The 57,671-nt window shown below is 46.0% G+C and carries 50 protein-coding genes and 1 pseudogene (1 of these 51 running past the window's edge); 21 read left to right on the top strand and 30 right to left on the bottom strand.

All coding sequences use genetic code 11. The annotated features are described in order from the left end of the window. The 17 genes from AAC052_RS22405 to AAC052_RS22325 all read right to left on the bottom strand — a co-directional run. Window positions 1-189: the beginning of a hypothetical protein gene (locus tag AAC052_RS22405; RefSeq protein ID WP_339790115.1), read on the bottom strand. Its footprint begins 300 nt before the window's first position; only the first 189 of its 489 coding nucleotides appear in the window; it begins with the start codon at window positions 187-189; its stop codon lies beyond the left edge, outside the window. 4 nt (window positions 190-193) lie between these two features. After that, window positions 194-1,027, bottom strand: coding sequence for a universal stress protein (locus tag AAC052_RS22400; protein ID WP_339790117.1), 834 nt, complete (start codon window positions 1,025-1,027; stop codon window positions 194-196). Next, window positions 1,024-1,368 carry a P-II family nitrogen regulator gene (locus tag AAC052_RS22395; protein WP_339790121.1) on the bottom strand — a complete coding sequence of 115 codons (345 nt, stop codon included), beginning with the start codon at window positions 1,366-1,368 and terminating at the stop codon, window positions 1,024-1,026. The genes AAC052_RS22400 and AAC052_RS22395 overlap by 4 nt, the downstream gene beginning before the upstream one ends. Then, complete coding sequence (locus AAC052_RS22390) at window positions 1,365-1,577, bottom strand: SHOCT domain-containing protein (protein ID WP_339790123.1); 213 nt, start codon at window positions 1,575-1,577, stop codon at window positions 1,365-1,367. The genes AAC052_RS22395 and AAC052_RS22390 overlap by 4 nt, the downstream gene beginning before the upstream one ends. A 151-nt stretch (window positions 1,578-1,728) precedes the next feature. Further along, complete coding sequence (locus tag AAC052_RS22385) at window positions 1,729-2,091, bottom strand: DUF302 domain-containing protein (protein ID WP_339790126.1); 363 nt, start codon at window positions 2,089-2,091, stop codon at window positions 1,729-1,731. 35 nt (window positions 2,092-2,126) lie between these two features. Continuing rightward, window positions 2,127-2,708: a hypothetical protein gene (locus AAC052_RS22380; protein ID WP_339790129.1), complete on the bottom strand. Its 582-nt coding sequence runs from the start codon at window positions 2,706-2,708 to the stop codon at window positions 2,127-2,129. Window positions 2,709-2,905: 197 nt separating this feature from the next. Beyond that, window positions 2,906-3,250: a cytochrome c gene (locus tag AAC052_RS22375; protein ID WP_339790132.1), complete on the bottom strand. Its 345-nt coding sequence runs from the start codon at window positions 3,248-3,250 to the stop codon at window positions 2,906-2,908. After that, a complete protein-coding gene (locus tag AAC052_RS22370; protein WP_339790134.1) occupies window positions 3,250-3,561 on the bottom strand; it encodes a hypothetical protein in 312 nt (103 codons plus the stop codon). The genes AAC052_RS22375 and AAC052_RS22370 overlap by 1 nt, the downstream gene beginning before the upstream one ends. 11 nt (window positions 3,562-3,572) lie before the next feature. Then, window positions 3,573-4,742: a hypothetical protein gene (locus AAC052_RS22365; RefSeq protein WP_339790137.1), complete on the bottom strand. Its 1,170-nt coding sequence runs from the start codon at window positions 4,740-4,742 to the stop codon at window positions 3,573-3,575. A gap of 12 nt (window positions 4,743-4,754) precedes the next feature. Continuing rightward, complete coding sequence (locus tag AAC052_RS22360; protein WP_339790140.1) at window positions 4,755-5,198, bottom strand: cytochrome c; 444 nt, start codon at window positions 5,196-5,198, stop codon at window positions 4,755-4,757. Between the two features lie 182 nt (window positions 5,199-5,380). After that, the gene (locus tag AAC052_RS22355) at window positions 5,381-5,743 is read right to left on the bottom strand and encodes a hypothetical protein (protein WP_339790144.1); all 363 of its coding nucleotides are present in this window, start codon (window positions 5,741-5,743) and stop codon (window positions 5,381-5,383) included. A gap of 245 nt (window positions 5,744-5,988) precedes the next feature. Next, window positions 5,989-8,085 carry a glycogen debranching protein GlgX gene (glgX, locus tag AAC052_RS22350; protein ID WP_339790147.1) on the bottom strand — a complete coding sequence of 699 codons (2,097 nt, stop codon included), beginning with the start codon at window positions 8,083-8,085 and terminating at the stop codon, window positions 5,989-5,991. Further along, on the bottom strand, window positions 8,072-8,686 hold the full coding sequence (locus AAC052_RS22345; protein ID WP_339790150.1) for a DUF4136 domain-containing protein: 615 nt from the start codon (window positions 8,684-8,686) through the stop codon (window positions 8,072-8,074). The genes glgX and AAC052_RS22345 overlap by 14 nt, the downstream gene beginning before the upstream one ends. A gap of 181 nt (window positions 8,687-8,867) precedes the next feature. Beyond that, window positions 8,868-9,140, bottom strand: a complete 273-nt coding sequence (locus tag AAC052_RS22340; protein WP_339815562.1) for a hypothetical protein — start codon at window positions 9,138-9,140, stop codon at window positions 8,868-8,870. An 814-nt stretch (window positions 9,141-9,954) separates the two neighbouring features. Further along, window positions 9,955-10,704, bottom strand: a complete 750-nt coding sequence (locus AAC052_RS22335; RefSeq protein ID WP_339790155.1) for a helix-turn-helix domain-containing protein — start codon at window positions 10,702-10,704, stop codon at window positions 9,955-9,957. 78 nt (window positions 10,705-10,782) lie between these two features. Further along, on the bottom strand, window positions 10,783-11,298 hold the full coding sequence (locus AAC052_RS22330; protein ID WP_339790158.1) for a hypothetical protein: 516 nt from the start codon (window positions 11,296-11,298) through the stop codon (window positions 10,783-10,785). A gap of 488 nt (window positions 11,299-11,786) precedes the next feature. Further along, window positions 11,787-12,293 carry a hypothetical protein gene (locus AAC052_RS22325; protein WP_339790161.1) on the bottom strand — a complete coding sequence of 169 codons (507 nt, stop codon included), beginning with the start codon at window positions 12,291-12,293 and terminating at the stop codon, window positions 11,787-11,789. 803 nt (window positions 12,294-13,096) lie between these two features. Between AAC052_RS22325 and tnpB the strand changes: the two genes are divergently transcribed. The 6 genes and pseudogenes from tnpB to AAC052_RS22295 all read left to right on the top strand — a co-directional run bounded on the left by tnpB (window position 13,097) and on the right by AAC052_RS22295 (window position 15,052). After that, entirely contained in the window at window positions 13,097-13,354 is a 258-nt protein-coding gene (tnpB, locus tag AAC052_RS22320; RefSeq protein ID WP_339790163.1) for an IS66 family insertion sequence element accessory protein TnpB, read from the top strand. A gap of 304 nt (window positions 13,355-13,658) precedes the next feature. Continuing rightward, complete coding sequence (locus tag AAC052_RS22315) at window positions 13,659-13,808, top strand: hypothetical protein (RefSeq protein ID WP_339790166.1); 150 nt, start codon at window positions 13,659-13,661, stop codon at window positions 13,806-13,808. A gap of 63 nt (window positions 13,809-13,871) precedes the next feature. Then, entirely contained in the window at window positions 13,872-14,228 is a 357-nt protein-coding gene (locus AAC052_RS22310) for a transposase (RefSeq protein WP_339790169.1), read from the top strand. Window positions 14,229-14,274: 46 nt separating this feature from the next. Beyond that, a complete protein-coding gene (locus AAC052_RS22305; protein ID WP_339790172.1) occupies window positions 14,275-14,724 on the top strand; it encodes a transposase in 450 nt (149 codons plus the stop codon). After that, window positions 14,658-14,824, top strand: a pseudogene (locus tag AAC052_RS22300) (transposase); the annotation flags it as partial. The gene AAC052_RS22305 and the pseudogene AAC052_RS22300, both read left to right, overlap by 67 nt. Before the next feature lie 60 nt (window positions 14,825-14,884). After that, window positions 14,885-15,052: a transposase domain-containing protein gene (locus tag AAC052_RS22295; protein ID WP_339815572.1), complete on the top strand. Its 168-nt coding sequence runs from the start codon at window positions 14,885-14,887 to the stop codon at window positions 15,050-15,052. Between the two features lie 191 nt (window positions 15,053-15,243). Here the strand turns inward: AAC052_RS22295 and AAC052_RS22290 are convergent, their stop codons facing one another. Then, window positions 15,244-16,482, bottom strand: coding sequence for a site-specific integrase (locus tag AAC052_RS22290; protein ID WP_339790175.1), 1,239 nt, complete (start codon window positions 16,480-16,482; stop codon window positions 15,244-15,246). A gap of 1,054 nt (window positions 16,483-17,536) precedes the next feature. Between AAC052_RS22290 and AAC052_RS22285 the strand changes: the two genes are divergently transcribed. The 3 genes from AAC052_RS22285 to AAC052_RS22275 all read left to right on the top strand — a co-directional run bounded on the left by AAC052_RS22285 (window position 17,537) and on the right by AAC052_RS22275 (window position 30,959). Next, entirely contained in the window at window positions 17,537-26,893 is a 9,357-nt protein-coding gene (locus AAC052_RS22285; protein WP_339815561.1) for a hypothetical protein, read from the top strand. A 250-nt stretch (window positions 26,894-27,143) separates the two neighbouring features. Then, window positions 27,144-29,018, top strand: a complete 1,875-nt coding sequence (locus AAC052_RS22280) for a family 16 glycoside hydrolase (protein WP_339815560.1) — start codon at window positions 27,144-27,146, stop codon at window positions 29,016-29,018. Window positions 29,019-29,036: 18 nt separating this feature from the next. After that, the gene (locus AAC052_RS22275) at window positions 29,037-30,959 is read left to right on the top strand and encodes a c-type cytochrome (protein WP_317489863.1); all 1,923 of its coding nucleotides are present in this window, start codon (window positions 29,037-29,039) and stop codon (window positions 30,957-30,959) included. Window positions 30,960-31,018: 59 nt separating this feature from the next. Here the strand turns inward: AAC052_RS22275 and AAC052_RS22270 are convergent, their stop codons facing one another. Continuing rightward, on the bottom strand, window positions 31,019-31,477 hold the full coding sequence (locus tag AAC052_RS22270) for an ankyrin repeat domain-containing protein (RefSeq protein ID WP_339815559.1): 459 nt from the start codon (window positions 31,475-31,477) through the stop codon (window positions 31,019-31,021). A gap of 188 nt (window positions 31,478-31,665) precedes the next feature. On the opposite strand from AAC052_RS22270, the gene AAC052_RS22265 reads away from it, so the two are divergent. From AAC052_RS22265 to AAC052_RS22255, 3 genes are read left to right on the top strand one after another with little or no spacing between them, the layout of a single operon-like run. After that, window positions 31,666-32,610 (top strand): LysR substrate-binding domain-containing protein, encoded by a 945-nt coding sequence (locus tag AAC052_RS22265; protein WP_317489861.1) that lies wholly within the window; start codon window positions 31,666-31,668, stop codon window positions 32,608-32,610. Window positions 32,611-32,619: 9 nt separating this feature from the next. Then, entirely contained in the window at window positions 32,620-32,859 is a 240-nt protein-coding gene (locus AAC052_RS22260) for a hypothetical protein (RefSeq protein WP_317489860.1), read from the top strand. A 48-nt stretch (window positions 32,860-32,907) separates the two neighbouring features. Beyond that, a complete protein-coding gene (locus AAC052_RS22255) occupies window positions 32,908-33,513 on the top strand; it encodes a DapH/DapD/GlmU-related protein (protein WP_339815558.1) in 606 nt (201 codons plus the stop codon). Between the two features lie 130 nt (window positions 33,514-33,643). Here AAC052_RS22255 and AAC052_RS22250 read toward each other — a convergent pair whose 3' ends face one another. The 4 genes from AAC052_RS22250 to AAC052_RS22235 all read right to left on the bottom strand — a co-directional run bounded on the left by AAC052_RS22250 (window position 33,644) and on the right by AAC052_RS22235 (window position 38,174). Continuing rightward, window positions 33,644-34,876: a hypothetical protein gene (locus AAC052_RS22250; protein WP_339815557.1), complete on the bottom strand. Its 1,233-nt coding sequence runs from the start codon at window positions 34,874-34,876 to the stop codon at window positions 33,644-33,646. Further along, window positions 34,876-35,868: a kelch repeat-containing protein gene (locus tag AAC052_RS22245; RefSeq protein ID WP_339815556.1), complete on the bottom strand. Its 993-nt coding sequence runs from the start codon at window positions 35,866-35,868 to the stop codon at window positions 34,876-34,878. Before AAC052_RS22245 ends, AAC052_RS22250 begins: the two co-directional genes overlap by 1 nt. 142 nt (window positions 35,869-36,010) lie before the next feature. Continuing rightward, window positions 36,011-37,303: a DUF4270 family protein gene (locus tag AAC052_RS22240; protein WP_339815555.1), complete on the bottom strand. Its 1,293-nt coding sequence runs from the start codon at window positions 37,301-37,303 to the stop codon at window positions 36,011-36,013. A gap of 181 nt (window positions 37,304-37,484) precedes the next feature. After that, complete coding sequence (locus AAC052_RS22235; protein WP_339815553.1) at window positions 37,485-38,174, bottom strand: carboxypeptidase regulatory-like domain-containing protein; 690 nt, start codon at window positions 38,172-38,174, stop codon at window positions 37,485-37,487. Between the two features lie 252 nt (window positions 38,175-38,426). Between AAC052_RS22235 and AAC052_RS22230 the strand changes: the two genes are divergently transcribed. Together AAC052_RS22230 and AAC052_RS22225 are read left to right on the top strand one after the other, a co-directional pair. Then, window positions 38,427-39,560, top strand: coding sequence for a histidine kinase (locus AAC052_RS22230; protein ID WP_339815552.1), 1,134 nt, complete (start codon window positions 38,427-38,429; stop codon window positions 39,558-39,560). After that, complete coding sequence (locus AAC052_RS22225; protein ID WP_339815550.1) at window positions 39,557-40,273, top strand: LytTR family DNA-binding domain-containing protein; 717 nt, start codon at window positions 39,557-39,559, stop codon at window positions 40,271-40,273. The genes AAC052_RS22230 and AAC052_RS22225 overlap by 4 nt, the downstream gene beginning before the upstream one ends. A 2-nt stretch (window positions 40,274-40,275) precedes the next feature. On the opposite strand, the gene AAC052_RS22220 is transcribed toward AAC052_RS22225, so the two are convergent. After that, on the bottom strand, window positions 40,276-42,465 hold the full coding sequence (locus AAC052_RS22220) for a PQQ-binding-like beta-propeller repeat protein (RefSeq protein ID WP_339815548.1): 2,190 nt from the start codon (window positions 42,463-42,465) through the stop codon (window positions 40,276-40,278). A 60-nt stretch (window positions 42,466-42,525) separates the two neighbouring features. Next, entirely contained in the window at window positions 42,526-43,953 is a 1,428-nt protein-coding gene (locus AAC052_RS22215; RefSeq protein ID WP_339815547.1) for a redoxin domain-containing protein, read from the bottom strand. A 122-nt stretch (window positions 43,954-44,075) separates the two neighbouring features. Here AAC052_RS22215 and AAC052_RS22210 point away from each other — a divergent pair, with 122 nt between their 5' ends. Beyond that, window positions 44,076-44,525 carry a 3-oxoacyl-ACP synthase gene (locus tag AAC052_RS22210; RefSeq protein WP_317489849.1) on the top strand — a complete coding sequence of 150 codons (450 nt, stop codon included), beginning with the start codon at window positions 44,076-44,078 and terminating at the stop codon, window positions 44,523-44,525. A gap of 1 nt (window position 44,526) precedes the next feature. Here AAC052_RS22210 and AAC052_RS22205 read toward each other — a convergent pair whose 3' ends face one another. Then, window positions 44,527-47,622: an ATP-binding cassette domain-containing protein gene (locus AAC052_RS22205; protein WP_317489848.1), complete on the bottom strand. Its 3,096-nt coding sequence runs from the start codon at window positions 47,620-47,622 to the stop codon at window positions 44,527-44,529. Between the two features lie 34 nt (window positions 47,623-47,656). Beyond that, a complete protein-coding gene (locus AAC052_RS22200; protein ID WP_317489847.1) occupies window positions 47,657-48,466 on the bottom strand; it encodes a hypothetical protein in 810 nt (269 codons plus the stop codon). 158 nt (window positions 48,467-48,624) lie between these two features. Between AAC052_RS22200 and AAC052_RS22195 the strand changes: the two genes are divergently transcribed. Continuing rightward, window positions 48,625-49,317 (top strand): hypothetical protein, encoded by a 693-nt coding sequence (locus tag AAC052_RS22195; RefSeq protein ID WP_317489846.1) that lies wholly within the window; start codon window positions 48,625-48,627, stop codon window positions 49,315-49,317. A gap of 18 nt (window positions 49,318-49,335) precedes the next feature. Next, the gene (locus tag AAC052_RS22190; RefSeq protein WP_339815546.1) at window positions 49,336-50,733 is read left to right on the top strand and encodes a GH1 family beta-glucosidase; all 1,398 of its coding nucleotides are present in this window, start codon (window positions 49,336-49,338) and stop codon (window positions 50,731-50,733) included. Window positions 50,734-50,805: 72 nt separating this feature from the next. Here AAC052_RS22190 and AAC052_RS22185 read toward each other — a convergent pair whose 3' ends face one another. Further along, window positions 50,806-51,198, bottom strand: coding sequence for a type II toxin-antitoxin system VapC family toxin (locus tag AAC052_RS22185; protein WP_151997191.1), 393 nt, complete (start codon window positions 51,196-51,198; stop codon window positions 50,806-50,808). Next, window positions 51,180-51,410, bottom strand: a complete 231-nt coding sequence (locus AAC052_RS22180; protein ID WP_317489844.1) for a hypothetical protein — start codon at window positions 51,408-51,410, stop codon at window positions 51,180-51,182. The genes AAC052_RS22185 and AAC052_RS22180 overlap by 19 nt, the downstream gene beginning before the upstream one ends. A gap of 95 nt (window positions 51,411-51,505) precedes the next feature. Here AAC052_RS22180 and AAC052_RS22175 point away from each other — a divergent pair, with 95 nt between their 5' ends. Next, window positions 51,506-53,227, top strand: a complete 1,722-nt coding sequence (locus tag AAC052_RS22175; RefSeq protein ID WP_339815545.1) for a M28 family peptidase — start codon at window positions 51,506-51,508, stop codon at window positions 53,225-53,227. 81 nt (window positions 53,228-53,308) lie between these two features. Then, entirely contained in the window at window positions 53,309-53,875 is a 567-nt protein-coding gene (locus AAC052_RS22170; RefSeq protein ID WP_317489842.1) for a hypothetical protein, read from the top strand. 4 nt (window positions 53,876-53,879) lie between these two features. Here the strand turns inward: AAC052_RS22170 and AAC052_RS22165 are convergent, their stop codons facing one another. After that, window positions 53,880-54,269, bottom strand: a complete 390-nt coding sequence (locus AAC052_RS22165; RefSeq protein ID WP_339815544.1) for a DUF983 domain-containing protein — start codon at window positions 54,267-54,269, stop codon at window positions 53,880-53,882. 208 nt (window positions 54,270-54,477) lie between these two features. On the opposite strand from AAC052_RS22165, the gene AAC052_RS22160 reads away from it, so the two are divergent. Continuing rightward, window positions 54,478-56,202 carry a PQQ-dependent sugar dehydrogenase gene (locus AAC052_RS22160; RefSeq protein WP_339815543.1) on the top strand — a complete coding sequence of 575 codons (1,725 nt, stop codon included), beginning with the start codon at window positions 54,478-54,480 and terminating at the stop codon, window positions 56,200-56,202. A 285-nt stretch (window positions 56,203-56,487) separates the two neighbouring features. Next, complete coding sequence (locus AAC052_RS22155) at window positions 56,488-57,579, top strand: sialidase family protein (protein ID WP_339815542.1); 1,092 nt, start codon at window positions 56,488-56,490, stop codon at window positions 57,577-57,579. Window positions 57,580-57,671: the final 92 nt, after the last annotated feature.

Genomic DNA, 57,671 nt, shown 5'->3' with positions numbered 1-57,671 from the left:
ATGATCATCTTCCATCATTTTAGTTATCAATTGTTCAGCATATTCATGATCGGAAATGATGGTATTAAATATTTCATTTCGGGTGTCATGTTTTTCTAACAATGTGCTTACATCCTTCTGTTGCTGACAGGCAGATAAAGCCGTGATCAATAAAGTAAGTGTCACCATTGTTTTTAAAATATTTTTCATATCGTTATCGGTTAAGGTTAATGCTTAGTATTGGTATATCTGCATGGTTTGCCAGGTTTTCGGTAATGCTCTTTCCTATCAGGTTAAAAAAGCCGGACCTACCATGCGTAGTTAAAGCAATAAGGTCGGCATTTACAGATTCGGAAAACTTTAGAATGCCGCGTTCTTCATTTAACGAGTTGTAGATGTTGGTTGTGCAGGTTCCTCCGCGAGGACAGCTTTTATGAAAAGCATGCATTTTCTCAAGGCTTCTGTCCGTCTCCTCAAATGAAAATGGCACATTGACATAAAGTAGGTGAATGCCGGATTCATTGAGATCGGCAAACTCCACCACTGTTTTGAAGGGTTCTTTTACATCCTCTTCAAAATTGGATGCAAAAACTACGTTTTTAACAGGCCATTTAGACTTTTCTTTGATGATCAACACGGGAACGGTAGCGTCTCTCAATACCTTTTGAGCATTGGATCCGACAAACAGTTCTTTTGCACCGGATGCACCGTGCGAACCCATCACTACAAAATCGTGGTGATGAAAGGGAATATGTTTGAGGATTTCCTCTCGACCTACATCAAACACGAGAAACTGCGCCGCCTTCAACCCTTTCGCTTCCGCTTTCTTTACCAGTTTATTAAGCTCGTTCTTCGCATGCCCAATTTCCTTTAATGTTTCGGGAAATCGCTGCTCCTTCTCCTTATCAAGTTCGACCCAAGGCACAGGCGTGATCTGTAAGTGCAAAAAATGAATCTCCGCACTTGATTTCTCTGCTAAGGCAATGGCAATATCCGCAGCCCGGTTAGCTGTTTCTGAAAAGTCAGTTGGAACTAAAATATTTTTCATAAGTCTCTGTTCTCCAAGTCGGGTTCTAAAGTTTTAACTTTCACCATGTCCATTACCTCTGTTATGTAAATGATGCCATCTCCGGAATGAGCCGTTTTTCCATATTTATGAATGATCTCCATTGCTTTGTCCACCTTCTGGTCGGGTATTACTACTTCTAGCTTTTCAATTTTGGCATGAGAAAATGGGTGTCGTAACGAAGGAAAGTCTTTACGCTCATCAGTATAATGTCCTGTACCTTCTCCTTCAAAAACGGTTAAGCAACAAAACCCTTCTTCTCGCAGATGATTTACGATATCTGATAATCGGTCCGGCCTGACGAAAGCTTTTATTTCTTTCATTTTTGCAGGCTCTTTTTTATGTCTTCATACTCTTCTTTGCTGATTTCTCCTTTGGCGTACCTCTTTTTTAAAAGGTCTAATGGTGTCTCCTTTTTTGTTCTTTGTCCGGGTATGTCCCACGGTGTAGCAAAAATCCAAATGATAAAAATCACCCAGATTACCCACCAGATGATGTGCATACCCCAATAGTGTCCTTCAAACCAATGCATAATATGTGCTTTTTAAATTTTGAAATATTGTAATCTGACCGTATCAAACCATTACTGATTTGCACTATCCAAAATTAGCACATTGTCACGCTTCCCATTTTTGAAATCTTGTCTTTGATGTATGATATTTTGCTTTCAAAACATCAATAGCTTAGTGTAAAACATCAAGTAATTTCTGGCGAATGTGCAAAGACACTATTTCAAGATTTTCGTTGCAGATGGCCTGCATGGAACTAATGGGATCAACTACAGAAACTTCAATATACCCCTCCATGAGATCCTGAACGATGACGTTGCAAGGAAGCATGGTCCCAATTTTATCTTCGGCCTTTAATGCCTTGTAAGCATACTCAGGGTTGCAGGCACCTAATATTTTATAGTGGCTGAATTCAATATTGAGTTTATTTTTCATGGTCTCCTGTACATCTACTTCTGTAAGAATTCCAAACCCTTCTTTTTTTAGTTCTTTAACCACTCGGTCGATCACTTCTTCAAACTCTGCGTCTTTGATCAATTTACTGTGATAATATTCTCATGAAACCTGATAGTTTATAATGTTTGATCTAACACCAGCTGGTGTATATGAACTTTGATATTTTCGTTTTCCAATGGCTTACTTTGAAGAAAATCGGCTTTAAATCCAAATGTCAGACCCAGAATGCATTTCAAGTGTGATCCCCCTTCGATATGTTCCAGGGAACCTGTTCCCGTTACGGGCAGATTAGTTTGCTTGTAGCTCATCTTTGCACTGAACTCAAAAGTCATGGGAGGGTGCTTAGATGTATCTATTTTATCCTGGCTATCATTACTGTTTTCGATGTATAGCTTACCCACAAGTGTAACCTCTTGATCTTCCAAGGATGAAATGATAGTATCTAGTGAATCTGCTCCTGAATGCAGCGAAATGATGGGTAGCTTCATTTTGAAGTTCGCCTCCTTATAATCAAGTTCCACTAAAAGTTTCTGCGAATGAAGGTTGATTACTGAATCACCTACCGGAACTGTCAATATCACGCGACCATTTGTAGTGTGATATTGATTTTGAGCTTTTGCCAAATTAATATTTGAGAAAATCATAGCAATAACAGATGCTAGGAATAGTGTAGTTTTAACCAAAGAGCTACTTCCCATCTATGACCGTGTTGTGAAATATATTAAAACTAAAGCAGTCACTATTGCCAGCGTAAATGACCAAAACATCAATCTCTTGTAAGGATGATAGTAGTCCAATGATTTTTTATCAGGGTGTAACACCGAGGCATTATTTTCTTTTGCAGTGGGTTCCGGTTGTTCAGGTTCAACTGTTGCTGTCACAGTGCTCTTTGATTCTATATAGTCCAGTATTGCTTTAACTTCATCAACTTTAAAAGGAAAATCACCATAGGTACCATGTTGTACTGCTGAAAGGTGGCTACAGCCTGTTCGTCACCAGCCTTTACCATCGTCTGAGAGGACTGAATAAACTTCAAAAGCCAGCTTTCCTCATATTTTTCTGAGACTCCTTTGAGATCAGGACCAACCAACGGCCCACCGCCAATGGTATGACAGGCGGTACAGTTTTGAGTAAAAAGTAGTTCTCCATTTTGCGAGAAGGTCTTCGTTACTGTAAGAAAGAAAAGGCTTAAGAGTATAATCTTAACTGAAGAAACCGAATATCCCGATAACAGTCCCATTAGTTGGCTGACTTTAAGAACTCCACAACCTTTTCTGCCTCCACCCTGGTTAGCTGTGCCCGTATCTCCATATGTTTAACCGCCACGTCCCATTGCACATCACTAAAGGTGGCTGGAGAGGCAGTATTGTGACACCTGATACAGGACTCTGCCCATAGCTGAGCACCACTTTTCTGTAAAACGTACTCTGGTACCCCTTTCGTGGCACTACCAGCACTTATAACATTTTGCTGCGAGGCACATTGTGTAAAAACTATTGCTGTAAAAGCCACAACGGACATTAAGAGTAGTATTTTATTTATATCCTTCATCTTCTTTGGGTTTAAAAGCCAATTGTCCATTGAATATAAAAAGTGTTCACATCCAGTGCTTCAGGTTCCTCACCATCTTCAGCGTGTCCTCCGGTCATACTGTCCATTTGGTAAGCAAACTTGACGGCCGTCCTCCAATCAATCCAATAGTTTAGTCCTAATGCCAATTGTGTATTCTCTGACGCCCAAGGTGCTTCTTCAGGCGTATTTAACGTGGAATAGCGCCCAACAAGCTCCAGATTCTTAATGAATTGGCTTGGTCCAAAAGTGGGACGATAGCCAAGCTGAAAGAAGGTTGAGTTTGACTTGTTTTCGAAGGTATAGGACTCCATCACGCTACCTTCTTCAATAGTGTATGTGTGATCGTCAATATTGATGAAGTTGACTTGTCCTTTAAGATCGATAACTCCACCTAGAAAGGATACTTTTCTAACGTACGTCCAGTCAAAGGCATAGAGAAGGGCACCTAGTTCTTCCAGTTCTGATCCACGATTGCCGAGCTTAGCTGACTGAGCAGAAAAACCAATTTCAAGTGATTGATCCCTAAGAGGGAATATTCCTAAACGCCCTCCTATTGCCTTGTTATTGTTATTATCCTCATTCCCTTCGTGCACTATCATCCCTACTTCTTCTGCTTCATCCTCCCCATCCTCAATTCTCGGACCATTGGTAACATATACTGAGTAGTTAAACTTCACACCCCCAAGGTATGATGCACCTCTGATTTCTGCTCCCAAGTCAGAAGTGGGCAGTGTACCATCATGACCATACCCAAGTGGAACGGTAGGTAAACGATTAATCCAAGATGGATGCAGTCTATCGAAAAATATTCCAAATGGAATTAGAATTTCACCTGCTCTTAGGTTTAAATTAGGAGCAAGGCTATAGTTAACATTTGCGTATTCCAGAGCAACTTTAACCTCACCGTCCTCAACTTCAAATTCTAATTCTCCTTCGAAGAACAGTTTGTCAGATTGTTTGTAGAGAAACAGGGGTACAAACCGTGCATTCCCAAAGGTAGTTTCTTCATCATTGGACATAAACGTTGCATCAGAATAGCCACGCAGTAAAAATCGGCTGTTGCCTGGTTTGGGGTCGAGTATCCCAGATTGATTCTGTGCGTTTGATTCAACTAACACCAGTATGATCAACAAGGAGCTTAATAAGTATTTGTATTTCATAAGTCCAAAAATTTATTGTTTCAGTGTTCGCAAGTAACTGACCAATTGCCACCTTTTCTCTTCAGAAAGTGTGGCTTTGTAAGATGCCATTGGCGCTCTTCCCTCTGTGATTTTCCAGAAAATAGCTCCATCACTTTGAGCATGAAAGGTCGTTGTTGTCAAATTGGTAGGTTTTGGATTAAGTGCTGCTCCCGCTACTCCATCACCTTTGCCTTTGTCGCCATGACATATGGCACAATATGTTGCAAAAAGTTTCTTTCCTTCTTTTATTGCCTCTTCCTGCCCAAGCATCGGGTTTTTAAGTGTATCTGCCTCTACAGGTGCTTTCCATGGAGTTTGCAAAAATGCAAATAGTCCGACAATGAAAATTGTTAATATTCCTTTCATACCCTTCCTTTTAAAAATGCTACTTAATAATGATTTTTTATGAATCAACCATGTGATAAACTTATCCATAAAAAGCTCATGTCAGTTTACCTTATTTTGACTATGATTCAAGAAATCATGATAAGAAGTGAATTGCCAATCTTTTAATTTGTGTGATTCAGTTTCGGTCTCATAGCAACCCATTGTTGCCAAAAAAAAAGTGCCAGAAAGTCTGTCTTCCAGCACCGACAAGAAACAGACCAACAAATTTATCAATTAGATGTTTTCTCTTCTAAACCTTTGGTAGTGGCTAGCTTTCCTTCAGGTGTAAATTTAATTTCAACTTTCCTTCCATCCATTTTGCCGATATAGCTATAGTGTAATGGAATCGCCCGTGATGTTCCAGCAGTCCCCTGATCGGCCGGCTTATCCACGGTATGCTCAAAGTGGGCATACCATGCCCCTTTTTGGATATCGTTCTTGACTTGGCCAAACTCTGTCTCAAATGTTTTAAGTACTGCTGCAGGAACCTGGTTATTTTCAATTTTTTCGAACATGGTCATCGGAATTGTTTGTGCATATGACCAGACTGCACTAATTAACAGCATAGCAATTGTAAGTTTGAACGTTTTCATATCTGTAAAATTTGGTTTAAAAATTTATTGTAAAGACTCTCACCACCCGACGTGAAAGGTAGATTTCTAATTGATACATTCTCTCATTATTTTGTCTCAGTTAATTCTTTTTTTTTGAAATTTAAGAATACGGATCATTACTTCGTTTACCATATTTTGGCTATTATTTAAGGTATTTATTGGCTGGTAAAAGCAGAAATTCTTAAAACATAATGCAGTGTTTTTCTATTCATTCGAGGAGCCCTTCAATAAAGTTTTGACATCAGAATGGTCAATGAGCCTTGCATGACTTTACAGGTATTTTCGACCACCGGGCTCCTCCCAAACGGGCTAAATGAATCATCATGAAATGTATCTACGATCCTGTACCACTGATGATCGGTTTGGGGTAATTCGAAAGTCAAATGTTGGTGCCAGGCATTGACCATGAAATGGTATTGATAGTCTCCAAACTCTTCTTTGAGTTGATAGGCTAAGGAATGGGAATGGTCGCTCCAGTCCGGCCCAAAGAGTTTCACGCCATGCCAGGTGATGCATTCACTCCCTCTTTCAGGCTTTTCCCCCCAGAATCTTTCCATTCTGAATATCTTTTGGGACTGGTTGAACCGAATCAAATGCTGTACAAAAGTGAGCAAATCCTTGTTTTTCTCCACCAGGTTCCAGTCAAACCAACTCAATTCATTGTCCTGGCAATAGGTATTATTGTTTCCGCCTTGCGTACGTCTTACCTCGTCTCCCATTGAGATCATGGGTGTGCCCTGAGAAAACAAGAGTAACACCATAAAGTTTTTGATCTGTCTCAGACGCAAGGCTTCAATTTCAGGATCACAAGTTGGCCCCTCCACCCCATGATTCCAGGAATAATTCTCGTTACACCCGTCCCGGTTGTTTTCCCCGTTGGGCTCATTGTGCTTATGATTATAACTCACCAGGTCATTGAGCGTAAATCCGTCATGACACGTGACCATGTTGATGCTCCGGTTTGGATCCCGAAAGGGTTTGTTGTAAAGGTCAGGACTGCCAGCGATGCGATTTGCAAAATCACTGACAGCTCCATTGTCTCCTCTCAGAAAGCGCCTGATGTCGTCCCTGAATCGTCCGTTCCATTCGGCCCATTTGTCGCCGACGAATGATCCTACCTGGTAGAGTCCTCCTGCATCCCATGCTTCAGCTATGATCTTCGTGCTAGCCAGCACAGGATCGGATTCTATTTCCCACAGAATCGGAGGATTTTTCATTGGATTTCCATGTTCGTCTCGAGACATGATCGAGGCCAGATCAAAGCGGAATCCGTCGACGTGCATTTCGACCACCCACCTTCTCAAAGTGTCCATAATCAATCGGCGCACTACAGAATGATTCGTATTTAGGGTATTGCCGCACCCAGTAAAATCCATAAAACATCCCGATTCGCGATTTAAGATATAGTAGGTGTCATTTTGAAGGCCTTTGAAGGAGAGTTTTGGTCCAAACTCATTTCCTTCAGCGGTATGATTAAATACAACATCCAAAATCACTTCAATATTTGCCCTATGGAAAGCCTTTACCATATTTCGAAATTCATCCGCTATCACATTAGGGTGGTCACAAAAGCAGTACCCATTGTGTGGTGCGAAAAAAGCAATCGGGGAATAGCCCCAGTAGTTGGCGAGGGACTCGTTGACGGTATCCTGGCTATCAAACTGGACGACGGGCAATAGTTCAACCGTAGTGATACCCAGTTTTTTCAGATAGGGTATTTTTTTCACGATGCCCGTGTAAGTGCCTTGTTTCGACTTTTCTATTTTAGAATTTGGATTACGAGTAAATCCCCTCACATGCAATTCATAGATAACTGACCGTGAATAGGGGTGGTGCACATGTTGGTCACCATTCCAGTCAAACGCTTTCGGGTCAACTACAACGCATTTCATGCTCCGGCCATATCCTGGTTCCATTTGCCCAAATTCAATAAATGATGATCTGCGATATGTTTTTGGTGTAACAACTGCCCTGGCGTAAGGATCTAGCAGCAACTTGGACGGGTCAAACCTGAGCCCACTAGCGGGTTCAAAAGGCCCATGAACTTTGTAACCGTAAAGAGTACCCACAGGCAAATCGCTGATAAATACGTGCCAAAAATGGAAACTATGATTTGCGGAGGACTTAAGAGAGACTGTTTGAAAGGGCTCTCCATCGTCCTCGTTTTCAAAGAGGCACAGATCAATCCTTACCGCATTTTTGGAGTAAATACTAAAATTTACACCTGACATTTCCACTGTCGCTCCCAATGGGTTCGGATCTCCTATCGAAACCTCGTAGTTGGTCACCTTGTCTTTTTTCCTTTTGTCAATTGTTATCATTTTCCAGGACTTCTAATGGAAACTTCCTCATCATCTTGTGAATGGCTGGATGTAAATCCTCATATATTACCTTTTCGCCGTACAAATCCCCTTGAGCAACCCCTTCCCATATCACCTGGTTGGTTTGCCTATCGATGACCGTGAATTTGACGCCACCATGTATATATTGAAAACTTTCGGGTTTTAAATATAAATTCGAATGACCGGCTTTACTGGTGAGCTTTCGGCCAGTGTAATCAGGAGCCGGACCATAGTAATATCCAACATCGAAGAACTCCGGCAGATCATAAATTGGAGGTAAATTAATTTCTCTGGAATGACTGAGCCATTCGATACTCAGCAAAAGCTGGGGATTAACTGTGTCGGGTCTAAGAGCACGTTGGCTAATGCAGTGCCGAAAATAATTTCGGGTTCTTTTTCTAATAAAATCGTCTGCAGTCGCAGTATCACCTGGTTGGTCCGTTTCAGGTAGCCATGCGAATGACTTATATTGTCCAAAATCAACTTCCTTATTTTGGAAGACTTGGACTTCTTTATAAACATTGCAGGAAACGACCACCGCAACGATACCAACTAAAATGAGGCTATTTTTATAGATCATACTTACTTGATTTATCTTTTACATATCTCAAGAAGAATTAGCGAAAACCAGGCTAATTCTTCCTCAGTATAATGTATTTCCTTTGCTTGATTAACGGGCAGAAGCTGCCCATGTCTCATGAAGTTTTGACTAAAGTTTAACGAATTTCAACCCTACAAAAGCTTATCTTCAGCAAGCTCAATTACTTCATTTCAGTGACCGGTGCCAATTTTGCTGCCACTTGAATATTGATCACGGGATAATCGGAATGCTGCAAAAACCGATCTCCCATCCATTTGCTATCGATGCCGAAATACAGGTGAAAATCGAATGTCTCACTGGACTCGGCTTGGCTGAAGTCAAACTTTCCAGAGAGGCTCAGTGATTCTCCTTTCACCTTATTGAATATCCGTCCGTTCAACGAAAGCTGTAATACCTCTTCCTTATCGTAAAGAATTCCTGTAAGTGGGATCACAGTTTTTACGACAAACTCATGCCCGTTTTTCCTAAAAAGATGCCGATCTATTCTCCTGTTTCCAGTACTGAGGGCTGAACAACGGATAGTCACCCAAATCGTTTTAGAATCTCGATTGAAAATAACCTCTGCTTCATTGCTAGCCGCCCCTTCGAATGTGTCATGATATTTAAAATATGCATGGACGTTTCCCTTTTCGGTTGTATAATATTTCTGAGCAAAACAACCCGATAAAACCAGGGCAAACAGACCCGTAGCTAAACATCTAGTGAGCATTATTTGATGATTTTTATGATACAGTTTCATAGTCATCATTCACATAGCCACAATAGTTTGTTGAACTCGAAGTAGTCTAGTGCTTCACACCCATTTGTTGATCTGCATTGATCAATTTTTTCCTTCAATTCATTGTAAGAGGTGACTTCTCGTCGTGCCTCCCATTGAAAAATCTGGTTTCTTCTGGAATCCCAAATTGGGAAGATCAAGGGATCGTGAGCACATAGGAGATACGAGACGACGTACTTTATTTCACGAATGAATGACAAGTCCTCACACAAAATGTCAAATAGCTCAATTGTTTGTTTCTCAATCCCGGTCCGTACATCATCTCTAAGAAACCTCTCCTGGACCTCATTCAATCTGGTGTCAGGAATATGGTTGGTTAAATGAAGTGTACCAATTTTTGAGATGACACTTGCTCGGTCCCACAAACATCGATTTAATTGGATAAAGTGGAGCGTCCTGCGATCAGCTATAAAATAGCCCTGTATGGATTGAAATGTCTTCAATCCTGCATTTAAAGTCTTCATTTTAGCTATAGGTTTACAAAAGCATTATACTCCCGATGGCCTTCATGCATCCTCCCCAATCCATAGCTCCCCTTGGTACGCAAGTCAAGTGGTGCCAAACCTATTTCCTTTGGGAGTTCAGCTTGAGCCTCACCACAATGGCATTCCCTGCATCCGCATTCATCGGGCACTGGTTTTTCAGATATTGCCTTAGTAAAGGATTTTCTGACCTCTTCTTCCCATTTCGTTCTGTACTCCGTAAGGGACAAACCGGTGCATTTTTTGAATTGCCCGGACAGGTAGTAGATACTGCTGCACCCCACGGTGATGGCGATCTGACTAAAGTTGAGCTCACCCTGCTTGATAAGTTCCTTAACTTTATTGGTTCGCAGATCAATAAAGTACTGCTCAATGGTGATGCCGCAATATTGGCTGTATAGCTTGCTAAGCTGGTGATAATTCTTTCCGAGTTCTTTTGAAATGTAGTCGGAGAGCTTTTCTTTTCGGCCCAGCAAGTTGATATTCTCCATATAGCTACGGGCAGCCTCAGTGATCCCTTTGACGGTGAGTGCATTCTGGTTCCTGATCAAGCCCAGCTCAAGCTTCTCCAGCTTTTCATTGATCCGGTCAAGGTCAGGGAGCTCATTAGTTTTGAGGGTCGCATAACCTAGATTCACTTCAGTGAATGGTATGCCCATCTCAAGAAGGATCTGCTTAACCGCATGGATGCACCTGGGGCACACCATGTTTTTTATTTGTATTGTGATAGTTTGCATGACAATATTGATTTAACTAAAAAATGAGACATAGAATCTCCTACTCCGGAGGAATTCCGAATAATCAATATTGCTTATCTAGCAGAGGAAGGACTGATACAGAATGCGCCTAAAAGCCCCTCTTATGGGCGGGGAAAGCGAACTGTTTAGTTGAAAAAGACTTATGTTCTTATTGACAGAAAAAATTGTAAACCTGACGTCGCAGACGGCCACATAAAGTAATACGGGGACTTTCTCGGTTTCAAATTTCTGTACGTCATATTTGACGAGGCTGGCCAGCAGCAGGCTTGTCTCCTCATCACAGCATTCATCTTTGTCCTGCTGTTGTTGCAGATCGCTTTGATAGGCGTGTTTATCGTTATGATTTGCGTCATCTGAGCTGTGATCGGCATGGTGATTACTATTAATATCCGTATGACCATGACCACCTGTTCCTTCATGGTTATGGGCTACATCGGTGGATTTGCCTGAGTGCATTCTTATATCCAGAATGCCGAGATCACAGAGAGAATTGCAGACAAATACTCCCGAAAGAGCGACAACCAGGCTAAGAGCCAGTTGCATTTGTGCTTTACGTAATTTTCTAATGATCATGGATAATGCAAAAATTTAAAGAATTTATCAGATCGGTAAAATCCAAATTGATTGTAATGAGAGGGGTTCGTTGCTAATTAGGCTGCCTTTAGTATGAATGACTTGCTGCGATTTCCTCCAACCCATTGCATTTCAAATGTAGCGAGTCATTTTGCGGCATAGTATGACGTGTTTTGGCTGAGAAAATGATTTATATCATATCTAGGCAGGTCAGAGATTACGATCGTTGTCGGGGTATTATTACCTCAGTTGCTTGCAGGGGTTGTTGCAATCTGTTGCTGCCTACCCTGACCCATTCCACCAAAATGTAGGATGATAGAGAGCAAAAATAAGTATTTGAAGGTAAGCAGCGCATTGATTGTTACAGTGACTGATAGAAATGTGCATCACAAAGCAATTGCTTTGAGTTGATTTTCGTCCCTTCAAGGAGCAGTCTAAAATTACAAGCTCTGCTTACCGTTTAAACGTTTGCCGTGAACGGCTCCCGGTTATCTTTGGCCAGTGAAATACTGCGAGTAGCCCCCATCAGCACTCAGAAAATCAAACGTGTAGTTGAATGTCCTGGATTTTATATCGAAATTGCCGAAGTGCTCATCGCCGACGTCATGCTCTGCTGTCATATGCTGTTGCCAGGAGGTCCAGTTGCCCAGTCTTCCCATCATGTGATGATTGGCCGATATGTTGTGACCATACCGATTGCGGAAATCGCTGTCCGTGAAGCATGATCTCATAATATCTCCGTCGGGGTATAGTTCAAGGGAAAATGTGGTATCAACATCAGCACTGTAACAGTGAACCTCAATCGTATAATCATTAATTGAAGTAATTTCAGTCGTTGCCGACATTTCGGTCTGTAACAAGCTTGATCTCAGCGTCCCATTGTAGGTACCTGCCACTTGGCCCGATAGAACAGGGTGGTCTAGTTCATTGTTCATATGGCAGGAAACGATAGTTGATGCCGCCACAATAGCTAAAGCAATTTTTAAGGCTTTCATGTGCTTTGTATTTGATATTACATTTAAAATCACTAGCATTATTGATAACAAATAGGCCATGGATGCTTATGTTTACACATTGGAGCATACTTTCATGAATTCATTTCGTTTGCTCTTTCACTCGTCCGGTTGTTTTCTACTCCTTGCATGAAAATAACATGTCATCGCCATCTACTAAGCTCAAAATTACTAAGAATGTAAGCCCTCGTTTGTGACGAGGGTCAAATGCCGGGCATGATCTTGATCATTTTTAAAAGCAGTTTTGGCGTTTTGTTGGGCAATAAACATCAACCAAAGTTGAAGCACATATCTTGATATATGCGTTAGCTAGTTTGTTTCGATTACCTGTATCGATCATTTCCTGACCTTATCCATTTTTCTGACATTAACAATCGAGCCTCAAGGTATCCGTCCGATGAATCGCATATTTCAAAATTAGGCTAGTCTGGCTAATCTTGTGCCATGAAAAGGCATGACGACGAGCAGATGCTTGGCCTCTATGATCAGTAGCAGGAGTCTGGAAAAAGCAAGGCAGAGTTCGCAGCAATTCCGGGTATCCCTCTGGCAACTTTTTATTACTGGATCAGGAAGTTTGAAAAGGCTCACCTTGCAGACAGGCTCAGCTTCAGGTTTTCATCCCCTGCCTCCACCATCTTACAACAATAAGGGGGAGTTAATGGCCGCCATTCAGTATCCTTCCGGAGTTCGTCTGGAATTATACAGTTCTTTTCAGAATCTGGGCAGTTCCTATATCGGGCTACTAAAAAGCCTGACAGAGTCTACCAGACTGACAGGCAGGTAGTATGCTGGCTATATCCCATAGCTGTTGTTACTTTTTGTACCGATCCCCCAGTGACATGCGCTTCGGGATCTACTCTCGTGCTGGCCTGGTTGGCAGTGAGCTAGGCCGTGATTCGCTGAGATGTTTTTGTTTTCTGGGCAAGCGTGGTAATCAAGTTCGTTGGCTACAATGGGACAGGGACGGATTTGCTCTTTACATCAAAAGACTGGAGCGGGGCACTTTTGAACGGTCTGCCGCTGCGGTGGCCGACGGGCGATAAGCCAGCCATTACAAGCCATTAGCTGACCCTGCTCATGGAGGGGGTAACGCTGAAAACAGTGCGCCTACGCAAGCGTTACAGCGCCTTAAAAACAGCGTAAAAACAGACTAAGTTTTAGTATTAAAAAGTGCCTATAAATAGCTGAAATGCCGTTTTAGATGCATGGAAAACACAGCGACAGGCCCGGTCGGAGACTACAAAAAACTCTACGAAGAATCGCTGTTGATCATCTCCAAAAAAAGAGGAAGAACACCTCCAAATTGTCTCTTCTAAAGACAAGCAGATCACCCAGCTTCGTTTTGAGTTGGATAAATTCCCCCGATACCTTTTTGGCAAGAAGAGCGAAAAGCTTCCAGTGCAGGATGCTGACCTTTCTCAAATGAACCTCTTTGACCTGGGCACCACACAGGAGCAACAAGAGGGGCATTCCGGACAGGCAGTAGTTGTTGCTTAAAAGAAAGCCCCAAAGAAGCGAGCCAAGGGAACAGGCCGTATGCCATTGCCTGAAAACCTGCGTATGGAAACCATCGTCATTGAGCCATCAGAAGTTGTAAGTGGCTGTGTTAAAATAGGTGAAGAGGTCCCCGAGGTGCTTGACCTTGTCCCTGCAGAGTTTTATGTAAAGCGTTATGTACGCCCTAAATATGCCAGTCCAAACGGCCAAGGCATTGCATTAGGCCAGATTCCAGACCGGGTGGTTGAGAAAGGCATCTCTTCAGACCGGGTTATTGCTCAGATGATCCTTGATAAATACGTATACGGCTTACCCCTTCACCGCCAGATAGACAAATACCTCAGACTGGGGGTCAATATCCCAGCTTCTACAGCTTCCGACTGGATGATGAAAGGGTGGAAGCATTTGGCTCCGATCTAGGAGCGAATCAAGCTACTGGCGATCAACCAGAAATATCTACAGGTAGATGAGGCATCTATTAAGGTGCAAGGGTAAGCAGGACAAAAACGGCATCCACAAAGGGTCCATGTGGGTCTATATTGCTCCTGCCGAAAAATTGGTGTTGTTTGATTACCAGAAAGGCCGTGACAGAAGCGGCCCCAAAGTGGTGCTGGCCGGATATTCAGCCGTTATTCAAACTGATGGTTTTTGGGGGTATGAAAGCTTGTACAGCAATCATGCTCAGGTTATGTTAGAGTATCGCATGGCTCATGGCCGACGTAAGTTGTTGGGGGACGCCCAGTCATGCGCTGAGCTTATGAGCCAACTCTATAAACTAGAACAGAGCATGCGTGATGAAAGCCTCCCTTGGGGCAACGCACAGAGCGGAGGCAGCAAGAGGCTGTCCCAGTGCTCAACAAAATTGAAGAGCGGACGAAAGGGCATGAGCAAACCATTTTGCCCAGCAGCCCGTTAGGCCAAGCCATCGCCTACAGTTTGTCCAGATGGAAAGGCTTATCTGCCTATGCACAACATGGGCAAATAGAGATTGAAACAATCTTGTGGAAATTGCCATCAGAGCAGTGGCGGTAGGCAGAAAGAATTATCTATTCGCTGAATCACATGATGCTGCCGATATGACCGCTGCCATGTATTCCTTTATGACCACCTGCAAGAGGAATGCGATCAACGAATTGCTATGGCTCACCGATGTGCTCGAAAGAATTCAGTCGCAAAAGCAAAAGAACCTCTACCAGCTCCTGCCTAATATCTGGGAAATGTACAAACCCACCCAGTCAGCATAGCTAATGGGTTTACTGGACGGATACGTTGGACTAAATTTATTTGCTGTGGGTAGCTGAGATACTAGTATTACTAACCCCGCCCTCAAATACGCACAAACAACCTCCAGCAACCCACAGGCATCGGTTTCGATTGCCTTTTGTAACGGATGGTAGTCAAAAAATGCAAACAAGCTCAAATTCTTGCGGTGTGGCTATAGATTTCCAAAAACCATATCATTATACCTGTCTAGCACTTCGCTACCAAAGGAATCAAGATAGGTCTGAGTCTGCTGCTCTGTCGCATGACCGAGGCCTTCTTGAATACCTGCAGTAGGTATGCCTTTTCTTTTGCTGAGCGTTGCCCAAGTATGGCGGGCGGAGTAAATAGTGAAAGTTTTTATCTCAAGTTGGCCTGCTAATTCCTTTAAGGTCTTATTTAGCTTTCTTCTTCTGTTCTCAATCTTTAGAGGTATCCGGTTGCCTTCATCCTCCGGCTTAAGGATGGGAAATAGGTACTGATTTGATTTGTAATTAAGGTCGCCATTCAGGTTTTGAAGAATCTGCCTGACTTGCGGAATAACCTTAACACTAAATGGCTTGCCTGTTTTGTGCCTTTTATAATTAATGCGCTCAAAATCTCCTTCTATATCGCTAATTTTCATTAGGGCCATGTCCATCCAGTTCACACCTCTTAAATAGATACTAGCCAAATAGAAGTCCCGAGCTTTCGAAAGGGCACTCCCTTTTTTAAGATTAGCGCCAATGATCGTTTTCAAATCCTCTTCCTGGAGTGCTCTGCGAAATGGCTCTGATTTCCGGATAGTATATTGCTTAAAAGGATAAAGTTCCTCTTTCACAATACCATGCTTTATCGCCTTATTGAAAATTGCTCTGAGTGTTCTCATGTAAACTCCCAATGAGCCCCTGTTGGAACCTGCTGCCAAGTGGGTCTTCTCAAGATTTCTCAAAAATGCATAGTTGATGTCTGCAAAATGCAACGCACTCTTGCTTCCGTGAAATTTGATGAGTTTGTTCTTCAGGTCTCGCAAAGTTCTCGCTGTTCCCACTCTCCCCTCCTCAATCAGACTTTGCATCTCCATGTCAATAAAGGATAAAACAGTGTATGTCTCACTAGGCTTTGCATAAACAAGCTCCTTGATATCAACAGCCCTCAGCCCGTGAAGCTTTCCGGCTGTCTCAAGCCCAACAATCTTATCCATTAGCTCTGCTTTGTCCTTGGCCAGCTTATTATTGAATCTTGTCGTGTTAGTCAGCGTTGTGGAGGTGCTTCGCACAATCTCCTTTTTTTGATCCCACTCTTCTTTAGTTAAGTGAAACCCTGTGGGAATAAAGGAGTCGGACCTGTTATAAATTATCCTTAGTCGAAGCTGGTACTTTCCGCTCTTGAGTTTGGTTCGTGTATCAATACTATACCTTAATGTGATTGCCATATTTTTTCGCCAACATTTCGCCAACAATTTATGATTTCATTTGGAAAGAAGAAAGTAAAATATTGGTTTTAATAGAAATTAGAAGGAATTTATATCCAGATGAAATCATAAAATACCTGACTCATAATCAGGTGGTCCCTGGTTCGAGCCCAGGTGGGCCCACTAAATTTAGAAACGAAAGCACTTCTTCATCGAGAGGTGCTTTTCTTGTTTTGTACATTACTCTGGGCGAGAAGTCTATCCGCCCACCGGCGGAAGCCCAGGTGGGCCCACAACTGATAATCAAGCACTTACAAATGAAAATCGTAAGTGCTTTTTTATTGTCGCCAACAATTGAGGGATTTTGGATCAAGCGGAAAACCTGGGGTATAAAACTCAAAAGGAACGTTATTCGATTCAGCAAATAGGCGGCAATAAAAAAGCAAAACTGGTTCAATGCGTCTCGCCCGGCCGGGCGTCTCCAGTCGGACAGGCTTGGGCCTTTTGCTTTTTATGACCACTTGGGATATTGGGTTTAAAGGGTAATCTCCAAGAAATATAGATTTACCTGTAACTACCCCAATCAAGGTCATTTCCCTGATTCAAATTCTCCTGGAAAAATAACTCAGCGATACCGGCATAAACCTCCCCTAAAACAGGTAGAAATAGTCCCATTTCCGTACCAACGACAGACGATCAACTAACTGATGTAATATTTCTACCATTTTTTATGGAAAAATGAGCGTGTTACTTGAATCATTAGCTAAGCTGGCGGGCTCAGAATCAGCTCATCGTTTCCAAATTCAGTACTTATGTTCAAAATATAACAATCTCCGCACATCTTATCAAAGCTCAAAATCTTAGTGTCGCCAAAAATCAAGACATACTTTTTCGATAATCAAAACTCATTGTCATGTACTTTTTTGTCCGAAAATTCGACGAATACTGGCAATTCTTCTACCAACTGCTCCGGCACTATATTAGAATTGTCTAATTTTGAATGTAGTATTATAAACTTACCCTTTTAATCCGCTTTTGATACCTTTTCCGATTTAAGTAAGTCATTCTAGCTTCTATGAGAAATGTTTTTGTCGCTGCCACCTTCCTTTCATTACTTGGCGCATTTTCCAATACCTACGCCCAAACCGGCCCGGCGGGCATTGGTAGTGGCGATGGTTCAATTGCTCCCCGAAACGTACTGTGGTTGAAAGCCGATGCAGGTATTACCCAGTCAAGCGGTAAAGTAAGTGCGTGGGCCGATCAATCTGGCAACGGGCTGAATGCTGCCCAGGCAAATGGCACATGGCAGCCAACCTATACTGCAAGCAATTCCAACCTGAACAACAAGCCATCCATTAATTTTGGACCAACGGGCAGCACCAACTATAATTTGGCGGTAAATGACAATTCACTGCTGGATTGGTCGTCGGCTATGAGTTTCTTTTTAGTAATAAGAACCGAAAATAGCGGCGTCCAGGGGATTTTAAACAAAAGAACGGGAGTTGGAGCCAATCAGTCTTACCGACTATTTAGAAACTCCGGCAGCATCAGTGCCGATATCAGCGATGGCGGTACGGCCAATGTAAGCGTCACCGATAACACCAATTACGTTATCTCAACCACTTATGATCACACGCTGGCCGGCAACAAGTTCTTCCTCAATAGAAACTCTGTAACAAGCAGTGGCGCCAATGTAACAACTCCTTTGCCAGACAATGCATCACCATTATATATTGGAAATTTCAACCTTAGCGACAACCGAAGCTTTCCAGGCGATATTGCGGAGGTCATCATCTACAATGGAGCAGTAAGCGCCCCGCAAAGGGTCATTATTGAAAACATGCTTGGTCACAAATATGGGATCAACCTGACCACAAACGATATTTTTGGCAACCTGGGCACCTACAATACTTCTTACTTCACTCAATACAGAGGACTGGGGACAGTAGACGGCACCGTCAAGGTGACTTCTGCCACTTCCGACGCATTGCAGATAAGAGAAGTAAACAGCTCACTGGACGCCGGAGAGTTTGTTGCTTTTGCTCACGATGGCACAGCACATGCCGACGGGCTTGCCACCCAAATCGGAGCTGGTGTTACCTCACGTTGGGCAAGAAGTTGGTACGCAGAAGTAAGCCAGTCTGGGGTAGTCAACGGAGGCGGTGTCAATGCAGAGTTACTTTTCGACTTTGGCGATGCCGGACTCACCTACTCAGGTAACCTCAACGAATATGTTCTGCTTTACAGAAGTGATGTCTCCGCTAATTTCACGAGCATATATGTGGACAAATATTCTCTTGAAAGTGGCGATAAAGTGGTGGTTTCTATTCCGGCCTCAAGGTTTAAATCCGGATATTATACATTAGGGAAAGGAACTCAGCTTACATCGAAAACATGGTATGTGTTTCAGGACGGCGACTGGTCGAATTCAGCTACCTGGACGCTGGACGCTTCCACAGCACCTATCGTAAAGAACCCCGGCAACAACATCCCTGGTGCCGAAGACGATGTAATTATCAGACCAGGCAGAACGGTGACCGTTCAGCCAGGCACAAATAACATAACCGTCAATTCTATGGAGGTGCGTGGCAACCTGTATCTTACAACTTCCACTGGTCACAACTTCAAAACGATAAACGGCAACGGTCAGATCAGGCTTCAGGGAAATGGCGGCACCACCAACTTCCCAGCGGGTATTACAACAGGGAATATCGGCTTTTCTGACCCCGACAACGGCGGAACTTTGATCATGGCTGGCGCAGGGGACATGACATTAGCAGTTGCAAGAACCTTCAAGAATCTGCGGATCGACAAAGCAGCGGCCACTGACAAGGTCATTCTCGCTTCCAACTACAGCCTCTATGGAACCCTCACCGTTAGAAACGGAAAGTTTCAGTTTGGCGACGGCACTACCACAGCCAGAAGCCTCACCGTTGGCGGCGACGTAATAGTGGAAGACAACGGCAGTACCAGGATAGGAAGCATAACTACAGCAAATGCCAACGCTACTCATTCATTTACCATTTCGGGCAACTTCACCAACGATGGTCAGTCATACTTCACTAACCGGACAGACTTTGCTTCCTTGGCGGCCAGATACAGCCCATCGACAGCCTACTACACTACGGACGATGTAACGGGCAGGGTCAACACCTTTTTCAATAGCGCCACCAAAGATCAGACCGTCGACTGCAACAACCTGACCTATTTCTCAAGAATTGTTATCGACAAAGGAACAGACGAATCCTTCACGCTTTCCATTCAAGCGCCGGACAGTGCTTATTTCCGATTGCTCGGAAGAGCCAACTACGATGTCAACTCGGACATAACTGCGGCAACATCCAACCTGAACGCTTTCGCCCTTATCAAAGGAACGGTAAAACTGGGGGTTAACGTAGCAGTCCCTGTAATTAATACTACCGGAAATTACTCAATCCCAAAAACGGCAAAGCTTCAGATTGACGGAGGGTTTGTGGCCAAAACCGGCGGCACGGCCATTGTGCCTTATGGAACTGTAGAAGTTACGTCAGGAAAGCTAATAGCTTCCGTTGGAAGCGGCTTAACTCTGAGAGACGCCGGAAAGCTGAAAGTCGATGGTGGTACTGTTTATATGGCAGCGTTCAGAACATCGGTAAACGGCCTTTCTGCTCAAGGAACGTACGAACAAAATGGTGGTACTGTTACCATCAATGGCGGCGGGTCAGTCAATGCTGACTACGCCCTATTCTCCCTTACCTATACAGGTAATGTATTTGTAATGACCGGTGGCGATCTGATTGTGAATGGCAGAAACAATTTAGGCACCTCCAGCCTCAGAGGAAGTATATTTATCAACTGCGACCCTGGTAATCAGGTGGTAACTGGTGGCACGGTCACTTTCCAGTCAAGCACAACCACCGAATACCGAGTTACATCCAGGGCTCCTTTCTACAATGTAAAAATGAGAGCTACCGCAGCTTCAGTGGGCAATATCGCCCTCATCGGCACTACATCAGGTACCGGAGGAGGCTTAGATGAGCCATCCGTCACTGCACAGCCTCTGGTAGCACTTAACGACCTCATAATCCACGGATACAGCGACACCTATCACAACAACCCGCTGGGAAACTACCCCGTTGTATTTGCACCTATCACATCTGCTATCAATAACAATGACGTATATGTTGGTGGCTCCTTCTATATTGGGAGAAACTCTACTTACCAGGCTGTGTTTGGGGGCGTTGCTCCTTATGACGGTATTGCAGATCTGCCAACAAGTTATAACACTACCTTTTTCAATCAGACGATTGGCACTTCTACTGTCGACACTGTCTACTACGGGGTAACGAACGGAATCGGGCAGCTAGAAACTGGTAGCGTGGTGCTCAACAGAACCAGCGGCAATGAGCTCAGGCTGGTGGCGAGAACGGGAAACACTGGTGGAATCAGACTGGACGTTAACGGAGACATTTCTGTGCTATCCGGAACGATGGATCAAAATGCTTATACGCTGAGGATTTGGGGAGCTATCACCAACAACGACCGTCTGGGAACTTACTTCAGCGCAGGCCCATACCCAACAGCCTCTGGCACACCCCCCACCGCACAAATTCGCTTCAGAGAAGACCCGCCAGTTACCATCACTACGACGAATGATGCAATCTTCGGAAACATCAGGTTCAACGTGGGGGCGGCTACTACAGTCGAATTGAATAGCGATGTTCTTTTCGAAAGAGTAGAATACCTTAACGGCAGGGTTTATGTAAAAAACCACACTTTGACCATTGATGAGATATGGAACATCAACAATGGCGGAGGAAACTTCTTTAATAGTGACGTAGCCAACACAAGCGTCATTAGAGTAAACAACGAAGGCATTACCGGAAACATCCTCGTCTTTACCGACGGAAACCCCAGTGATGGTGGCCTCAAGCTCAAGGTAAGAGGCAACACGATAACAGAAGATGAAACGTCGAGGCTAAACAATACCGCCCCTATCACTTTTCCGGTTGGATTTACGCTCGATGGTGGTACTACTTTCTACTCGAGACCAGCCCAAATGAAAGTGAAGGACTTTTCCGACGATGGCTATGTCCAGATCAACGTAGTCTCAGGCGAGCTGCAATTAACGGATCTGTCGGGAGGACAAGTACTTCAACACTACTGGAGAGTGAGGCACAGTGACTTTACGGTAGTACCAAATGTGGCTTTTCGCTTCTATTACAGGGCAGCAAACAGTGTAACTGCTGGTGTAGACCGGCCTAGCTTAGAACCTGCGGGTTTAGAGGAAAACTATGTGCCTGGCTATGTTCTTGATGAGACGCCCTTTACAAGGGCCTACGAGTCTAACCCTGTAAGTGACCTGACGGACATTGTCACATCTGCTTATCAAAACACAAACCAAAACAATGCTACCCGCTACATCACTTTTAATGGAACAAGTACCGGAGGAGAGTTTTCTCAAGCAGGCTTTGTAGGTTTTCCGTTGGCCAATGCGAATTTTACTGCGGGAGAGACTTCAAGATTTGCGGGCACACCTCTCGTGTACTACACGAAGGGTCGTGACCTTACGGGCACGCAGCCGAGATGGGAAACTGCCAATACCTGGACCCGCTCTGATCAGCCTGGCTTCAACAGCGCCAATCCACACCTAAGTACCAACCCTGATTCACCCGCCACCCCAGGGCCCGGAGACGTTGCAATTATTGGCTTTTTCCCTTACGACGACCCTAAAACTACCTACCGGGGTTACCCCCACTCTGCAAGAATAGAGACCGGTAATCTGGAGGCAGCGAGGCTTATCTTCCAGCAAATGACAGATGGGTCGGGCAACGCTCCTGTGGCCAGAAAATACCTGGCGGAACTTGGGGGTGTTAACATCTTCCAATTTAGACCTACTTTGACATGGAGTTCTACCGGAATAATAGCTGCGAAAACAATTGAGGGAGAAGGCACAATACGAATACGTGGATTCGGACCTGACACAAGAAAAGACCCTAGTTTTGCGAGCATAGATATGGGAGATTTTGTTTCACAGGATTCCGCCTATCTTTTGTATGAGGGATACGAAACTTACACTATCAACAATATCCCAGACGAAATGCCCAACCTGATGATAAGCACGGATGGCTGGGGAGTTAATGACAGAGAACTGACGATTACCAAAGATTTTACTACCAACCAAAATCTTGAAATTCAAGGAAATTCCAATCTCATTCTTGGAAATGGAGCCGGCGGCAATGCCACGATCAATGGCAATTTGTACCTGGCGCCTCTGGTTTCTAATGTTGGAGGAGGAGAGCTAAGGCTGCAAAACTCGGGAACAGCCCGCACAGTTACTGTGGCCGGAAATGTCTATGTGGGTAATTCATCGGGGGCGGCAGCTACTGGCGGTAGCGTGATCAGGGCACAAAGTGGTGGCACAGTTAACCATAGTTTATTGGTAGGCGGCAACATAGTGCTAAACACCACAGGCAGCAACACCACTATTACTCCTAACGGCAATGGGTTGATCTTCGGAGGAAATGGCGAGTCAAATATCCATCTCACTTTGAATGGAAACATTTCAGGGTCACTCACCACAACTAGTGGCAATACCCCCCAGCTGTACAGAATAGCCATCAATAAGAAGGAAAACCCATCTGCCAGCTTCACATTTAATGACAATTTTACACTAAGCGGTGCAACCAATACTGCGGCCAAGGCCATTGAAATAGTTAATGGGAAACTTGTATTGAATGACCCACTAATCGATGTGACACTCTCAAGTGGAGGCGGTAATTTCCTTCTGCCGAATTCCCTCAATACTGAAGCGACCTCCGGATCTGGCGGCTTAGAAATCCAACAAGGTGTAGCCAGGGTAAACGGCGCCAACACTGGTATTATACTTGACGGACCACTCGTCATCAGTGGCGGCTCGCTGAACATGGATGGCGGCGTTGGAGTCAACAACTTTATAGAGTACTCAGCTTCTGGAAATGCATCCATCGAACTTTCTGCAGGCAATCTGACAGTAGGTTCTCAGGTAAGGAGAAGCACCACATCAACTTCGGACATTCTTAAGTACACGCAAACTGGAGGTGTTGCAGTATTTGGAAAGAACGCAGTTCCAACCACCACAAGGGGAGTATTTGAGGTGATCAACCCCGGAAGCGAGTTCAATCTTGATATTGACGAAGCAGCAGGAGAGTCTTTTACCGTAGTTCGCCACCTCAACTCAACATCGGTACCAACAGTTCGACTTTCCCCGGCTACAAGCAGTATAACCGATGGCTCCACAATTACTCTTGGAAATGCAGATACGCCCGCTTCGCAAACGAACTTCGGCATTTACTCCAGCATCAATCTTGAAACACTGCGGATTGGGTCTGCCAACGTGACGGCTAAAATATACACAGCACCGCTCACCGTTGACAACCTGTCCATCACTACGGGGAGTACATTTAATGCCAATGGCCTGGATCTGACGGTAAATGAGGGCATTGTAAACGATGGTACATTTGTTTCGGCTGGCACGATTGCCAACAACCAAACGACCTTCTTCCCAACCTCTTCCACTGGAACGATATCGGGCTCTGGAACTACCACTTTTTGGAATCTTGAAAAGTCAGGATCAGGCTCACTTGTACTTGCAAAGTCCGTGACTGTTGCAAATAATGCCGACATCCTGGCTGGCACGCTGAACACTTCCACTTACGCCTTCAACATTAAGAAGGATCTACTGCACGACGCCACACATATAAGCGCAGCAGCAGGGCCTGGAATAGTTTTTAATGGGACAGAGAAACAAAACCTTGGCAGGTCTTCTTCAGGACTAAGCTATTTTGGGGTTGTAAACCTTAATAACGCAGCAGGGCTTATCATCACTGATACTGACGAAAACTTTCAGGTAGACCAAAAGCTCGTTCTCACCACCGGAGTACTTGATATTGGAGGTAACCTTCTTATCATTCCTGAGACGTCAACCATAGAAAATGGAAGCGGTGGAAAAGCCTATACAGACTTTAACGTGCACAGGATGATTCAGACCAACAGCTCCATTAAAGACTTTGGCTTGAGAAAGATTTTTCCAACGATTACAGCAGGCAACACCACTTTCACCTTTCCAGTCGGTCTTACATCATATACGCCAGCTGTGATAACGGTGAACGATATTTCTGCCAGCTATATTACCCTCAGGCCGGTTGCAGATTTGGCCCCCATTGCCGAGGACGCAGAAACGGCTGGAGCCTGCACCGATCCCGAGATAGTTGACTCCGACAACGTACTGCAATACTATTGGATTATCAAATCGAGCGGCGTAACAGGCCTCAATGGCACGCTGGAAATGTATTATGATGCAGCCGACTTTTCGGTAACCGCCCCCTATACAGTAGCCAATTACGGGCCTGCAAGACTTTATAACCTTGGATCATTCTGGGACAAAGTATTTACGGAGTCTGAATTTGACGAAAACAATTTGAGAATCGTCTACCCTCTCAATTCCAATACTGACGGAACCCTTGAGGGTATATATACTGCTGGTGTGACCTTACAGAACAATGGCTCCTCATTGCTCTGCGGTGCCGCCATACCTGATATGGTTCCTTCCTTTACAACATACGAACTGGCTTCGTCTGGCAATTATTACAGCGACGCCTCCTACCAGGAGGGGACGTCACCAGCCCCTGGCTCCTCGTCAGATATTGTCGTTAAGTCTGGCTACACCCTGGTTCTGAATTCCAATAATATCCGGATCAGGAAAACGACAATTGAGGCGGGTGCAACACTGGAAATTGCCTCAGGTTTTTCCAACCACAACCTCGGCTTTGTAGCCGGTGCCGGCACCTTGAAACTCACCTCTGACGGAAGTTCTGTAGCGTTCCCCACAGGAGACTATCAGGAATTCTTTCCGGATGCTAATTGCATTGGCGGAGGCGGCCTTGAGTTTGCTGGTAGTGGTTCTTACGCTGTGCTCAACGATATACCAAATGTCAGAAGGCTGGTTTTTTCCGGCGCCGGCGACAGGACTGTACCCAATAACAATACACTTAAAGTGTGTGAAGACCTGGAGATACTAGGAACAGTTAAAGTGGTGGTTCCAGACGGCAATAATTCGACTTCAGTGTATGGAAACATATACAAGTCCGATAACTCAAGCTTCGACAATGGTGGTGGAGCAAGCAAAATAGTACTGAGAGGCCCTGCTGCCCAGAGTGTGTCAGGCAACTTCACTGGAACCAATGCATTTAATAAACTTGAAATCAATAATGCAAACGGAGTCACCATTGTCAACAACACTGACGCCGCCAGGGGAATTAGTGCCAATGCAGATGTGGATGTAGATGGACAGCTTATCTTCACAAATGGACTCATAACTACCAATACCGATAACACGCTTAGATTAACACTTAATGGCACATTGTTTGGGTTTAGCTCAGCCAGGTACGTGAACGGGCCGTTTGTGAGAGTGCTGCCACCAAACGTTTCATCCTACACCTTTCCGGTGGGTAAGGGATCCAGAAGCGGTGAAATGCAAATCAAGGCCCCGACTGGCTATGTAGGCACCAAGGATTGGATAGTAGAATATTACAATGGAGGAGCGTCCGCCATTGGCCCCGTGACAGCAGTTGACCCTGCCGACGGCATTGTGAAAGTGAGCGATAATGAATACTGGATGATCAGTGTACCCTCACCTGCCAGTTCAAGCGTTAAACTGTCATGGACAAGCCAGTCTGATGTTCAAAGTACCATCAGCAATCTTAGAATGGCATTTTGGTCGGGAACCCTGTGGGACATGATCACCACCACGAGCGCTCCTAGCGGCTCGCCAACAGGAGGCTCAATGACTGCCGGACCCCTTAGTTATAGTACCAAGTTCGTGACTTTTGGCACGACCGACGAAGATACAACCCCACTCCCGGTCGAATTTTTAAGCTTTAGCGCTACTGAGTTAAATGGCGTTGCGATACTCGACTGGGCCACAGGCTCCGAAACTAACAATGATTTATTCGAAATTGAGCGCTCTGAGGATGGCATGGTGTATCAGAAAATTGGCGAAGTAAACGGCGCTGGTACCACGACCAACAGGCAGGATTATGCGTTCACTGACTTCCAGCCATTCTGGGGAACATCCTACTACAGGATCAGGCAAATTGACTTTGATGGCCAGTTTGACTACAGCAAGGTTGCTTCCATCAGGATTCAGAAGGAAACTCCTTCCATCAATGCATACCCCAACCCGCTCCAGTCGGATATAAATATTGCTGCCAGGGGTCTTGAGAAAAACTCTCCGATATACTATTATATGACCGACCTCAATGGGGCTTTGATCTTGCGAGGCGAAGGGTTAGCCGACAGACGTGGTGACTTTTTCAGCGCTATCCTTCTGCCGGGAAATCTCAGTGCAGGCATTTACGTTTTAGTACTCGAATCGAAAAATCAAACGCAAAGATTCAAGCTGCTCAAAAAGTAGATTTTATATAGTAACGTCAGTTCTCTTTTGGGGCTGCTTTCCGAATTTTAAAGAATCGGAAGGCAGCCCTTTTCTTTGATGGTTTTTACTCTATTTTACAATTGCGAGCGCCACATTTCCTTCCATTTTTTGCCAAAATTCATATTTCAGCCTAATTTCAGCCCCGCCTATTTAGGTACATACAATGGCTTGTTTTATGGGCTAAGTAAAGCCCACTTTTGCTACTCAGAAATTATAACTACTGATACATATGATGAAACGACTAACATTCTCACTGACTCTCTGGTTGGCAGCATACGCTGGCTGGGCTCAGGAAGGATACAAAACACTCCCGCTAAATGACCTGTCAGCGTTCAAGGCTCAGGCCGGCAACTGGATGATAGTTGGCGACGTAACGATGGACAGAAACCTATCCATTCACCATGAGGCACCGCCAGTTGAAACAGGCAAAAAGAAGAAAAAGAGTAAGGCCGCACCTGAGCCGGAGCATCCAGTAAAGTATACTTCCGGGCAGGGCATCCTCCTCAATTTCAACGACGACCAGAAAAAAGATAACCTGGTCACCAACTGGACTCATGGCGATATTGAGCTGGAGCTTGAGGTCATGATTCCCAAAGGGTCCAACTCTGGCATCTACCTTCAGGGCAACTACGAAGTACAGCTCCTTGACAGCTGGGGGGTGAAAAACCCTGGCTTTGGAGACATTGGAGGTATTTATCGCAACTGGGAAAATGAGCCAGCAAAGGCTTATGCCGGAAAGGCACCCCGGGTAAATGCGGCAAAAGCCCCTGGCCTTTGGCAAACAATTAAAATTTCTTTCCAGGCTCCCCGGTTCAATTCCGCAGGTGAAAAAGTAGAAAATGCCCGGTTTGTATTTGTGGAGCTAAATGGTGTGCGCATTCACGACAACCTTGAAGTACCACGCCTTACGGGCGGCCCGATTAATGACAAGGAAGTAGCAGAAGGGCCCTTGATGATCCAGGGAGATCATGGCCCGGTGGCTTTCAGAAACATTCGCTACAGATTACTAAAGCCAGCTAACGTGTCGCTAACAGGCATCAATTATGAGGTTTTTGATGGCCATTTTGAAAGTGAGAAGGATTTTAAAGACCTGAAGCCGACTTCGATAGGCTCAACAGAGCAGCTGACCTGGGAAGTAGCAAAGAAGGACAACGAGTTTGCTGTAAAATATTACGGAGCCCTGGAAATACCAGCTGACGACACTTACACTTTCAGCGCCAATACCGGCAATGCAATGAAGCTGGTCATTGATGGGCAAACGATTTCCAACTATTATGAGCGAGGTGGAAAGCCCGTAAAGCTTACAAAAGGCACCCATTCGGCTGAAATTACCTACTTTAAATATGTGAGCTGGGCGAGTCCAAACATGGGACTGTGGGTAGAAAGCTCCAACAGCTACCCTCAGGCATTGCACGCCTTTAGCTCTTTCCCTCCTGCCAGCAACGTGGCCTCTCCGATTATTGTCGAAACTGGTAATAGTCCAAGGCTGTTGAGAGCATTTCTTGATTTCAAGAGAGACAGAAGCCAAAGGCTTACGCATACCATTGCCGTGGGTAATCCTGCCGGTCTTAACTACATCTACGACATGAAAAGTGGTAGCGTAGTGTGCCTTTGGAGAGGTGGTTTCATTGACGCAACACCGATGTGGCACGACAGAGGTGACGGCTCATTCTGGCCAATTGGTGTGGTGGAGTACCTGACCAGCAAGCCAACACTGGTATTGCCTGGACAAAGCAGTGCCAACCTTGAGCTAAACAACATCCCTGATTTCAGAAGCAGCGGGTACACCCTTGATGGCGATGGCCTTCCAACCTTTCTCTATACTTACAGCGGAGCGAGCGTGAAAGATAAGAGCAAGCTGGTGGAAGAAGGAAAAGTGCTTCAAAGGGAAATATCTGTTGAAAATGCGCCGACAGGCAGCCAGGTCAGAATAGCCGAAGGCAGCCAGATTAGAAAACTGGATAATGGAGCCTATGCCATCGACGGCTTTGACTACTACATAGAGCTGAAATCAGCACAGGAGGCCACTATTGCCGACAAGGGGGCCACAAAAGAGCTCCTGGTGCCAGCAACTGGTTCGGTTGTTTATCAAATTGTTTGGTAATAAAATCTGAAAGAAATCATGAAAAAATACATCTCATTAATAGCCCTGCTTGTTGGATTCAACGCTTTCTCGCAGGAAGCTGAAGAAAGCGACTTCTACAAGATCATTACCATCCCCACACCGGAGACCATGCTCCTCGAAGTAGGTGGCATCACAACGCTTCCTGACGGAAGGGTGGCCCTCGCTACGAGGCGAGGTGATGTTTGGATAGTAGAGGATCCGTACATGAGGAATAGCAACTTGCCTTCCTTTACCCTTTTCGCCAGCGGCCTTCACGAGCCACTGGGACTGACTTTCAAAGAGAATGCCCTGTTGACAGCACAGCGAGGTGAGCTCACAAAGCTGCAGGACACCAACGGCGACGGGCGGGCCGATGTGTATGAAACCATCTATGCCTGGCCCGTATCAGGTCACTACCATGAATACTCTTATGGCCCCAAAATAGCCCCTGACGGAAGCATGTTCGTATCAGGCAATGTGGCCTTTGGCGACCAGGAGTGGTGGAGAGGTGAAAGCAGAGTGCCGTGGAGAGGCTGGATCATGCGTATTTCACCAGAAGGCGATATGGAGCCATGGGCTACTGGCATGCGATCACCCGCTGGACTAGGAATGATCAACGGAGAACTATTCTATGCCGACAACCAGGGTGATTGGATTGGCTCTGGAGGTATATGGCATATCAAAAAAGGAAGCTTCACCGGGCATCCGGCAGGTTTGAAATGGGCCGACAGAGCGGAATCTCCCGTAACTGTTTCCGCTAAAGAATTCTATGCTAAAGTGCATGACGAAAGAGAGCAAGTAGATGGCCGGTACCTCAAGCCGGAAAATAACGCCGATGAGAAAAACCCGGAAATGCTGTATCATGCAAAAGAAGCGGTACCTGAGATTACGCTGCCAGCGGTATGGTTGCCTCATGGTATCCTGGGCATTTCGAATTCAGAAATTCTTGAGATAGGTGACGACGCCAGCTTTGGCCCATTCAAAAATCAGCTTTTGATTGGCGACCAGGGTCAAAGCAAAATCATGAGGGTAAGCCTTGAAAAAGTGAACGGAGACTACCAGGGTGTGGCCTTCGACTTTATCAAAGATTTCCAATCGGGCGTGCTTCGCATGAGCTGGGGCCATGATGGTTCGCTCTTCGTTGGAGAAACCAACAGGGGTTGGGGCTCGGCAGGAAGCACTACATCTGGCCTTGAACGTGTGGTGTGGACAGGCGAGACTCCCTTCGAAATGCAAACCGTGAAAGCCATGCCCGACGGCTTTGAGATTCGTTTCACTCAGCCAGTCGACAAAACCACTGCGGAAGACCTCGACTCATACGCCGGACAGTCTTTCATTTACAAGTACCACTCTGTTTATGGAAGCCCGCCTATTAATACAGAAAAACTCGGCATTAAAGGCGTGAAGGTAGCCGACGATGGCATGAGTGTAAGACTTGTGGTTGACAACCTCCGCCAATATTATGTACATGAGATCAATCTGCCGGGGATAAAGTCTGCAAATGGATCATCGGTGCTCCACGGCACTGGTTACTACACTTTGAATAATATTCCGGCAGGTGCTAAATTGAACATGACGGAGGTGAGCACCAAACGGTCATCGGCTTCTAAAAAGGTAGCGCCTAAAAAAGTCGCTGCAAAACCAGCAACTCCCAAGGCTTCAGCCAACGCTGTGCTGACGACTGAGGAGATCAAGCCAATTCTGGCCAAAAACACTTGCCTTGCATGCCATCAGGTTGACAAAAGGCAGGTTGGGCCGGCTTATAAAGACATCGCAGCCAGAAGATACACTGCAAAACAGATTGTGGATCTTATCAGGGTACCTAAACCCGAAAACTGGCCTGGCTATTCTACGGAAATGCCTCCAATGCCACAAGTATCAGACGAAGATGCGATGAAAATAGCCAACTGGATCCTTTCATTACAAGAAGAAAGACCCTAAGCGGCTGGAGAACAGAATGAAGGAAATAAAGGCTTCCAGAGTTAACCTGGGAGCTTTTTTTATGCGAGCAGTTTCACAAGCGCTTCCGCTCCGTGTGCCTGAGCGTGGGTCAGGGCTGTGTTCCCTTTGTTGTCCTTCAATTGCTTGTCGGCCCCAGCATCCAGCAAGAGTTTTGCAATTTCAACCTGACCAAAGGTGGTGGCATAAATAAGGGCAGAGGCTCCTTGCTTGTTCTGAATGTTTACATCAGCTCCATGCTCAAGAAGCAATTCCACTATTTCAGCATTGCCCTTAAAGCAAACGCCCATCAATGCAGTGTTACCGGCAGCGTCAATAGCATTTACATCGACACCACTTGAAAGCAGAAACCTTGCGATTTCGATCTGGTCGCTATAGGTCGCTAATACAAGGGGTGTAAAGCCACGGGCATCTGGCCTTGTCAGCAGCGAACTTTCCGCTGTTGCCATCGCCTTCACACCAGCAAGATCACCTTGTCGTATCGAATGAAAAAAATCCATTCCTTTTTCGCTTTTAGTGAAAAGGAGCAGCCTACCGGCTACTCCTTATAAACACCTACTTTATTAGCTGGGTAACTAATATTATCTATGCTTCTACAGCACAAATGTACTGTTGATATAGTTATAATTCAAACTGATTTTTTTTATGATTAAATAGATATGATCTATATTGCAGAAAACATGATTTAATGAACCTACAGCAACTTGAGTACATAGTAGCACTCGATAACGAGAGAAGCTTTTCAAAAGCGTCAGATCAGTGCCACGTCACTCAGCCTACGTTGAGCATGATGATCCAAAAGCTGGAGTCAGAATATGACATAAAAATTTTTGACCGGAGCAAATACCCTGTGGTCCCCACTGAAACGGGTAAAATCCTGATTAGTCAGGCCAGGCTCATTTTGCAGGAGGTACACAAAATACAGGAGCTGGTGCAGGAAAAAAAGAACACGATTGCCGGCGACTTGCAAATTGGCATCATCCCTACCATCGCTCCTTACCTGCTCCCCCTTTTTATCTATGAGTTTACGATCCGGTACCCTCATATCAAGCTGAAAATCTCAGAGCATGTCACAGAAGAAATACTTGAAAAGCTGGATGAAGGAAAACTGGATGCCGGAATACTTGTAAGCCCCGACGACACTAAGCTTTTCAACGCCTTTCCCCTGTACTATGAGCCTTTTGTGGTGTACTCGGCAAGAAAGTTTGACAAAGAGCTATTACTGGCAGAAGACATTGACCCCAATGAGCTGCTGCTGCTTGAAGAGAGCCACTGCTTTCGTTCGCAAATCATTCAGTTCTGTGAATTGCGGGACAAGAAGGAAAACACCCTTGAATTCACCTCTGGCAGCCTGGAAACGCTGAGAAACCTTGCCGATAAAAACCTTGGGATAACGATTTTACCCGAGCTGAGCACTTTGCAGCTCAAAGAAAGCGATGCCATGAAGCTCAAACGTTTCGCTGCACCTGAGCCTTTCCGGGTCATTAGTCTGATGACCCGTCGTGACTTTGTGAAGAAAAGAATGATAACAGCATTCATGGAAGAGATCAAAAAGCACGTCCCGGAGAAATTCCAGGCACCACAGGGCCAGGAAATCGCCTACAGGCGAAAAGAAAAGAAGGTTACATTCTAACTTATGACTGTGAAAAATATACTGATTGAAGGACTTGGCTGGGTGGGTGCTGTTCTGCTATTGGCTGGCTTTGCGCTAACGAGCTACGGTTTTTTGGAGGGAGTATCCTTCGAGTTTCAGTTGTTGAACCTGCTTGGGAGTGGTTTATTGGCCGTTTACACGTATATCAAGAAAGCTTATCCAAATACCGTTCTTAACATCATCTGGATAGCCATAAGTGTGGTTGCAATAATTAATATCTTCATTTGAGTCAGTCAACAAGGGGCGACATCCTCTTTAGTAAAGAAACGAGCAAAAATGACAATAGGTGACTACATAGCAATATTTGATACGCATTTTGAAAAGCATAACAACCTGTCTCCCTGGCAAATTACCTCAAGGCTAATGGAGATACTCACAGATTTGCTAGCTTCCTGTGATAGTGGTTTTTCTAAACACGAGGGTATTGCCGTGCATAAAACAGCAATAATTGAAAAAGGGGCTATCATCAAAGCGCCAGCTATTATTGGCCCGAAAAGCTTCATTGGGGCACATGCTTACCTGCGTGGAGGTGTCTTCCTCGGGCAAGAAGTGACTATCGGACCAGGCTGTGAAGTAAAAACGAGCATCGTTTTCGATCACAGCAGCCTGGCTCATTTCAATTTCGTTGGAGACAGCATTATCGGAAGCAATGTAAACTTTGAAGCAGGCGCTGTCATCGCCAATCATTATAATGAAAGACCGGACAAGCAAATAAGAGTCCTGCATCAAAGCAGGGCTATTGAAACCGGCAGCACAAAATTCGGTGCCCTGGTAGGCGACAACTGCAAGGTAGGGGCCAACGCAGTGTTGTCGCCCGGCACGGTACTTGAGAAAAACAAAGTCGTGAAGCGACTGGAGTTGGTTGAGCAGGTTATAGAATGATTTGACGAAGAAAGCCGTCCACCTTGCAAAGGCTTAAAAAAAGAAAAACCACCGTTATGTCACAGTGGTCTTTGCAATTGAGTAAGGGTTTGAATAAATCTTTACTCGTTGTCTACAAACTCAAAATTTTCTAGTCGTAGGCCCGCTTTTGAAACCATTTGTCATGCAGGCTCAGGCCAACACTTACTGTGTAAACTGACTCTCTTCCAGTGGCGCTTGTCCCCATTTGTTCCCAGCCAAAGCCCAGATTAATTCTTGACATATAATTGCTCAGGGGGAGGCTTAGTCCGCCGGTTACCCCGTAGCCAGCCAGCTGCTGCTCGGTTAACTTCCAGGGTTTTGTTTCATAGAAGAAGCCAGCCCTCACAACTGCTCTGCCAAAATAGGATTGACTTGCCGGATTGGGCATCCAGTCGACGCCTCCGGAAAACCTCCGGGTATCAAGCATTGTCACCTCGTTACCGAGAAAAGCCTTCGAATAATCCTTATAGAGGAAATCGCCACTGACAGCCACCTTGTCGAATAGAGATACCTCCAGCCCCACTCCGTATTCATCCGGGGTTATATAATCATCAGGATAAGAATCCCAACCGATGAGCAGACTTGACGTTTCGGCGTTGATGAGCTGGTTGGTTTGAACAGTTTTCAGCTGAGTGCCTTTCTTCCATATGCCTCCAGCGTTGATATAACTATTCTTCCCGAATTTCTGTTGATACTGCATGCCAAAGTCAAAAGCAAAGTTGGCAAGAGACAGCCGGTCTCTGGCATAAGTTTCGTCCAGCTCGTCCAGCTGCACCTTCGTTTCCCGCTGTAGCGATCCAAAAAGGTAGTTGGCATTGAAGCCGAAAGAAAGTCGCTTCCAAATCGTATAACCAGCCCCAACATAATAGCGATTCACCCCTCCTGTGCCTTTGTTCAACACATCGTAATTGCCGTAGCCAGCCAGGTTTTTTACCTCGTTGATATTGTAGCCCATTTTTGAGTAGGGCGACATACCCACCACCAATCCCAGATTGTTCATTGGCTTGAACCACATCGTTAGGTTGGTGATGGAGCTTTCTACCGAATTATAATGGCTGTCGCTGAAGGTGAAATCATGAAATGAAAAAGCATAATCGGCCAGGAAAATATAGTTTGACGGAACAATCGGGCTTGTATAGGCAGCCGGGTTGGCGGTGTTTAAGTCGTACCACGGCCGACTGCCAATGCCCGTTCCTCCTTTGGCTGTATTGATGTCGGAGCCCTGTGTCACCAGCTGGCCGATGCCATAGTAACTATAGGGCGAGCCATAAATATCCTGCCCCGTAACGACAGCCAGGGTGCAAAGAAGTAAGACAAATGTTAGGATGACGCCTTTCATCATCAAAGATCTTCGTCGTACACTTCTTCAGGTTTGAACTCCCAAATGTCATCCAACCTTACTGTGGAGCTCCGTCCAGTGGTTACAAAAATTCTGCTGCCTGCCACAAATGCAACTGCATCCTCCCTGGCGGGGCCTTCTATACCCGTATATTCGGACCAAAGGTCGGTGACAGGGTTATATTCCCAGGTGCTTACCAGCAAGCCGCTAAAATTACCCGTCGTGATATACCCCTTGCCATCTCTGCTAAAAGCAACAGCATTGTGCCTAACCAACAGGTAGTCGTCATCGTCGTCAAGATCCAGCATCTGCTGCCACGTCCCGGCCACCATATCATAGGCCCAGAAATCGTACTGATAAACACCGTTGTTTCTGCCAGTGCCTACATATGCCTTGTTGTCGATAGTGAATGCCACTGCATCCACCCGCTTGGATCCACCTATACTGATCACCTGCGTCCACTCATTGGCAGCCGGGTCGTAGGTCCAAAAGTCCTTCAGGTCATTGCCATCGTAGCCAGTACCAACGTATCCATTGGTGCTTGAATTAAAGGCAACGGCGCCATACCTGGCCGATCCGCCAAAGTCAGCGACTTGCGTCCATGTGTCCGTAGCAGGATCGTACTCCCAGAAATCGCCTAGATTATTTAATCCATCGTAGCCGGTACCCACATAACCTTTTCCGGCGACACTAAAAGCGACGGCGGCACTTCTTTTCACTCCAGGAAAATCTGCCTTTCTCAACCAAAAGTTCAAAGACGGATCATACTCCCACAAATCGCTAAGGTATTCTGTGCCGGTGTAGCCAGTAGCCACATATGCCTTCTCTCCTATGCTGAAAGAAACAGCGCCACTTCTTGTTACTCCTTCAAAGTCAGACACCTTGGTCCAGTTTCCCTGTGAGTCGTCGTCCTCACTATCATCGAGACATCCGGTGGATATAATACCCAGGCCCAGGAAAAGAAGCCATTTCATTCTTAAATTCATCCATTTCATCTGTATAAAGTTTATTTTTCTAGCGGCCAGATGGAATAGCCAAAACCTTTTGGAAGCGCTAGTCGACTATTCTCCGACTTTATTCATTCTGCTGGGTATGGACTTTCCATATGGCTATTTCATCTTATTCATCTATGTGTGTTTAATTCTCATCCGTATCTAGAGGTATATAGTATACCTGGAGCTTCATACCGTCCTGCCAGGCACCGTCTTTCAAGTACACCCTGCCTGCACCAAAAAGCATCGCATTTTCGTCAAGGCCCAAAAGAATGGAGTAATCGTTTGACTGATCCGTGTCGAGCAGGTTGTTTACCAGGTCCGTCACTTCAAGGCGGTAGTAAGTATCCTTCCCAAATTCGTCATCAAGCACAAACTCACTACTGGTGTTAAATGCGCCCAGCGGATAATTGTCAATGCTTCCATAATATCCGGTAATAGAAGTTGGCAGATTGGTATTGGTTCCGCTTCGGTAGGTTCCGGCTACCGGCCTTATTACCAAATCGGCGTGGGGTATGTACACACTGCCAGGCAGGATAAGAAGCTCCTCGATATGTGGAATTTCCACCTTTGTCATTATGTAGGCACCCGCCTGGATAAAGGAGTAATTGCTGGTTAGACCGGAGCTTACCTCATCTAGTTGGCTTTCAAGGCCTCGCAGGGTCGTTGACTTTGGGTTGAAGGTTGTCCTATTGAAACAAACCGTGCCCTGGCTTACGGGAAACTTGTAGGTGAGCTGCGTGGGGGGTATGTTGGTGTAGTCCGAGTAGTAGAGCTTAAGACTAGAATTGGCTTTTGTAAAGCCTAAAAAACCCTCACTGCCTGCCCCGCGAACCAGCGCAAATCCTTTGAGAAAATCAGTAAAAAGAACCAGGCTGAAAAGCTCGCCTGCACTGGTGAGCCCTTTTTGAAGCAACTCCTTGCCTAGTTTGTCTGGAAGCCTAATCTCAAGAGAATCAGTGGTATTAGGTCTTGGCTTAAAGGAGTGGCTCGTTAGTGGAGCCTTTTCTAACGTAAAATCGGCAGTGTTGTAAACGGTGCCATAGGCGTTGTACTCGATGTTTTCAGCTAACCTGTAGATATCGATAGTTTGAGTCTGAAGGGTATCAAAGTAATTATAGTCGTAGTAGAGCACAAGGGTCAGGCTATCGAACCGGGAAGCATCAGGCGGGTAAAACGAGTAGTCCTGGTAGGCTACTTCGAAAAAGGAGGTCGACGTAATTTCCCCAATGTATTCGTCCTCATGACGTCCCACCAGCAAACGTTCGGTATCGGATGTTACAAAAGAATCGAGACGAACAGTGGACACATCAAGTGTAAGTGTGTCAATAATTATGAAGTCGGGGGTAATATCATCGATCAAATCTACCGACACCGGCAGAAGGTCATTCTCTACACAGCTGGCGATTGCCACAGCAATACCGAGCAGCAGAACCATAACTTTTAACTTGCCAGCTATTTTCTTAATACCCATACCCTTTTCTCACTCCTACTACAATTGGAAAATTGAAATCTTCAATAAAATTGATGCTGAAAGCCCGGGTGCCGAAATTTTTTCAACCAACCATCCGAAAATCTCAACGACCAGCATCAGCTAACCCATTTTAGAATCTGCTCCGTTACTGTTCGCTGTCCGAATACCTCAACCACTTTTCATATTGCGATGCTGTGAGCAGTTCCTCCAGTCGTTGGTTTCTGGACTTTCTAACTTGGTATAATTTGGCGTTGAAGGTGCTGTCGCCAGGGTTTGATTGTAGCTCAATGACCCGGGAAAAATACTTTTGGTTGGTTAGCTCAATCACTGCTTCCTGCGTGGGTGTCAACTGAAGTCTGTTTCTCATCTTCCTTGTCATGGAGTTGGCAAGTGCCATTGGGTCGTTTTCTTTGCTGCGATAGAACTGTTCCCCTGGCGTGTCCACGACAGCCAGCCGCAAGCCGCTTCTACGCTTTTTTCTTTTAACTTTTTTTGCTTTCCCTCCATCCAATATCAGGTCTGCTGAAAGTTCGATGTTCATATTCTCCCCACAATCACTACCGGTGATTCGGTTGTTAAAACTGACATACCCAGGAAAAGAGACGCAAAGTAAAAAGTCTCCGTCAGCGGGAAGTGCTATGGAAAATGCTCCGTTAAAGTCCGTGATTGTACTGGTTTTAACTGCTTTATCGTGGTATGCGCTCAAGCTGACAACGGCTCCAATCAATGGGACGTCTATGCAGGCATCCTTCACCGTACCTGTGAAAAAAACCTGTTCTGCCCGACTTGTAATGAAACCGAAAAATAGACCACTCAAAAGCATCGCCTTTTTCATCCACCCTCCTTTATGAATTGATTGGCGAAGTAGTGAACGTTCCTGCTGTGAAGAAAATTTATTCAACCAAGCAGTGCTATTTCTCAACAAACAAGCCTGAAACGAAAAAAGATTACCTAAAACAAGCCATAGATAAACTTCACGATGGTAGGCATTTACGATGTGTTGGGTGATAAAATCGATGCGTAGATTGAATAGGTTTGAGTATAATAAGTTGGGTGGGTATCTTTCGACCCTATTTAAATTGCGACGATGCCAAAACCGATTACGATCAAGACATATCTATCACATGCAGCCTTTTGGTTGGGTTTTCTCTCATTCTATGTCTTTGTTCTCAACGGCCCTTTCACCTTTGAAAAGGCACTTACCCAAAGCGTCATTAACCTCAGTGTCATCATACCCCTTGCTTACTTTAACATGGCTGTGCTAACACCCAAATATGTAAGCAGTCAATCAAAAGCAGCCTCCGCCTCGTTGATTATCCTCCTCATCATAATCGGTGCCTCCATACTTACATTCTTCCATGAGATCAACTTACTCGACGCCTATAAACCAGACGGTTTTTCGGATCGGATGCAGCCATTTAACAACAGAATGCCGTCCGAAAATCTGCGGATGCAAAACCAACCAGAAGACGGTGAATGGTCGTTTAGAGCCAGGGCTGAGCCTGGATTTAGTCGTCGTATCATGTGGTTTCCGATGTTCATCCAAACAGGCACCATCATCCTGCTAACCACCATTTACAAAGTGACCCAAATTGCCAGCGAAAGAATAAAGGAAACCCTGATGCTGAAAAGTGAAAAGTTGGACTCCGAGCTTCGGTTCCTTAAGTCGCAGATCAATCCACACTTTCTTTTCAATGCGATGAACAATATCTATACACTGTCGCTACTGAAGTCCGACAAAACACCCGAAGTGGTGCTGAAGCTCTCTGATATGCTGAAATACAATATTTACGAGAGTGAGAACAAAGAGCGTGTGCCGGTATCGAAAGAGGTTGCCTATATCAACAACTACATCGCCATTTACATTCTTAAAGACAACGACATCAAGGACAACATAAAGTTCGAATACGACACGCCTGAAGATGTTTACTTAGCCCCCATGCTGCTTACCCCGTTTGTGGAAAATGCCTTCAAACACGGCAATATTGAAGATACCTCTAAGGGGAGAATCAGTATCGACCTGAAGGTAGAAGCCGACCTACTCACCTTCCGATGCCAAAACAGTCTTTCTGCTAACAAGAAATCGAAAGACAAAGAGGGTGGTATTGGCATAGCCAACGTCAAAAGAAGGCTTGAGCTTATTTACCCTGGACGGCATGAGCTAAAAACCTGGGACACTGCCGAAGAGTTTACCGTCGAGATGAAAATATTGTTATCATGAGCCCCTCAAGCAAAATCCGTTGCATCATCGTCGACGATGAAGAGCTGGCCAGGGCCCTGATCAAAGAATACGTGTCCAAAATCCCGACGCTGGAGCTCATAGGTTCATTCAAAAGTCCACTGGAGGCCATGGAGCTTCTACAGACCACTTCCGTCGATCTCATGTTTCTCGACATTCAGATGCCAGATCTTACCGGCATCCAATTTTTGAAGTCACTTGAAAAAAAGCCAGTTGTTATTTTCACCACAGCCTACCCCGAATATGCACTTGAGGGATATGAACTCGATGTAGTGGACTACCTGGTGAAGCCTGTAAGCATTGAACGATTCCTCCACGGCGTGAACAAGGCCACAAAGATCCTCCACAATAAAACGGGGAGTTCAGGCAACACCAGTCAGCCGGATTTTATTGTAGTTCACGCTGACCACAAGATATACAGGCTGCCACTGGCAGACATCCTATACATTGAAGGGTTGAGAGAGTATGTATCGTACTTTACTGCCGATGGCAAAAGAATCATAGCCCTTGAGTCGCTAAAAAGACTGGAAGAAATACTTCCCGCCCACATGTTTATGCGGGTGCATAAATCATACATTGTGCCCATCAACCGGGTGCGTGTGATCGAGGGCAATATGGTGATGATAGAAAAAAAGGGCATCCCTATCGGTGCCAGCTACAAGGAAGCAACGCTCAAAGCCCTGATGCCCGGCTAGCCTTACTCCGGCAACGCAAACGCCACGTATTCATCACCCGACTTTGCTCCGATTTTACCACCACCGCAGGCGATCACAACGTATTGCTTACCATCCACCATATACACAGCCGGAGTAGCAAAGCCCGAGGCCGGTAGGTCAGCTTCCCAGAGCACCTCGCCACTTACTTTGTCGAACGCCCTTATCTTTTCATCCTTGGTGGCTGCAATAAACACCAGGCCGCCTTTGGTGGAAACGGGCCCTCCATAGTTTTCAGTGCCAGTCGCCGGAATACCCTTTTCAGTCAATTCTTTCAACTCTCCCAGCGTCTTCTTCCAAAGCAGCTTGCCCGTGTTGAGGTCAACAGCGTTCAGCGTTCCCCAGGGTGGTTTAATGCCGGGATATCCGTTTTCGTCTATGAAGCGGTTGTACCCAGTCATCCTGAAGGGGATCTCGGGTGTCCGGGCCTGAATTTTATTGCCATCCACTTCCGGTACCGCCTCCTTGTCCTCCAAGTCGAGCACAAACGCCATCAAGGCTTCCTGCTCCCCATCAGGAATTTGCTTGAAAGCTGGCATCATATTTTTGCCGGTTGAAATGAGGGTGGACAGCTGTGCTTTATTGTAGCGTTGGTTCAAATCAATCAGCGACGGATAAGCCGCTCCATTGCCCTTTCTTTCGGGCCCATGACACGACATGCAATACTTGTTGTAAACACCCTGACCAATGCCCTTCAAAGAAGAGCCACCTGTGCTAGTGGCGGGCGCCTCCACCATGTGCAAGGCCCAGGGCATTTCGCTGGAATTCACATACAGGATACCCGACTCAGGGTCAACCGAAGCCCCACCCCACTCTCCGCCGCCATCATAGCCAGGGAAAATCCAGGAGCCCTCTTTGCTTGGAGGCGTAAATGCCTCACTATATTTTACTGTCTTAAATTTCTCCAGCAGATACGCATAAGCCTCCGGAGTGGTGCCATACACATCTGCTTCAGTGAACGACTGCCGGGCAAACGGCTCCGGCAGGGTGGGCACAGGCTGCGTTGGCCAGGGCGCTTCACCGTCAAGTGCGAAGGTGGGTACCGGCACCTCCTCAATCGGAAAGATCGGGTCTCCTGTTTCTCTCTCCAGAAGAAAAACATAACCGTGCTTGGTAATCTGCGCCACAGCGTCCACCATTTTTCCTTCATGATTGACAGTGGTAAGGATAGGATTGGTAGCCAGATCCCTGTCCCACAGGTCATGGTGCACCACCTGATAGTGCCAGATATATTTGCCCGTGCCAGCGTCCAGCGCTATGACGCAATTGGCAAAAAGGTTCTCGCCCTTGCGAAAGCCTCCGTAAAAGTCGGGGTTGGCCGTGCCAGTCGATACGAAAACGATGCCCCGTTCTTCGTCCAACGACATACCCGACCAGTCGTTGGCTCCTCCTATTTTTTTCCAGGCATCAGGATCTTCCCAGGTGTCGTAGCCTTTTTCGCCAGGATGAGGAATCGTGTGAAAGATCCATTTCCGCTCACCGGTTCTCACATCAAAAGCCCTGATGTGGCCGGGCAGGGCATCAGGCCCTTCCGACAACCGCATGCCCATGATGATCAGGTCGTTGAAAATAACCCCGGGCGTGGTGCCAGAAGCATACGTTTTGCTGATATCCAGGTCGGTATCCAGCTGCTCCCTAAGATCAATATGCCCACCTTTCCCAAAGCTTTTCACCAGCTGGCCCGTCTCTGTATTTACGGCATACAGGTTCTCAGCAATACTGTAATAAATACGGCTATCGTTACCAGCTTCATCCGCCCAGTACATCACTCCCCGGTTCACCGCAAACCAAAACCTGTCCTCGGTTAGCTGCTCCCGGGTCTCCTTGAAAGGATCAAAAACCCACCTTTCCGCACCAGTCGCAGCGTCCAGGGCAAATAGCTTTGACTCTGCGGAAGTGCCATACAGTACCCCGTCGACAATGATTGGGTTGCATTGGATTTGCGACCGGTTTTTTGGGTCTTTGTCTCCCGTGCTGTAGCGCCAGGCCTCCCGTAGCTTACTTACATTCTGCTTGTTGATTTGATCATTCGAAGAATACCTTTCACCCATTTTGGATCCGGCGTAGGCAGGCCAGCCACTGTAGTCGCCAGAAGCTTTTTCACACGATGAAAAAAGAAAGGAAACAAGAATAAATAAAGCAAAACAGCTTGCAAAGGAGCGGGGAGTTGTCATTGTTAGTAGGTTTCAGCCAAAAATTTAGCGCAAAAAAAACCCAAGCACAACTAATACTATTTAATCCTCCCCAGCAGGGCGCTGCACAGCCCGATATTGCTCAATAAACCCTGCCAGCTGTTCTACCTCCAGCTTCTTAGCAATGATCTTTTTATTTTTATCGAGTATATAAACCTGCGGAGTGGTTCTTACATTGTAGTCCCGGCGCATATTGCTTCTGAAGTAAGGATCAGCGCCATTGATCCAATCGAGCTCATACTCATATACAAACCGGCGCCACTCCTCAATATCGGTCGATATGCAGATGCCCATCACTTCCACTCCACTGTCTTTCAGTCGATGGTATTCTTCCAAAAGCACCGGCGTTGACTTCTTGCAGTGCCCACAGTTTGGGTCATAAAAAAAGAGAATGGTGAACTCGGCCTTTACCTGACTCAGGTTGATCGGTGATAGCAAGGTATCCAGCAATTGAAGAGTGGGAGCCTGCTTACCAACAAGGTTGGGGCTCACAAACTCCACTTCCTCAGCAAGTTTTTCTTTGTCTTCATTGCTCAGCCAGTCTGCCTTATCGGTGAGGTAATACTTTTCTGCCAGGTTCACCATTACACCATCCATGCCCATGATTTTAGACTCCTGGTATTTTTTAAACAGCGTAACCAGCCAAAACCTGAACGCATCGGGCTGATCAAGCACTTTGGTCATTATCTTGTCTACAGACACATTGATAGTGTCAGGATGCTGAATCACCACTTTGTCGAGAAAATGGATAACCGGCGACTTCAATACGGGCGTCCTGAGCAGTCCCGAATCATCAAAATCGATGCTTTCAAAATACTTCCTTTTGTAGTACTCGTATTTCAACCTGCCCCTTTCCAGGTCATCGGTCACTTCGCTATACTCAGGTATGCCAGGCACATCGGGCAATGCCATCAGGCGTACAAACTTGGCTACAAACGATTCGGGATACTTGGCAATGAGGTTTTGCCTGAAGTCATTCAGTTTTTCATTTACCTGCTTGTCTTCTTCAAAAATAGCCGAAGAGTCGGCTGCTGTGGAAGCCTGCTCCAGCTTCTTTCTTATGGCTTGCTTCTGGGTTTGAAGCTCCACCATTCCCAATTGAAATTCTTTGAACACCAAGTTCTCCGGCGATGATGTCACCTCCATGGTTCGGAAGGCTCCCTCTTTGGTAGTCTTCAGGCTGAACTTCTGCTCCTTTACTATCAACTCCAGAAAGTAATTAGGGGTGTAAAGAAAGTAGATGCCTGTAGGCAGCTCCTTCGCTCCTGTAAAACGATACACGCCGGGAGCAGTCGCCCGGGTGGTATCAGTCAGAAACCGTTGATCGCCGAACACATAGCCCAGGTAGGCCACGCTGTCCTGCATACCTTCCACAGTTATTTTTATATCATACCCCTGGCCAAACGTTTTTATGTTTAGCCCTAAAAAAATAAGAGCGGTGAATGTGAATCTTATAAGGGTTTTATTCATAGTCTGATACTAATCGCCAAACCAAAGGTAATGAGCAATCCAAAGTTTAAAAATGTTTAATTCTATTTACATTTGAGTTCTCCCTTAAAAAATATCTGAAATCAATACTTTTCCTTCGCTCTATGGAAGTCAAACAACAGCTTTTGCAAACGTGCATTGATCATGTGAAGTCAAGGATTGATACCGCCAATAGTGCTATTGCCGAGGCCAGGGAGGCTGCCAATTCAGAAACGAAAAGCAGTGCAGGCGACAAGTATGAAACCGGGAGGGCCATGATGCAGCAGGAAATTGAGAAAAATGCAACACAAGCAGGCGAAGCCCAAAAGCTGTTGCAAGTATTAAAATCTATTGATCCATCCAAAACGCCCGGCGCTGTCCAGTTGGGAAGCATGGTCAAAACGTCGCTTGGGCACTATTACTTTGCTGCCAGCCTGGGCAAAGTATCACTTGATGGGAAAGACTACTTTGTGATTTCACCGGGCTCACCACTGGGGCAGGCGTTTTTTGGAAAAAAGAAGGGGGAAAAGGTCACCTTTTTGGGGCAAACACACCTCATTGAAGAGTTAAGCTAGGCTATTCCTTGCGCAGCCTTGTGCGCCATACGCCTTTCATTGCCCTGCCAAAGAAATCTTTAACCAGGAGCACGTAAAGCAGCCCGGTCATGCACCACAGTACCATGAGGTTGAACCAGAAGGTATCAATGCGGTAGCCTAAAAAGATTTTCACGGGAGCATAAAAATGTGCTCTTCCCAGGTTGGACTCAGGCTCCATTAATACGGGATCCTTCTTTTGAATCAGCTGGTCGGCTCCATAATAGAGTACCTTAATTTCATTCCTGTTCAATAAAATATCAGACAGTGCCTCGTTGAAGGATGATTTTTTGAGAACCAAAATCTCATCCTTTCCGATCCTTCGGGACAATCCATTGTAAATCCCTTCTTGTTCATTGGCGGCATCTTCCATTTTAACGGTGAATGCCCTAGTCAGCGATTCGAGGTAACTCAATACATTTTTCCCAATATTTTGTGTAAAGCTCTTCGGTGTCAGGTTATTAGCAAACGTAAAAGGCTGCATCTCTGCCTTTTTCCCCAGCCTGTCCAGTTCGTTTCGGAGGATATCGAGCCTTGCCTCAAAACTCTCTGATTCCTTGTTCTCATCCTGCATCAGAGAGTTAGTGATGACCTCTAGTTCCGGAATTTTAAATGAGATATTGAACGAAGCGGCACTGATCTTTTTCTCCGCTTCAAAGAAATGCTTCTCATAGGCATTCTCCTTGAACTGTGCCACCGCAATGGCCTCATAAGCCCATCGTGACGCCATCACATCGCCGATAAATGGCACATAGACCCTGTTCGTAAGCGACTTGTGAAGGTCATCGAACTTGATCATGGCCCCTCCCAGCAGCAGCTGCGGCACCAAAATGAAGGGAATCAAAATGTAAATGGTGATCACCGAGTTAAAAGCGGACGATATGGTAAGCCCCACCAGGTTGGCAAAGCAAGCCGTAGAGAAAAGCAGCAGCCAGTAGTAGAGAGAAAGGCCATGGATTTCCAGGATAAAATTACCTATAACCACAAATGTCAGCATTTGAAAAGCCGACAGTGTGAATAGAAAGCTCACCTTGGAATTGATATAACTGAACCGGCTAAGGTTGAGAAACGACTCCCGTTCAATAATTTTTCGGTCTTTGAAAATCTCCTCTGCACTCACCGACATCCCAATAAACAAGGAAACCACCACCGCCATAAAGAGATACACCGGCAGGTTCTTGTTCTCCGCCAGGTTATACTCAAGTCCGCTTGAGTACTTAGAAAAATAACCAAGAATAAATGCCAGCACAGGTGCCTCCAACAAGTTGATAAGGATATACTGCTTATTAGCCACCTTCGACAGCACGTTCCGCTTACTATAAATCAAAAACTGCTTGAGTGAGCTGGGCAGCCTGAAATTGGACTTGGGAATGGACGTGTCGTGACGCAGCTGAGGAACAAACGGCTCAATCTTCTCTTTGTACTTATGAAACCAATCGCTTGGTTTGATTTTTCTTTCGGCCGTAGGGCGCCCGTCGTCATCAATGGTTTTCGTTTCAACGATCTGAAGAATCTGCTCGGGAATCACGTTGCCACAATGCGGGCACTCGCTTTCGGTGGCATTTACCTGCGTACTCTCGCTTTTGAAATAAACAACAGCATCAATAGGGTTGCCATTGTAGATGGGGTAACCGCCCCTGTCCAGCATCCAGAGCTTATCAAACAACTTGTAAATGTCCGACGAAGGCTGGTGAATGATCACAATAACAAGCTTGCCCTTGCGGGTCAGGTCTTTAAGCAGCCACATCACCTTCTCAGAGTCCATAGAGGAAAGGCCGGAGGTTGGCTCATCCACATACAACAAGGCTGGTTCACGCAGCAGCTCAAGGGCAATGTTCAGTCTTTTTCGTTGCCCACCTGAAATAGATTTGTTCAAAGGATCGCCGACCCGAAGGTCTCTGATCTCATACAAGTCGAGCTCGTGGAGCACTTTGTCAACAGTTTCCTCAAGCTGCTCCTTGCTAAACTCGCTGAAGCACATCTGCGCATTGAAGAAAAGGTTTTGGTACACTGTGAGCTCCTCAAACAACAGATCGTCCTGTGGCACAAAGCCTATCATTCCATAACGGGCGGCATTTTCCATGCTAAAGCCGTTCAGAGTCACTCTCCCCTCAGTCGGTTCAATTTTGCCATTCAGCAGGTTCAGCAATGTCGACTTCCCCACGCCACTGCCACCCATTACGCCCACCAGCGTGCCCGACTCTTCCGAAAAATTGAAGGGATGGATGCCATTGTCGCTGTTTTTGAATTGGAAGGTGAGGTTCCTCCCGGTCAGGACAATGTGCCCCCGCTTATGGTCTTCAAGAAACTTTTTGGTGATTTCAGTTTCGTAAATCGGCTTGATCGTCTTGCCTTTGATTATAGACCCGGGCTTGAGCTGATACGACTTACTTTTGACAATTTTGTTGCTCTCTACATAAAGGTTGAGGGGGCCGTCGTACCGGAAAAAGAAGGTGTTGATACTTGCAATATGAAGCACGAGTATCTTCCCAAACATGTTTTCCACCCGCATGTGATGAAACTCGGTGGCCCCGGCCACTTTCTTCTTTTTCATCATCCAGGCTATGTCATCCGACCATTCGGTGGCACGGTTGTCGATCACCAGCCCCCGCTGGGTGTCCATGCCCTTGCCATCTTTGTTAAGCACAAAAGCCTTGATGTCATTTACTTCTTTGCTGGGTATGCTGAAGTTCATACCCACCAGCATAACAAACTGTTCTTCTCGGTCAGTTACTTTTCCGTCGGCAAAAATGAGCTCCAGAAGCTGGAGAAATACAATGATACGTTCATGCTGAAGAAGCTCCTGATTGAGCTGATTGCAGATTTTGGTAACCTGCAAAATACTCTCTACGTCAGTGGCCAGAAGTGCTTCCTCGTCGCCTGTGCGGGGTTGGCTTCTGTGAAAAGAGAGGTAATTATTGTAGAGGTCAAGATATGCTTGAGTTAGCTCCTCGTTGTTCAGGCTCCTGTTAAGATAAGGCTTAATCACTAATTGAACCGAGTCAAACTGATCGTCCTCTTTGACACTCTCAATGATGGCGAACAGATGCATTAATGCATTTACAATCGACTCGGTCATAGCCGGGGAATAGGAACTAACTCAAGCAATTAAATTATGGTGTAACTATCTGCGTACGGATTGATTCGATGGCTACCTGCAAGTCATCAAATTGCTCAGCTGTCAGCTTATCGCCTACTTTGCTATATGCTTCTTTGATTCCCTGAAGAGCTGGAAGCACCTTTTGCACATTCTCGTCATCAGAAAATTCGCCAAGTAAGTCAACCAGCTTCGACACTTGCGACTTTTGGCCAGCGATAACATCCAACAGCTTTTGGTCATAGCCACTGCTGATAACCAGGTTCGATGAGATATACAATCCTTCCACCACACTACCAGCAAGCACTAGCAGCGAAGTTCTTTCTTGTGAGCTGCGGTTAAGGAAAGTGTAGGTGTCGTAGAAAGCCTCAGTGATAATATTGATCAGTGAGTCCTTGTTTTGAAGATTGTTCTCCACCCGGCGAGCCATTTCCATGCTAAAGCCAGAGGAGATATTGAGGCTCTGGATCAGCTTTCTGGAAGCGTTAAGAAAATCCATTGTCTCTTGCTGACGGTTGTAAGTACTGGCGTAGCTCAAATCGGCACCATAAACGCCCAGATTCACTGCCTTGCTATATGCAGTAACATACTGATCAGCATTTTCAGCATCATTGGTTATTCCCAAGACAAATCCTGCCTGCGCATCCTGAAGCATTTTAGTTACTTCGAAAGAGGTAGGAATGGGGTAGTTAAATTCTTTTTCAACTTTGTCAACGGCGGTTTCCTTAGTGGCTTCTTCAGCAGATGCAGCCTTTTTGTCGCCTGAGCTACAGGAAACAACGAACGGAATTACTGCAAGCAAAAGAAGTGATTTCAGGTTTTTCATAGTTATTAGTTTTTGGTCTTATCTAGAAGGCTTGAATTTATCGGATTATTTGAACAAATCTAAATGTTTAGTTTGAATTACATCTACTAAACCACAGATGGCTTATATTGTAGATCAGCTTTGAGTTCCTCAAATCTTAAGTGCGCTAAATTAATTCAATGATCAATAATCCCAACTATCCTCTTCGCAGTCTTGGGCTTTTTATTTTACCGTTGGTCGTTTGCCTCGGACTCATGAGGAGTGTTTCGCTGCCCAACGAAAAGGCTCTACAGCCCTACAAAAGCCTGATTATAGCCCTCGAATTTGTGCATTCGTCATCGGATGTGGTTAACACACTGGAAGTATTGGACAAAGAAGAAATTTTGGGGCTGGACAGAGTAAATTATTTCGACTTCGTTTTTATGGCCGTTTACAGCTCTTTTCTGGCATTTTTCATCTACAAACTCGGCGTTGTCTCCAACCAGCCTCTGGTAAAGAGCATGGCCTGGGCAGGGCTTGTCATATTCAGCAGCGACCTGTTGGAAAACATCATGATGCTTCGCATTACCTCCGGGTACATGGAAGGCGGAATGAGCTTTAGCCCCTACATTAATTTTCTACCACTATTCACCTGGGCAAAGTGGGGGCTGCTGGCCGCCGTGTTTGCCTGGCTCGGTACACTTCTTATCCAAAAAGGTTCCCTTTCAAAAATGCTCTCACTCATTCTTTTCCTCCCTGGCATTCTTTTGGCACTTTCTGTTGTCGATTATTTTAGCTGGATCAACAGGTTTACCACCTCCATATTTTTGGCCTTCATAATCCTCCTTATCTTTGCCGTTTGCTTCAGGAAAACCGAACAATATAAAGCGTAGCCAAGTCGACCCACGAGAATGCTAAATAAGGGCACAACAAAAACAAGCGTCAATCATGAGCTTTTGGAAGACATCCGCCCCTTCAGCCGGGTTGATTTTGGCAATGACTTCACATGGGGAGTTGCCACCGCCGCTTTCCAAACTGAGGGTGCCTGGAACAAAGATGGCAAAGGCGAGTCGGTTTGGGATCGGTTTACCCACACCAAAGGCAAAATCAAAACAGGTGACCATGCCAAGGTAGCCACCGACTTTTACCATCGCTACGAACAAGACATTGACCTGGTGAAACTGATGGGGTTCGACTCCTTCAGGTTTTCAATTGCCTGGCCAAGGTTGCTTCCCAGCGGCACTGGCCACGTCAACAGCAAAGGTGTCGACTTCTACCACCGGGTGATTGACTACTGCCTGGAAAATGGCATCACTCCGTGGATCACACTCTATCACTGGGACTTACCGCAGGCACTGCAAGACCATGGCGGTTGGGCCAACCGGGATATTATTGGGTGGTTCACCGAATATGTTGATCTGGTGACCAGACAATATGGCGACAAAGCACAAAACTGGATGGTACTCAACGAGCCCATGGCTTTCACCGGGCTGGGTTACATGGCTGGCTATCATGCCCCTGGCGTAAAAGGACTGGACTCGTTCCTTAGTGCAGCGCATCACACAACGATGTGCCAGGCCGAGGGCGGGCGAATTGTTCGCTACAATGTGCCTCATGCCAACATAGGCACTACGTATTCCTGCTCCCACGTAGACCCTGTAGACAAACTACCCTGGAATGTGGAAGCCGCCAACCGGATGGACGCCGTTTTCAACAGACTGTATGTGGAGCCAGGGTTGGGACTTGGTTACCCAACAAAGGCTGTTCCTATCCTCAAACGGATAGAAAAATTCATGAAGGCCGGTGATGAGGAAAAGCTCCCGTTCGAATTCGACTTTATCGGCATTCAGAATTACTTCCGCATCGTTTCAAAATACTCTTTGTTTTCGCTCGGCCTCTTTGCCAAAGAAGTGCCCGCCACAAAGCGGAATGTAGAAATGAACTCCATGAATTTCGAAATCTTCCCGGAAGGCATTTACCACATGCTCAAGCGCTTTGGCAGCTACGAGGGCATCAAAAAACTAGTGGTGACGGAAAATGGTGTTTGCCTGCCGGACCAGATCAACAATGGGGCAGTGAACGACCGTCGCCGCATCAAATTCTTCGAAGAATACCTGCTGCAAGTGCTCCGTGCCAAAAAAGAAGGCGTTGACGTTGACGGCTATTTTGTGTGGACCCTCACCGACAATTTCGAGTGGAGTGAAGGCTACGAGCCCCGCTTCGGGCTTGTGCATGTCGACTACGAAACGCAACAGCGCACAGTGAAAGACTCGGGTTGGTGGTGGAAGGAATTACTTCTAAGCGACTAATTCTTCAAATCTCTTTGCTTTGATATGGGTGTGGTGTTTCGGTTTTTCAAGTCCGATCCCACACGCCTAAAATCAATCTGAAAGTAGGTCAAGATTCGGGATGTGAACAAAATGCTTCTTGTTTGACGTATCCAAAGTGAGTTGATGAACAATTGCAGTGGCTGCAATAAACAGGTCGGGCTTGTCAATGCTTTTGCGCAGGTGCTTCAGTTGTTTTACGATTTCGGCCGCCATTCGGGCCGCTTTGCTGTCAAATTCAAGGATCGTGATTCGCTCTAGCATGCGATCCCAGAATGCTGTATGATCCGGTGAAGCGCCATTAATTACTTCAAACTCGGTTACACTGGAGATGTAAAGCCGATCGTATAATTTGAAATGATTGACAAGACGAGAATTGCTCTTGTTCGTCTTGCGAAAATAGTCTATCAGGATTGTAGAATCCAGCATTAGCCTTTTGTCCGCCATGCTGCAATGCTTTTTCTGTTGGATTCAATCACTTTGATTTCTTCTTTTGAAAAGACAGGCCCATCAATTAACATCTCGACAAATGATGACTTGTCATCTTTTTCCACCATATCCTCCTTGAGCTCATCCCTCAACTTGGATTTTTCTGCCGGGGTCAATGTCCGCACTGCTCTGAGAAGCTGCTGAAAGGGTATTTTTACTTTCATTTCCATAAATCAAATTTAATGAAATTGATTGAAATTTCGACGGAGCCTGGAATGGCAACTAACATTTGTTTAATATCTACTCCCATTTTTTACCTTTGATCATGAAAAACATTGCCCTATTCCCTCTCACATTCATTTTATTGAGTTGCGCTCAACCAACTACTGAAACGCCAAATCCTTCAAGCGCCTATTTTGACCTGGTGAGGCCGGAAGTAACCGGCGACCTGGCTTACGAAACCACTGCCTACGTGGAACAATTCTGGCGACTGGCTGGCAATACAGGCTTCGACTCCAGCATCTACCGAATTGTGTCTGAATTGCAGAGAGCAGGCTATGTGCCGGAAGAAAACGCCACAAAGGACAACAGGCTTGTTTACCGTATCGAGAAAAGGGCATTATCCAAACCCACCTGGGAGCCAGTGAACGGGGAATTGTCTATCAAAGGCGACGCCAGCCCATTACTTAGCTTCGCTACCAACAGAAACATGCTGCCGATCTACTCCACCAGCACCCCAGAGGCTGGCATTGGCGGAGAGGTCGTTTTTGTTGAAGATATTGAGGGAATAGCAGCCGGAAGCTTAAAAGGAAAAATTGCCCTGGCAGATGCCAATCCCCGGCAGGCATTCGAACAGGCCGTTCAAAAAGGTGGCGCCCTGGCTTTGCTTACGTACAACAACCCGGATTACCTCCAGCCCGAGAAAAACGTGACGTCTATTCAGTTCAGGAGCATCCCTTATCAGGAAGGCAAAGATGCCTGGTGCGTGGCTTTGTCGTGGGAGGCAAGGGAGAAGCTGAAGAATGCTATGGCCAAGGGAAAGACAGAGCTGAATATCAAAATCAACACTAAAATCTACCCCTCCGAAGAACTCACCGTGGTGGCCAATGTGAGAGGTTCGCAAGTGCCCGATGAAAGACTGGTATTCAGCGCCCATGTGCAGGAGCCCGGTGCCAACGACAACGCCTCAGGCACAGGCACCCAGGTAGAAATGGCAGCTGTAACGGCGAAACTGATGAAGGAGAACAAATTCGATCCGAAAAGAACCATCACATTTCTGTGGGGTGACGAAATAGTCTCCACCAGGCGCTACATAGAAGAAGACTCGCTAAGGGCTTCTCATATCAAATGGGGCATCAGCCTCGACATGGTGGGAGAAAACACAGCGGTGACAGGAGGCTCGTTCCTGATCGAAAAAATGCCCGACCCCAGCGCCATCTGGACACGGGGCAACGACAAACATACCGAGTGGGGAGCGGGCGATGTGACCATGGCCGACATGAAACCTCACTATTTTAACGACTTCATATTGAATCGATTTTTGGAACAAGGCACTCAGGCCAACTGGCAAGTGAGCTACAACCCATTCGAAGGCGGCAGCGATCACGTGCCTTTTCTGGAAGCCAACATCCCTGGTTTGCTGCTTTGGCATTTCACTGACCAGTTTTACCACACTGACAACGACCGGCTGGACAAAGTATCTAAAGCAACCGAGAAGAATGTGGCCACCGCTGCTCTTGCCTCTGCTTTCACCCTGGTCAACGCTGATCATCAAACTGCTCTGTCCATCATCAGCGAAATAAAGAATGCGGCCACCAACAGGCTGAATGCCGAAGCTGAGTTGAGCAAGCAAGCCGTAAAGGACGGAGCCAGTGCATCTGAAGAAACTCAAATCCTCAGCGCCTGGGCCGACTGGTACGTGAAGGCACTTGGCAGCGTGAAAGACATGGAAGTGGGTGGTGCCAGCACCGAAGTCACGGAAGCGATTGAAGCTTCACAAAAAGAAATTCAAAAGCTTTTAGAAGAAATAATCAAACAACTGCGCTAATTGGCAAGATAATGGCACACACCATGGCAGTAAGAAAATAACTGATCCAATAAGTCGTTCAGTTAAAAGTTAAAGCTAGCCATGTCTAAAATATTTATCCCATTGCTTTTTCTGGCTGTTTCAGTCCAGGCACAGAAATACTCCACTGCCCTCGGCGTCCGCTTTGGCAACGAGCACTATGGCATCACGGCAAAGCAGAAGCTATTTGCTAAAACAACACTCGAAGGCATTTTCGCAGCCTACCCCAGCCAGTACAGCAGTACGCTGCTCATTGAACAACATTTTCCTTTGATTGGCAAAGGCTTCAATATATACACCGGAGCCGGCTTGCATTTGGGAGAACAAAAAGAACAGGGAAACTATTATGGCTACGACGCCATACTCGGCGCTGAAATGAAGCTCCCGGGGCTACCGATTGTCATTTCAGCCGACATCAAACCCGCCTATGAAGTCAATCACTCTGATTGGTTCACTTTTTCAACGGGCCTCTCTGCTCATTACATCATCGCCAAAGACACGAAAAAGAAAAGGCAAAAAGCCCGGGAAAAGAGAAAGCGGAAAAAGGAACGACAGAAGCGCAGAGAAGAAAAAGCTGAGTCAGATGACGGATCAGGGCTCCTGAACTTCAATCTTTTCAAGAACGGATAATACGCTAATCCTTTTTTAAACTGGTTCCTTTGTACTTCACCATCATGTTGATCCAGATGCTTCTGGAAAAGCGGTAGTTGAATGGCAGCAGCCCCACAACGATCGTGACAATGGCCACCATCATCATCGTAAGTGTCACCTCTTCCACAATCATAGCAAGGATTGCCCAAACGGCTACAAAAATGACTGAGTTGATACCATAGCTGACAAACATGGCCCCAAAGTAATAACCAGGCTCAGGCTCAAAAGACTGGTTGCATACCTGGCATGTCTTGTACATATGAGTGAACTTCGAAAAGCTGAAATGGTTGCTCCCGGGGAACAAGTCACCTTCATGGCACCGGGGGCATTTCATCTTGGTGATCGCATAAAATTTTGATTCCTTGTTACTCATGGGGCGTCGCTTGAAATATATTGACACAAAGTTACTAATTGGTAGGTGACAATGAAGGAAATTTCGTCATAGTGGTAAGTCAACCAAACAAAGAAACCGCCTGCCCCATTGACCAACCATTCCTTTTCCACTTTGCTGATCTTTGACTAATATAGACCCGCATTATTTATTTGATACTACACATACTTGCCTAAAAACTATTTTACTAATGAAAACAACCTCCCTTCTGAGCCTAAGCTATCTGCTTTTGATCTTGCTGGTAGTCACTTCCTGCGGTGGTGAAACAAAAAACGACAACAACAATATTTCTACCGACGAAGCAGTGATTGCAGCCGGTCAGGCCACATTTGACATGACCTGCGGGGCTTGTCATAATTTTATGCAGGCAGGCATTGGGCCGCAGCTGGGAGGACTCACCAAAGAAGTATCGGCTGACTGGATCAAAAACTTTGTGAAGAACCCTCAGCAAATGATTGACTCGGGCGACGAAAGGGCTGTGATGTTGTTTAAGAAATTTAATTCCTACATGCCCTCCTTTTCATACTTATCAGATGAGCAGATTGACCAGGTAATTGCTTATATCAATACGAAAGAAGCACCCGTATTTGGTGGAGGCACTGACAAAGGAGAAGCCCTGAAAAACCCTATCCCCGACACTATCCAAACATCGGACATAGTAGTAGCTATGAAGGAAATAACAGGGCTCCCTGCATCAAGCGACAAGCAGCCGATCAACAGGATGACCAAAATGGATCAGCTGCCCGGTACCAAAAGGAGCTTCGTGGTGGATTTGAATGGCAGGTTGTATGAAATGGTGAACGGACAACCAAAGTTGTACATGGACATGGCTGAGCTAATGCCAAACTTCATCAGGCAGCCCGGCCTGGCCACCGGGTTCGGCAGCTTTGCCTTCCATCCTGAGTTCAGCACAAACGGCCTGCTCTACACCACCCACACCGAGCCCGCAGGCACCAAACCCGCCGACTTTGCCTACGCTGATTCTATTCCGGTGAAGCTACAATGGATTCTAACAGAATGGACAACCGATCCTGCCGCCAAAGCCCCATTCACTTCTACCAGTCACCGTGAGCTGTTCCGCATCAATATGGTGACGCAAATTCATGGCATGCAGGACATCCGCTTCAACCCACTGGTAAAAAAGGGCGATGCTGATTATGGCCTTCTTTACGTTGGCCTGGGTGATGGTGGTGCGGCCGAAAACGGATACGCCTTCCTTATCGATAACCTGCAAACAGCCTGGGGCTCTATCTTCCGGATTGATCCTGCAGGCACCAACAGTAAAAATGGAAACTATGGCATACCAGCTTCCAATCCCTTTGTGAGTGATGCCAATCCCAACACAGTAAAAGAGATTTATGCCAAGGGCTTCAGAAATCCTCATAGACTTACCTGGCTTCAGTCGGGTGAAATGCTGGCTTCTAACGTTGGTCATCATAGCATTGAGTCTCTTTACATGATTCAGCCGGGGCGTAACTATGGCTGGCCTTACAGAGAAGGAACCTTCGTGATCGATCCCTACGACGATATGTACAAAGTATTCGCCAATACCATTGGACCTAACGACCCCATCACCTACCCGGTGGCACAGTACGACCACGACGAGGGCAATGCCATCCTGGGTGGCTTCGAGTACCTGGGATCGGATGTGCTTGAGCTGAAAGGGAAATATGTGTTTGGCGACATTGTGCAGGGCTGGTTGGCCTATGTCAACATCGCCGACCTGAAACTTGGCCAGCAGGCTACGATCAAAAAGTGGCAGGTGAGCATGAATGGCAAGCCGGTGAACTTCAAAGACATTTGCGACTGCAAAAAAGTGGATTTACGACTGGGCACCGACGGCGACGGCGAACTATACATTTTCACGAAAACAGACGGCAAAGCCTACAAACTAGTGGGCTCAAAGGCGATGTGATCCTAATTTAGAATTCGATACCCCGTTAATGCCATCTTTTTATTAGCGAGGTTTCTGATTCGAGCAGCGCCCAACCAGGAGGGAGGGCGAAAAATGGCGGCCGGGTGCGTGTAATTGGCCAGTGCGTTAATTTTTCGTTGACTTTTGGTTACTTTTTGTCCCATCCGGGAACGGCAAGAAAAAGTAACAGCCCGTCCGGCTTGAGGACGAAAAGCAACTTTCGACAACCGAGGCTATTTTATAGCACAAAGCTAATCCAGATGGCCGCAACTTAATTCGAACCTTATGAGCATAATTTTTAATAAAAACATTCAAACTGCAAGTATCATCATAACAATTTTGATCTTCATAGGCTCCTGTAAGCCAAAAACAAAACAAACGGTGCGACAACAACCCAAACCCACCGTCACGCCCCTCACCTCCGACTTCGTTTTCGGCGACGACCGTGACTTCGCCCAGGCCCACGCCTCCACCCTCGTTCGCACCAACGACGGGAACTTCCTCGTTGCCTGGTTTGGCGGCACCCACGAAAAGCACGATGATGTGGGCATTTGGCTCACCAAAGGCAACGCAGGCAACTTCTCAAGACCCGTTGAGGTGGCCAAAATTCGTGAAGATGCCCACTGGAACCCTGTGCTTTTCAAAGAAGCCTCCGGCGATATCATCCTCTATTTTAAAGTAGGCAAAACCATCGACAACTGGGAAACCTGGTGGATCCGCACCACCGACAATGGTGCCACCTGGTCAGCCCCTGCCGAACTGGTAGCAGGCGACAAGGGAGGCCGGGGCCCGGTAAGAAACAAACCCATCACATTAGCAGACGGCTCACTGCTGTCGGGCTCCTCCAAGGAAACCAACAAGGTATGGGATGCCTTTGTGGACCGCAGCACCGACAACGGAAAAACATGGACTAAATCGGAGTTTCTACCCCTGGACAGAACAGCCATTGAAGGCGAAGGCATCATCCAGCCCACGCTATGGGAGTCTGCTCCGGACAAAGTCCACATGTTGCTAAGGAGCTCGGCTGGTGCCATCTGCCGCAGCGATTCTGAAGACGGCGGTGTTACCTGGTCACCGGTATACAAGACCTCGCTGCCCAACCCCAACAGCGGCATCGACGTGGTGAAGCTACCCGGCGGCATGCTGGCCCTGGCCTTCAATAACACCTCGGGCAACTGGGGTTCACGGTCTCCGCTATCGCTCGGTGTTTCCACCGACAACGGCCTCACCTGGCCCACCATCGTCGATATTGACAAAGGCACGGAAGAGGAGGAGTTCTCCTACCCCGCCATCATCCAGTACGGCGACACCGTGGCCGTTACCTACACCTGGAAACGCCAGAAGATTGCGTTTAAGAGCTTTTTGGTGAAAAACTAAAGAGGTTCTTTTTGCGTCCCTGCAGATGTAACGCCTTGAACTAAAGAGGTTACTCTCTCCTCCCCTGCCGATGTAACCTCTTTAGTCAGTAA

Source organism: uncultured Imperialibacter sp. (assembly GCF_963974565.1).
Lineage (GTDB): Bacteria > Bacteroidota > Bacteroidia > Cytophagales > Cyclobacteriaceae > Imperialibacter > Imperialibacter roseus.
Note: the sequence above shows the minus strand (reverse complement) of the source record. Positions and strands in the feature narration are given on the sequence as shown.

Excerpts from the sequence above, each read along its gene's own strand:
- AAC052_RS22400 (WP_339790117.1), bottom strand. The coding sequence starts at position 1,027 with ATGAAAAATATTTTAGTTCCAACTGACTTTTCAGAAACAGCTAACCGG.
- AAC052_RS22395 (WP_339790121.1), bottom strand. The coding sequence starts at position 1,368 with ATGAAAGAAATAAAAGCTTTCGTCAGGCCGGACCGATTATCAGATATC.
- AAC052_RS22390 (WP_339790123.1), bottom strand. The coding sequence starts at position 1,577 with ATGCATTGGTTTGAAGGACACTATTGGGGTATGCACATCATCTGGTGG.
- AAC052_RS22380 (WP_339790129.1), bottom strand. The coding sequence starts at position 2,708 with ATGGGAAGTAGCTCTTTGGTTAAAACTACACTATTCCTAGCATCTGTT.
- AAC052_RS22375 (WP_339790132.1), bottom strand. The coding sequence starts at position 3,250 with ATGGGACTGTTATCGGGATATTCGGTTTCTTCAGTTAAGATTATACTC.
- AAC052_RS22370 (WP_339790134.1), bottom strand. The coding sequence starts at position 3,561 with ATGAAGGATATAAATAAAATACTACTCTTAATGTCCGTTGTGGCTTTT.
- AAC052_RS22365 (WP_339790137.1), bottom strand. The coding sequence starts at position 4,742 with ATGAAATACAAATACTTATTAAGCTCCTTGTTGATCATACTGGTGTTA.
- AAC052_RS22360 (WP_339790140.1), bottom strand. The coding sequence starts at position 5,198 with ATGGATAAGTTTATCACATGGTTGATTCATAAAAAATCATTATTAAGT.
- AAC052_RS22355 (WP_339790144.1), bottom strand. The coding sequence starts at position 5,743 with ATGAAAACGTTCAAACTTACAATTGCTATGCTGTTAATTAGTGCAGTC.
- glgX (WP_339790147.1), bottom strand. The coding sequence starts at position 8,085 with ATGATAACAATTGACAAAAGGAAAAAAGACAAGGTGACCAACTACGAG.
- AAC052_RS22345 (WP_339790150.1), bottom strand. The coding sequence starts at position 8,686 with ATGATCTATAAAAATAGCCTCATTTTAGTTGGTATCGTTGCGGTGGTC.
- AAC052_RS22335 (WP_339790155.1), bottom strand. The coding sequence starts at position 10,704 with ATGCAAACTATCACAATACAAATAAAAAACATGGTGTGCCCCAGGTGC.
- AAC052_RS22330 (WP_339790158.1), bottom strand. The coding sequence starts at position 11,298 with ATGATCATTAGAAAATTACGTAAAGCACAAATGCAACTGGCTCTTAGC.
- AAC052_RS22325 (WP_339790161.1), bottom strand. The coding sequence starts at position 12,293 with ATGAAAGCCTTAAAAATTGCTTTAGCTATTGTGGCGGCATCAACTATC.
- tnpB (WP_339790163.1), top strand. The coding sequence starts at position 13,097 with ATGCTGGCTATATCCCATAGCTGTTGTTACTTTTTGTACCGATCCCCC.
- AAC052_RS22310 (WP_339790169.1), top strand. The coding sequence starts at position 13,872 with ATGGAAACCATCGTCATTGAGCCATCAGAAGTTGTAAGTGGCTGTGTT.
- AAC052_RS22305 (WP_339790172.1), top strand. The coding sequence starts at position 14,275 with ATGAGGCATCTATTAAGGTGCAAGGGTAAGCAGGACAAAAACGGCATC.
- AAC052_RS22295 (WP_339815572.1), top strand. The coding sequence starts at position 14,885 with ATGACCGCTGCCATGTATTCCTTTATGACCACCTGCAAGAGGAATGCG.
- AAC052_RS22290 (WP_339790175.1), bottom strand. The coding sequence starts at position 16,482 with ATGGCAATCACATTAAGGTATAGTATTGATACACGAACCAAACTCAAG.
- AAC052_RS22285 (WP_339815561.1), top strand. The coding sequence starts at position 17,537 with ATGAGAAATGTTTTTGTCGCTGCCACCTTCCTTTCATTACTTGGCGCA.
- AAC052_RS22280 (WP_339815560.1), top strand. The coding sequence starts at position 27,144 with ATGATGAAACGACTAACATTCTCACTGACTCTCTGGTTGGCAGCATAC.
- AAC052_RS22275 (WP_317489863.1), top strand. The coding sequence starts at position 29,037 with ATGAAAAAATACATCTCATTAATAGCCCTGCTTGTTGGATTCAACGCT.
- AAC052_RS22270 (WP_339815559.1), bottom strand. The coding sequence starts at position 31,477 with ATGGATTTTTTTCATTCGATACGACAAGGTGATCTTGCTGGTGTGAAG.
- AAC052_RS22265 (WP_317489861.1), top strand. The coding sequence starts at position 31,666 with ATGAACCTACAGCAACTTGAGTACATAGTAGCACTCGATAACGAGAGA.
- AAC052_RS22255 (WP_339815558.1), top strand. The coding sequence starts at position 32,908 with ATGACAATAGGTGACTACATAGCAATATTTGATACGCATTTTGAAAAG.
- AAC052_RS22250 (WP_339815557.1), bottom strand. The coding sequence starts at position 34,876 with ATGATGAAAGGCGTCATCCTAACATTTGTCTTACTTCTTTGCACCCTG.
- AAC052_RS22245 (WP_339815556.1), bottom strand. The coding sequence starts at position 35,868 with ATGAAATGGATGAATTTAAGAATGAAATGGCTTCTTTTCCTGGGCCTG.
- AAC052_RS22240 (WP_339815555.1), bottom strand. The coding sequence starts at position 37,303 with ATGGTTCTGCTGCTCGGTATTGCTGTGGCAATCGCCAGCTGTGTAGAG.
- AAC052_RS22235 (WP_339815553.1), bottom strand. The coding sequence starts at position 38,174 with ATGAAAAAGGCGATGCTTTTGAGTGGTCTATTTTTCGGTTTCATTACA.
- AAC052_RS22230 (WP_339815552.1), top strand. The coding sequence starts at position 38,427 with ATGCCAAAACCGATTACGATCAAGACATATCTATCACATGCAGCCTTT.
- AAC052_RS22225 (WP_339815550.1), top strand. The coding sequence starts at position 39,557 with ATGAGCCCCTCAAGCAAAATCCGTTGCATCATCGTCGACGATGAAGAG.
- AAC052_RS22220 (WP_339815548.1), bottom strand. The coding sequence starts at position 42,465 with ATGACAACTCCCCGCTCCTTTGCAAGCTGTTTTGCTTTATTTATTCTT.
- AAC052_RS22215 (WP_339815547.1), bottom strand. The coding sequence starts at position 43,953 with ATGAATAAAACCCTTATAAGATTCACATTCACCGCTCTTATTTTTTTA.
- AAC052_RS22210 (WP_317489849.1), top strand. The coding sequence starts at position 44,076 with ATGGAAGTCAAACAACAGCTTTTGCAAACGTGCATTGATCATGTGAAG.
- AAC052_RS22205 (WP_317489848.1), bottom strand. The coding sequence starts at position 47,622 with ATGACCGAGTCGATTGTAAATGCATTAATGCATCTGTTCGCCATCATT.
- AAC052_RS22200 (WP_317489847.1), bottom strand. The coding sequence starts at position 48,466 with ATGAAAAACCTGAAATCACTTCTTTTGCTTGCAGTAATTCCGTTCGTT.
- AAC052_RS22195 (WP_317489846.1), top strand. The coding sequence starts at position 48,625 with ATGATCAATAATCCCAACTATCCTCTTCGCAGTCTTGGGCTTTTTATT.
- AAC052_RS22190 (WP_339815546.1), top strand. The coding sequence starts at position 49,336 with ATGCTAAATAAGGGCACAACAAAAACAAGCGTCAATCATGAGCTTTTG.
- AAC052_RS22185 (WP_151997191.1), bottom strand. The coding sequence starts at position 51,198 with ATGGCGGACAAAAGGCTAATGCTGGATTCTACAATCCTGATAGACTAT.
- AAC052_RS22180 (WP_317489844.1), bottom strand. The coding sequence starts at position 51,410 with ATGGAAATGAAAGTAAAAATACCCTTTCAGCAGCTTCTCAGAGCAGTG.
- AAC052_RS22175 (WP_339815545.1), top strand. The coding sequence starts at position 51,506 with ATGAAAAACATTGCCCTATTCCCTCTCACATTCATTTTATTGAGTTGC.
- AAC052_RS22170 (WP_317489842.1), top strand. The coding sequence starts at position 53,309 with ATGTCTAAAATATTTATCCCATTGCTTTTTCTGGCTGTTTCAGTCCAG.
- AAC052_RS22165 (WP_339815544.1), bottom strand. The coding sequence starts at position 54,269 with ATGAGTAACAAGGAATCAAAATTTTATGCGATCACCAAGATGAAATGC.
- AAC052_RS22160 (WP_339815543.1), top strand. The coding sequence starts at position 54,478 with ATGAAAACAACCTCCCTTCTGAGCCTAAGCTATCTGCTTTTGATCTTG.
- AAC052_RS22155 (WP_339815542.1), top strand. The coding sequence starts at position 56,488 with ATGAGCATAATTTTTAATAAAAACATTCAAACTGCAAGTATCATCATA.